The sequence below is a fragment of the Pseudoalteromonas sp. ASV78 genome (genome assembly GCF_047806705.1).
GTDB classification, from domain to species: domain Bacteria; phylum Pseudomonadota; class Gammaproteobacteria; order Enterobacterales; family Alteromonadaceae; genus Pseudoalteromonas; species Pseudoalteromonas prydzensis_A.
In genome coordinates this window covers 3,415,686-3,473,356 of sequence record NZ_JBLOPA010000001.1, presented here as the reverse complement: position 1 = coordinate 3,473,356, position 57,671 = coordinate 3,415,686, and the positions used below count along the sequence as shown (strand labels likewise).

Here is a 57,671-nt window from a genome sequence, read left to right as displayed (position 1 = left end):
TTGTTGCCTACTAATACATCGGCTTGTAGTGCTGCGCCCAGTGCAACTACACGATCAGGGTCGATAGAGGTAAGCGGCTCTTTATTAAAGAACTCAGCAACTTGATTGCGTACAATTGGCATACGGGTTGAACCGCCTACTAGCACCACTTGCAGTACTTCGTCATTGCTAATGCCAGCATCTTTCACTGCGCGGCGGCACGAGCGTAGGGTCTTTTTAACCAATACCATGGCAAGTTCTTCAAACTTGTCGCGGGTTACTTCAACCGTGTACTTTTCATTATCAAACTCAAGGCCAACATTCACTTTGGCGTATTGGCTGAGTGCTTCTTTACAGGCTTTAGCTTTATTGATGAATAAACGTAAGTTTGAAGGTGATAATGTCATTACCCCAGTTTCACGCTTAAAGTGATCCACTAATAACGAGTCAAAATCGTCGCCGCCCAGGCTTGAGTCGCCACCGGTTGCGAGTACTTCAAATACACCTTGATTTAAGCGTAGAATTGAAATATCAAAGGTACCACCACCTAAATCATAAACCGCAATAATACCTTCTTGACCTGAATCTAGGCCATAAGCAACAGCGGCTGCGGTTGGTTCATTTAATAAACGCAGTACATTAATACCCGCAAGCTCAGCGGCATCTTTGGTGCTTTGGCGCTGCGCATCATCAAAGTACGCAGGTACGGTGATCACAGCACCTAAAATATCTTGCCCTGCAAAGCTTTCTTCTGCGCGTTGCTTTAACGCTTTTAAAATATCGCTTGATGCGGTGATTGGGCTGATATTGCCTGCGGCGGTAGTAATAGCAAGTGCACCATCATGCTGGCAAAAATCATACGGTAATTGGCCGTAGCTGTGTTCAATCTCAGCTTGCGTTTTACCTAAAAAGCGCTTAACCGAAACGAGCGTATTAGCAGGGTCTTGCGTAGCCGCTTGTGCCGCTTCTGCACCAACGGTAATACTGTCAGCCTGATAGCGAACAACAGAAGGGAGCATAGCTGCACCACTAATATCGGTAAGGGTACGGGCTTCGCCACTTTGCACTGTCGCAACGAGTGAGTTGGTAGTACCGAGATCAATACCTATTGCTAACTTATGTTCATGTGGTGCCGCGCTCTGCCCCGGCTCAGCAATCTGCAATAATGCCATAATGCTCTTTAACTCTTGTTTGACTTACTTGTCGTTCAGTAAGTTGGATAATTAATCGTCGAATAAACTGTCTTCAATCCGCTCTAATTCATCACGTAGTTTATACACGAACTTTAATTTACGAATATTATCAGCGGCTAACTGCCATTGCTGCTGATCATTACTTGCTAATTGCTCTGCTAGTTGCGCGCTATATTGGCTATCTAGTTGCTTTATTTGCTGCTCAAACTGGGCAATCGCTGCATCAGGGTCAGTGCTTGTGCTTAACTCTTCAAGCTCTTCACGCAGTTCCATTTGTTGCATTAAAAACTGCGGATCTTGCAAGGTTTGCTGTTCAGCTCGAATATCAACACCCAGTTCACTGAGCATATATTCAGCACGCTTTACTGGGTGCTTTAAGATTTGTAAGGCGTCGTTGATTTCGGCAGTATTTTGTACGGCTAATAATTTATCACGGCTGCTGGCATTGGCATGACGATCTGGGTGAACAGCACGCTGGAGTTCAAGGTAATTCTTCGTGACTTTTGCCAAATCTACATTGTAATCAACGGGTATCGCAAACAATTCAAAATAGCGCATAATTCCAACCATGCCAAATTAACGTATTGGCTTAAAATTCAGATAGAACAAAGCCCTACAGGTGCAGGGCTTAAGAGTACAATCGGTTTATTGTTTAAACTGTGAAACTTTCGCCACAACCACACTCATCGGCTTGATTTGGGTTGATAAATTTAAACCCTTCATTCAAACCTTCTTTGGTGTAGTCAAGCTCAGTGCCATCAATATAAACCAAGCTTTTAGCGTCAACGATTACTTTCACCCCTTGGGATTCAAATACTTCGTCGCCTTCAGCTAACTCGTCAACAAACTCAAGAACATAAGCAAGACCTGAACAGCCCGTCGTTTTAATGCCTACGCGTAGGCCAAGACCTTTGCCGCGATTTGCTAAAAATGATTCTACGCGGTTTGCTGCCGCACCTGTCAATGTCACTGCCATGATTATCTCTTACTTCGCTTGTTTACTTTTGTAGTCTGCAATTGCTGCTTGGATTGCATCTTCAGCTAAAATTGAACAGTGAATTTTCACTGGCGGCAATTCAAGCTCAGCACTGATATCAGTGTTTTTGATCATTGCAGCTTCATCTAAAGTCTTACCTTTAACCCACTCTGTTACCAGTGATGATGAAGCAATTGCGCTACCACAACCGTATGTTTTAAATTTAGCATCTTCAATTATGCCGGCAGCTGATACTTTAATTTGCAGCTTCATTACGTCACCACATGCTGGTGCGCCAACCATACCAGTTGCTACTGATGGATCATTTTTGTCTAAAACACCTACGTTACGTGGGTTTTCAACATGATCGATTACTTTATCACTATAAGCCATAATTCTATCCTCATTACCTGCTAGCAGACGTGCTCAATCAATTAATGATGAGCCCATTCAACTGAATCTAAATCAACACCTTCTTGATGCATTTCCCAAAGAGGTGACATTTCACGTAAGCGACCGATAGAGCTCTTCATTAAATTGACGGTATAATCAATCTCTTCTTCGGTAGTAAAACGACCAATACTGAAACGAATTGAGCTATGTGCTAATTCATCGTTACGGCCAAGCGCACGTAATACATAAGAAGGCTCTAAGCTTGCTGAAGTACAGGCAGAACCTGATGATACAGCAATATCTTTAACAGCCATCAATAACGACTCACCTTCAACAAAATTGAAGCTGATGTTAACAATTCCTGGTACTGATTGGTCCGGCGTACCATTAAAGTACACTTCTTCCATATCAGCCATAATGCCATCAATTAAACGCTTACGAAGCGCGCTGATGTGTGCATGGTCTTTTTCAAAATCTTGCTTAGCAATTTTAAATGCTGTACCCATACCAACAAGTTGATGTGTTGCTAGTGTACCTGAACGCATACCACGTTCATGACCGCCACCGTGCATTTGCGCTTCTAAACGAGCACGCGGTTTACGGCGCACATATAATGCACCGATGCCTTTAGGGCCATATACTTTGTGCGCTGAGAATGACATAAAATCAACTTTAAGTTGTTGTACGTCGATTAACACTTTGCCCGCGCTTTGCGCTGCATCAACGTGGAACATGATTTTACGTTCACGACACATTTCACCAATCGTCGCGATATCTTGAATCACACCTAGCTCGTTGTTTACGTGCATAATGCTTACTAATACGGTGTCGTCACGCATAGTTTGTTCAAGCTTTTTCAGGTCAAGCAGGCCGTTTTCTTCAACGTCCATATAAGTAACTTCAAAACCTTGACGCTCTAGTTCACGACAGGTGTCGATCACTGCTTTATGCTCAGTTTTAGCGGTAATAACGTGCTTACCTTTCTTTTTGTAAAACTGTGCTGCGCCTTTAATTGCAAGGTTGTTTGATTCTGTCGCACCCGAAGTGAAAACGATTTCACGTGGGTCTGCGTTAATTAAATCTGCGATATCAGTACGCGCCTGATCAATCGCCTCTTCAGCTTGCCAACCAAAACGGTGTGAACGCGATGCAGGGTTACCAAAATTGCCATCCATTGTTAGGCATTGCATCATTTCTTTTGCAACACGCTCGTCAACTGGCGTGGTTGCTGCGTAATCTAAATAAATCGGTAACTTCATTTCTTTCTCCGCTGGACGCCAACCTATAGTTGGCAGCTTACTTGAATATTTTCCAATTGCTTAATTGCATTGCTAACGTTGCTATTTTGGCGAGATGCAACTGCTTGCACATCTGATTGTTCCACCAACTCCGCAAGAGTAATACCATTTAAAAAGTCTTCTATTCGGGCGCTTAAATCTGACCATAAGGTGTGCGTTAAACAACGCATACCGCTTTGACAACCGCCAGTTGCACCATGGCAACGGGTTGCATCTATTGATTCGTCAACAGCATTGATCACATCACCAACCGAAATAGCATGCGTTTCACGACCTAGTAGATAACCACCACCTGGGCCCCGCACAGAGCTAACCAAACCATTTTTACGTAATCGGGCAAATAACTGCTCAAGATACGACAACGAAATTTCTTGTCGCTCTGAAATATCGGCAAGGGGAACTGGCCCTACATTTGCGTGTAGCGCAACATCAAGCATCGCTGTCACGGCATATCTGCCTTTTGATGTTAACTTCATTGAGCCCCCGCACTAAAGAGTGCAAATTTTAATTACCAGAGTAAAATAGTCAAGTATTATATAAAGACTAGGTTCTAGGTTCTACAAAGTTTATATAGCTCGATTCTAGTCAAGCTATTCCTAGCACCTATATCTTCCTAGCCCCTCAATTCACTTCAATACCCGACTGTTTTAGTCAAGTATTGTGTTCATTGTAATTACCTGAGTAATTTAGTCAAGTATTAGCAGCAAATAGTCTTATAACTTTCGCTTATTTAGTAGACTTATTTATTGAGGTCAAAATACCGCGCAAGATATTCAGCTCTGCATCTTCTGGACGCGCGCGGTTAAATAACCGACGCAGCTTGGTCATTACCATGCCTGGGTGCTGTTTGATGATAAAACCAGTATCAAAAAGGGTTTTTTCTAAGTGCTCATAAAATAGCTCTGTTTGTTTTGAGCTTGGGTAAACCGCATCGTCTTCTTGGCTTACTTTAGGTTGTTGCGTTAAAAACGCCATACGCGTTTCATAGCATAACGTTTGCACCGCCATAGCTAAATTAAGTGAGCTATATTCTGGATTGGCAGGGATACACACATGGTAATTACACAACTGTAATTCTTCATTGCTCAAGCCACTGTTTTCACGACCAAACACTAATGCTACTGGACCATTCACGGCTTCAGCCACTAGTTTTTCGCCACACTCACGCGGCTCAACCATAGGCCATGATAAGGTGCGTGAACGCGCACTCGTGCCAATCGTTAGCGCACAATCAGCAATGGCCTCTGCCACTGTATCAACAATCACCGCATTACCTAGCACATCAGTAGCACCCGCGGCTAATGCGCTGGCGTGGCTGTCGACTTCACACGCAGGATCAACTAAATAAAGTTTTGATAAGCCCATGGTTTTCATTGCGCGGGCTGCTGAGCCGATGTTACCTGAATGCGAGGTGTTTACTAGAACAATACGGATGTCATCTAAGATCATTGCGGTGCTACTTTAACTCATACAAAAAATTGCGCGGATTATAACACGGATGTTAGCTATCAGCTATCAGCTATCAGCTATCAGCTATCAGCTATCAGCTATCAGCTATCAGCTATCAGCTATCAGCTATCAGCTATCAGCTATCAGCTATCAGCTATCAGCTATCAGCTATCAGCTATCAGCTATCAATTTTGATTTTTGCCTTTAGGGCTGTCAACATTTTTGATAACTCAACAGTTTCATTTATCCATTGCAAACCAATATCTTTGTTTATGTAGTTTATATCTATTCCTATATAGATCTGTGTTCTCGTTTCTGCTAACGAAGATCTGGATATATCTAAAAACCGTAACTTCTCTTTATCACTTTCACGAGTCATGCCTTCAGCTATATTACTAGGTACTGATAAACCAGATCGCGTTAACTGATTTCTAAAGCCAAAATCATTTAGATCGATTGTAAGTTTATAAATATCTGCACTTAATCTTGCTGAGCGCTTCCATACATCAAGGTTCTCAAAATTCATTGTATTGTCCATTTCACAAGCATGGTAAATATATAGGAACAATAACTTTAAAATGCAAATGTGTGATCCGACGGCTGACGGCTGACGGCTGACGGCTGACGGCTGACGGAAAAACATACTCATAAACCTCTTCGCGAACAATGATGTACAAAAAACACTCCAAACAATTTGGGGTTTATTGTTTACTTTGTGGCAAAAATCGCTAGAATACGCCGGCTGAAATATATAAAACGTTCTTTTACAACCCAAAGGTAACACCATGCATCCAATGTTAAACATTGCGGTTCGCGCTGCGCGTAACGCAGGCAAAATTTTACTTCGCGCTGGCGAAGATTTATCAAAAGTTGAAGTGCAACAAAAAGGCACTAACGATTTAGTAACCAATATTGATAAAGAAGCCGAAGCCGTAATTCGCGACACAATTTTACAGTCTTACCCTACTCACTCTATTGTTGGTGAAGAACTAGGTGAGCACGTAGGCAAGGATGCAGATTACCAATGGATTGTTGATCCTATTGATGGCACTACAAATTTCATCAAAGGCATTCCTCATTACGCGGTTTCTATCGCACTTAAAGTTAAAGGTCGTTTAGACCAAGCAGTTATCTACGATCCAATTCGTGGTGAGCTGTTTACTGCTTCTCGTGGTCAAGGCGCACAACTAAATAGCAAACGTCTTCGCGTAAGTAAAACTACCGTTCTTTCTGGTACTGTACTTGCTACAGGTTTCCCATTCAAAAACAAACACCATATGGATGCGTACACTGAAGCATTCAAAGCATTGTTTGTTCATACGGCTGATATTCGCCGTGCCGGTTGTTCTGCGCTAGATATGGCATACGTGGCAGCTGGCCGTGTTGATGGTTTCTTTGAAATTGGTTTAAAACCATGGACTTCTGCTGCAGGTGAGTTAATGGTTAAAGAAGCTGGCGGCATGGTTGTTGATTTTGCTGGCGGTAATAACTATAACCACAGCGGCAACGTCATCTGTGGTTCACCTAAATTAACACAAGCAATGATCCGTGAAATTCGCCCAGTTTTATCTGAAGCGTTACTGCGTTAATCATTAGCACTGGTAAGTGACCAGAGTTCAGGTTAAATATAAAAAGGAGCGTAGGCTCCTTTTTTAATGTTCAAAATATGGGTTTTCTAATTTGATCTCTATGCTATTAGCAGTATCAAATGGCAAGGCCTTTAAATCCTCAGCAAAATACTGCGCAAATAGCTGATCAAAACTACCGTTTTTCTGCATTATTGCCAAGCCCTCAGTAAGGTGTTTAGCAAGTTCTGGTTTACGCTTTGACACAAAGTAATAAAATGCGCTTGGGTAGCTAATATAGAGATTGGGCACAATCACTAACCCTTCGTTCGTCTTTTCTTTTAGCTCTGAGGCTACTTCTATGAAAGAACGGGGAAAATAATCAACCCGCCCCGTCAACACGATATTAAACATAGCTTGATAATTAGCAAACGGGCGTACTGGTAAACCATTATGTGCCAATATTTTTGTGTCTGGCCAGTCATGGCCTTGAATTGCAGTGAACCCTTTAAGTTGCTCTTGAGTGTTAATCGTTGCAAAGCGATTAACCGACTCCCGCTTGGTAACAAGTGCCCGCTTACCTATATAGCCTTTAAATAACGGTACTTTAATAGCGATAGCGAGCGTTTCGCGCTCAGGACTGGTCATACTCCAGTATAAATCAACACCATTGTCCTCTAACGCAATAAGCGTACGTTGCTGATGCGGATGCACAATCACAGTTTCTAACTGGGCGGAGTAATTAGCAGCAGCCAGTGCTCGCTGTAGTAACTCTTTTAAGTATTCGTCTCGCTGATACAAAGCCCTTGGCTCTTGGCCGATAGTCAGTGTTTCTGTTGCGGTAACTTTATCACTGTATAATGCGTAGCTAATAAATGCTAAAAGTGAAATAAATGAGGAAAAATAGCGAGTCATAGTTATTATTTCTAGTTTTAGGCGTGTTGGCCTGCAAGGTTTAGATAAAGCTACATGCTGGTGAGTAAATACTCAAGTAAAACAGCTCGCCCTTAAATTTATTTCATATGACTTGTTTTTCCGGGCTTAACCGCACAACTGCAAGTGCGGGGCCACGTCGTTTACATAAAAATAGATAACTGTGACGATAGCGCTTCGCTTCTTTTTTAGCATCGGTTGCCAATGCAGCAATTTGATGGCTATTAGTGCATTGCTCTAAATCCGGCTCAACAACGCCAATTGATAACGTAAGCAGTGGTACAAATTGCTTTTCACCTTCACGGTTAGTGGCCCAATAACCACCACTAGCAATATGCTCTGGCGTAAAAAAAGCCCGTGACTTTAACTCAAAGTCACTAATTATTTGGTTACAAACCGCCTCGGCATCATCACCGTCAAATACCACCATAAAATCATCGCCGCCAATATGGCCAACAAAGCTTGGTATGGTACTGCATGCCTGAGTAGTCACATCCGCAAGCAACTTGATAACGCTGTCTCCACTGGCGTAACCATATAAGTCATTGAACTGTTTAAAGTGATTTAAATCAATATAAGCGAGCGCAAAGCCATGCTTGACTCTTAACCTATGTTCAATTGCTTCATTTATTGCCACATTGCCGGGTAACATAGTAAGTGGATTGGCATGTTGGGCATGGCGTATTTTTTCTTCGGTAATGTGCTTTAAAATATCGCGAAGTGGTGCAAGGCCCAAGTATCGTCCAGCACGCGTGATGATAATATGGCGACGAATATCAAAGTCATTTTCTGTTATTTGCTGGCTCACTGTATCAAGCAGCTGGTTCTCATCAACCACCAAAGGTTGCTTATGCATTAATGCCGTGACGGGTTGTTTATCATATAAAGCGTGACCATAAGGCGCTGCAAATACTTCTGTCAGCTGGTCTTTGTGCAATAAGCCAATCGGTTGCGAATCTTGGTTGACGACAGCAATACTGATGATTGCTTTATCTTTTTCAAAAATATTATGGGCATCTTTACAGCGGGTATGACTATCGATGGATAGTTGTTCAACAGCCAGCCAACCGATTGCCATTGACTGCTCAAACTGATCAGCTAATGGGGTAAAATTTAACTGCTGCAATTGAGCTGAGTTAAATTCTGCACTTGGTCGTAAGCTTGGCCGTTCCAGCAAAAACCCTTGCGCATGTACTATACCAAGCCCCTCCAATAGAGTTAACTCTTCAGCTCGCTCTATTCCCTCTGCGATCACCGCCGTTTTAGTCACTTTAGCGAGTTCAATAATGGATTTTAAAAACTCTTTTTTAACCACACTTTCGTCGCAATGATCAATAAAGTAGCGATCAATTTTTACATAATCAGGACGTAATTCTGACCACTGCTTTAATCCTGAATAACCAGCACCTAAGTCATCAATGGCGATTGAAAAACCAAGCTTGCGATAGTGGGCAATGGTTTTCAGTAATAAAAACCCATCATCAACTTTTTCTTGCTCGGTCACTTCAATAACCACTCTATTGGCGGCTAAACCAAATTGTTCAACAAGGTGTAATGTTTCACCTTTAGGGTGGCATGGATCAAGTAAAGTTTTTGGGCTGACATTTAAAAACAATTTGCCTTGCAGCTTTAGTTTGACAAAGTTTTCGATCGCTTTTGAGCGGCATAACAGCTCAAGTTCTGAGATTTTATCGTAGTCTACCGCCGCACTGAATAGTGCATTGGGCATTTCTAGAGCGCAATTTTTAGGGCCGCGACTTAATGCTTCGTAACCTAATATTTGCTGCTCAGCAATATCAAAGATGGGTTGAAATAATGTGGTAATTTCACTGTTTTTTAAGATATTTTCTAATATACCTAGCTGAGCACTCACTATTATTAACCCATAACTTCATTAAGAGACGATTAAAGTAGCAAGAGCGTATGACAATTTTATGGCAGCACTGCGCCGCTGTTAATAATTAGCTAGTTATTAAATGCTCGCTCAACTTGTTCAAAGTGCGCTATTACTTCAATAATATCAAGCTCCGCATTTTGATAAGCATGTTGCTCGACTAACCCTAAGCGTGCACTCGCTTGCACTGTCGCTGAGTGAACTAATAAGTCTTTGCCGTGATAACACACAGGATAGTCAAATTCGGGGAGCTTACCATCGCCATGATAGTCGCTGTTAATTTCAGCCAATGGCAATGCAGAGATCACCGTAGCCACTTCGCTCAGCGCATCTAAATACTCAGTACATTGTGGATATTTAACGATAAGCTCTTTAAGTAACGCCTGCGATAAGGTTACTAACTCTGCCGATTCAGCCTCTAAGCTGGGCGCGTCTTTTTTCGCACGAATACTATTAAGCAAGTTATTGGCTTGCTGTGGGTATTGTTCAAATGCGCTTAATTGCACAGGTTTAGCGGCATTCTCAGCCTGCTGAGCTGTTAAGTTGTTATCGCATCCGCTAACAATAATTAGACTACTAGCGACTAAAAGTGGCTTTAACATTTGTTGGTTACATCAATACTGAATCAATAACAATTATTATAGGAAATATTGCGTTTCATAAATAGCAATAATTAATAACATGCCTTTCAAGCTGCGCGGCATAAAGCTCGCTTATTTCAGTAATGCCTAGCAACAAAAAACCGCTCAATGAGCGGTTTTTTAATACAAACTTAGTTGCCCTAATTAGAGCAAGACCTATGGCATAGCGTCTAAGTCTGCACCTTCTTTTTCGATCACTTCTGGTATTAAATCTTCTTTACTTACACCCATCGCAATCGCAACGGCACTAGCAACATAAATTGAAGAATAAGTACCAATAAACACACCAAATAACAATGCTGTAGCAAAACCATGAATAGTTTGGCCACCCCAAACAAACAAGGCAATCAAGACTAAAATAGTGGTGATTGAAGTTACTAAGGTACGGTTAAGTGTTTGCGTTAATGAAATATCGATGATCTCAATGGTGTCGTCGATACGCACTTTACGGAAGTTCTCACGAATACGGTCAGATACAACAATCGTATCGTTCAGCGAGTAACCTATTACTGCTAGGATTGCTGCCAGGATTGTTAGGTCGAACTCTAAACCTAACACTGAGAACAAACCAAGCGTAATAATTACATCGTGCAGTAGTGCTGATACAGCGCCCACCGCAAAACGCCATTCAAAGCGAAATGCAACGTAGATCAAGATACAAATCAGCGCAGTTAACATGGCAAGGCCACCCTGCTCTTTTAAGTCTTCACCAACACTTGGACCAACAAACTCGATGCGACGCATAACTACGCTATCGTCTGCTATTTTAAGTGCCTCAATAACTTGGTTACCAATGACTTCCGCTTTCACATCATCACCGCGAGGTGCTAACCGTACTAGAATCTCTTGGCTTGAACCAAATAATTGCACCGATGCATCTGCAAAGCCGTTTTCAGCGAGTACTGAACGTACTTTCTTTAAGTCTGCCGGTTGGGCAAAACCAACTTCTACTGCGGTACCGCCAGTAAAATCTAAGCCAAAGTTTAAGCCTTTAACGAAGAACGATGCGAACGAGGCCAAAATAAGTAGCGTTGAGATGCCCATAGCAACTTTGCGCAGCGACATAAACCCTAAAGTTCTGCCGCCTAATTTTAAAATTTGCATATCTGCTCCTTAAATTGACAGCTTATCAATGCGCTTACCACCAATACATAAGTTGATCACCGCACGGGTACCAACAATGGCTGTAAACATTGAGGTGATAATACCAATCGCGAGTGTTACTGCGAAACCTGCAATTGGACCTGTACCCACTGCGAATAGGATAACCGCAGCAATTAAGGTGGTAATATTGGCATCAAAAATCGTACTAAAAGCACTGTCGTAACCATGATGAACAGCCTGTTGTGGGCTACGACCGTCAACAAGTTCTTCACGAATACGTTCAAATATTAGCACGTTGGCATCAACGGCCATACCTACGGTTAATACAATACCGGCAATACCTGGCAGTGTTAATGCAGCACCTGGAATAAGTGACATCACACCAACAATTAAGACTAGGTTAGCTGCAAGGGCAATGTTTGCCACTAAGCCAAAGCCTTTGTAATAAACCAACATAAAAATCAGTACGAATAAGAAACCTAATGCAACGGCGGTCATACCCGCTTCAATATTTTCTTGTCCTAAGCTTGGCCCTACCGTACGCTCTTCAACAATTTGAATTGGCGCAACCAGCGCACCTGCACGCAGTAATAAACTTAGATTATGTGCTTCAGCAGGGTTATCAATGCCAGTGATACGGAACGAGCGATCAAGACGTGCTTGAATCGTTGCTACGTTGATTACTTCTTCCACTTTAATTGGTGGCAATGCTTTACCGTTTGCGTCTGTTTTTCCTGAAGGCTTGTACTCAATAAATACGGTAGCCATCCGCTTACCAATCGCACGTTTAGTAAAGGCATTCATTTTTGCGCCGCCTTTACTATCAAGGCTAATACTTACTTGCGGGCGTTGGTATTCATCAGCTCCAGATTGCGCGCCAGTAATATGGCTACCTTCTAGAATGATGCGTTTTTTCAGCACCACAGGATAACCATCACGGCTCATGATCATTTCTGTGCCAGCAGGAATACGCCCCTGTGCCGCAGCTGAAGGATCTGCATTTTCGTCGACTTCACGAAACTCAAGGGTAGCTGTGGCACCTAAGATCTCTTTCGCTCGGGCAGTATCTTGCACACCAGGTAGTTGCACAATAATACGCTCAGCACCTTGGCGCTGCACGTTCGGCTCAGCAACACCTATTTGGTTGATACGGTTACGAATAATGGTTTCGTTTTGCTTAATTGCATAGTCACGAATTTCCTTTAGCTTTTGGTCACTAAGGCTGGCATAAAATGCATTATCGTTTGAGCTATCATCAATGAAGATGTGTAATGGGTAACGTGACTGTAAGAAGCGCTCTGCGGCGTCTTTGTCTGCTTCGTTACGCATTTCAACGCGAAGACGTTCAGTGCCCGCTACGCGACGCACGGTACGATAACGCAGTTTTTCTTCACGTAGGTCACTTTTGTAATCTTGATCCATTTGCTCCAGCGCGTTATCAACCGCTGTCACCATGTCGATTTCCATCGTAAAGTGAACACCGCCACTTAAATCCAAGCCCAATTTCATTGGATTGCCACCAAGGGCTTTTAACCAATGAGGTTGCGCCGGGGCCATGTTAATGGCTGAGATGTAATCGTCGTTCAATGAATCACGCAATAAATCTTGCGCTTTAAGTTGCTCTTCAACGTTTTTGAAACGGATCAACACTTGGCCGTTTTCTAAAATTACTGACTTAACGGTAACGTTGTGTTTTTTGAGGGTCGCGTTTACTTTGTCTACGACACTGAGATCGGCATCGGTTCCTTTAGTACCTGAAATTTGTATGGCCGGATCACGGCCATACAAATTAGGTGAGGCATATAAAAGACCTATCGCAATCACAGCTAGAACAAGTAAATACTTCCATACTGGAAACTTGTTTAACACGTGGGCGTCCTTATTTTTATTATTATAGCGACTTCATTGTGCCTTTTGGCAATACTGCTGACACTGCTGATTTTTGTACAGTTACTTCAGCTTGATCGTTAAGTGAGATAACGATGAAGTCTTTATCTTCAGAGATTTTAGCAATTTTACCCACTAAACCACCTTGGGTTAATACTTCATCGCCTTTAGCCATCGCGTTCATTAGCGCTTTATGCTCTTTTACACGCTTAGCTTGCGGGCGGTAAATTAAGAAGTAAAATACTAGACCAAAAATAGCTAGCATAATCAACATCTCATAACCACCACCGGCTGGAGCTGCACCTGCCGCACTTGCGTGGGCGTTTGAAATAAATAAACTCATAACACTTCCTCTTTAATTTTTAAAATTTAATTTGTGGTATCTGCAAGCTCTGGCACTGCTTGGCCGCGGCGTGCATAAAAATCATTTACGAATTCATCTAACTTGCCTTCGCTGATCGCATTACGCAAACCTTCCATAACACGCTGATAATAACGTAAGTTATGAATTGTGTTTAGTCGTGCACCTAAAATTTCGTTACATTTATCAAGATGATGTAGGTATGCACGGGAATAATTCTTACAAGTATGGCAATCACACTCTGGATCCAGTGGACCAGTGTCTGTTTTATGCACTGCATTGCGGATTTTCACAATCCCACCCGTAATAAATAAATGGCCATTACGAGCATTGCGGGTTGGCATTACACAGTCAAACATATCGATGCCGCGACGAACAGCCTCAACTAAATCTTCTGGTTTACCTACGCCCATCAGGTAACGCGGTTTGTGCTCTGGCATTTTATACGCACAGTGATCAAGAATGTTAATCATCTCATTCTTAGGTTCACCCACAGATAAACCACCCAGTGCATAACCATCAAAACCAATTTCTTCTAATCCGGCTTGTGATTGCGCGCGTAACTCAGGGTACATACCGCCTTGGATAATACCAAATAAAGCGGATGGATTATCACCATGGCCTTCTTTTGAACGTTTCGCCCAACGCAGTGATAACTCCATTGACTCTTTAGCTTCTTTTTCGGTGGCCGGATAAGGCGTACATTCGTCAAAAATCATTACGATGTCTGAGCCTAAATCGCGTTGCACTTGCATCGCTTTTTCTGGCGATAGCATGATTTTTTCACCGTTTACGGGGGAACTAAATAACACACCTTCTTCAGAAATTTTCCGCATTGCACCTAAACTAAAAACTTGGAAACCGCCTGAATCAGTCAGGATAGGGCGATCCCAGTTCATAAAACCATGTAAACCACCATGCTGTTTGATGATTTCAGTACCAGGGCGTAGCATTAAGTGAAACGTATTACCTAAGCAAATATGCGCACCAGTGTCTTTTACTTCATCCGGGGTCATGCCTTTAACCGTGCCGTAAGTACCTACTGGCATAAATGCTGGCGTTTCGACTACGCCTCGATCAAAAATCAAGCGGCCGCGGCGGGCTTTACCGTCTGTACGGTCTAATTCAAACTTCATATCATCCTCAAATGTCAGAAAAACAGTCCAACAAGCTATAATTTAACCGCTCGATTCTATCATTAGTTAACGCAGCAATACTATTAATTGGGCTAAAAGCGATAATTAAAAGTGTAAAAAGTAAAACTAAAAAGCCCAACATCAAGCTGGGCTTTAAAATAATCAGCTGCGGTGGTTATTTGCGGGTTAAGAACATCGCATCGCCGTAGCTAAAAAAGCGGTATTTTTGTGCAATTGCGGTTTGGTATGCACTCATAATATTATCTTGCCCAGCAAACGCGCTAACCAGCATGATCAATGTCGATTCCGATAAGTGAAAATTAGTCACCATGGCATCAACCACATTAAATTGGTAACCCGGATAAATAAAGATATCAGTATCGCCAAAGTAACTGGCTAATTGGCCGCCATGTATTTTAGCCGCCGATTCTAATGAACGAACAGACGTCGTGCCTACCGCAATCACTCGCCCGCCATTAGCTTTAGTTGCTGCAACAGCTGCCACAACATCATCGGGTACTTCAATGTACTCTGAGTGCATTATATGATCATCAACCGAATCTACCCGCACCGGCTGAAATGTCCCCGCGCCAACATGCAAAGTAACAAAGGCCATGTTTACGCCCTTCGCTTTCAATGCCGCCATGAGCGAATCATCAAAATGCAGGCCAGCGGTTGGTGCTGCAACCGCACCTGGTTTTTCACCATATACGGTTTGATAACGTTTGCGGTCTTCATCGGTGTCTGGGCGATCAATGTACGGCGGTAAAGGCATATGGCCAATATCATTTAAAATCTCCAGCACGTTTTGCTCAGCTGTAAATTCCAACTCAAACAATTCGCCATGGCGACCCACCATAGTCGCTTCTGCTTTGCCTTCGAGAATAATAGTGGTGCCTGGTTTGGGCGATTTACTGGCGCGTACATGGGCAAGCACCCGATGCTCATCCAGCACTCGCTCTACCAGTACTTCAAGTTTGCCGCCAGATGCTTTTTGGCCATACATTCGCGCAGGGATCACTTTAGTATTGTTAAATACCAACAAGTCATTTTCATTTACTAAATCAAGAACATCGCTAAATATTTTATGCTCTACAGTGCCACTTGGGCCATCTAAAGTCAGTAAACGGCTGCTGGTTCGGTCCTGCTTAGGAAAACGAGCAATTAATTCATCAGGTAGGTCAAAGCTAAAATCAGCCACGCGCATAGGATATATCCAGATCAAAAAAGTCGCACCAAGTTTAACTGTATCGCGCTATTAGCTCAACCAACGGCTTTAATAAAAATACCCTGCAATGTTCTCTTGTGGTTCAAGACAAATGGCATTATTCTACTGAACTGAATTAAAGCTGGGTTGAAAAGAGGTATGACATAATGGCTAAGCAGCTAACTTTGCTGATATTAAATGCCAGTGTCGCTGAGCGTCAGGCAGTGAAGTCAACCTTAAGTCGACTCAATGTGTTTACGTTTCTTGAAGTAGCCGATAGCCAGCAAGCCCTCGAAATTCTAAAATCTCAAGCTGTTGATGTCATTATTACTGGGCTCAATGTTGGCAAAATCGACGGTTGGCGGTTCTCGCGCATGATCCGCTCAGGGCTATTAAAAACCCCAAAAAACACCCCCATTGTACTCACTCCCCCTATTTATTGTGAGCGCATAGCAGAAACAACCGCACGTAGTTATGGCATAGATGCGGTGCTGCCTTTTGAACGCCAAGACATGCTGCCGCAAGTGTTAGCCAATGTGTTATCCACGCATTTAGAAAAAAGCAGTCGTTTAGACTTATTGCTGCTTGAAGCCGATAGCGTTAAAGCGGCTAAAATAGCAGAACAATTACAGCTTAACTTTGCCTGCACCCATGTTGCTAATAATAAACAAGCCTTATCTATCTATTTACAGCAAAAGTTTGCCATTGTGCTACTTGATGCAACCGCAGCGTATGCGGGAGCTGCAAGCCAATTAGTTGAAGAAATTTTACAGCATAATCCAAAGCAAGCCATTGTAACGATTATTGATACAAAAGATGCAAACCATGCTGAGCAACTGTTACTTTCTGGCGTCACTGACTTCATTCGCGCGCCCTACGAACATTCATTGCTAACCAAAGTGTGCGACCATGCGGCGCGGCGCGAAGATTTTATGGTCAGTTATGCTGAATTTGCACAAAAGGTTGAACAACTAAGTCAAAGTCAGAACCGTTATAAAGAGCTGTTTTCAGCCCATCAGCGGATATTGCTGCATCTTAATACTGTGGTGCTTGAGTTTGATCAACAAGGCCGAATTCGTTTTATCAATCCAGCGTGGGAGGCGCTCAGTGGTTTTGGTATAAAACAAACCTTGAGCAAAGCACTCTCTGACTTTTGTATTAATGACTGTAAAGACAAGCTACTTGATACCATTAGCAGTATTTTGCAAGGCGGCGCTTTGCAACAGCAAGTAGAAGTACAAATTATTCATAAAGATGGCCGCGCTATCTGGGTTGAATGTCGGTTACAGCTGATCAAAAACAGTAGTAACGCTGCAACGATTACCGCCACTATCGATAATATTCATGAGCGCAAACAAGCTGAATTACAACTGCGCCATTTAGCCTTACATGACACTTTAACCGGTTTACATAATCGCTATTATTTTGATCAGCAACTGAATCGAATTTGCCAATCACAACGCACCTATGGCGACATAGAGCATGCCTTAATTTATATTGACCTTGATCACTTTAAAATAATTAATGACAGTAAAGGCCACCAACAAGGCGATATTGTTCTTAAAGAAGTTGCGCAGCTATTTACCGCCAACATCAGTAATGAACATTTAGTGTGCCGTATTGGTGGTGACGAATTTGCCGTGATCTTAAAAAATATGAATTTGCTTGATGCGCACTTAATCGCAGAAAGCATTTGTATGGCGATTGAAGGTCACCAGTTTAAATCTGAAGAACAAATTTATTCTATCAGCTGCTCAATTGGCTTAACGCAAATAACAGCCGCCAACCACGATCCGAGTGAATGTTTAAAACAAGCCGATATTGCCTTATATGTTGCAAAAAGCTTGGGCCGTAATTTAGTGCATTGTTACTCAAAAGAAGATGCTAACCATAACACCTTACAAGCTGGCTTAGAGTGGGGACACAGTATTCGTCAAGCACTGCAGCAAAACCAAATTGAATTGCATTACCAGCCAATTTGGGACTTTAAACAAGGTGGCGTTGCTTATTTTGAAGCTTTGTTGCGCTTAAAACTCGACGGCGAACTCATCTACCCCAATCAATTTATTCCGTCATTGGAATTATTAAACGATACTTATTTGATGGATCAATGTGTGATCAGTAATGCAATAGCTGCCATCGCTGCCAATCCTGAACTAAATCAAGTGGCGATTAACCTCTCGGCGCAATCGTTTTTAGATGAACGCTTATTACCGCATATCGAATCCACCCTTGAAAAATGTCAGGTCGTGCCGACTCGGGTTATTTTTGAAATCACCGAATCGGCCAGTATTAATAATCTAGCGGCAACAAGAACAATGATTGAAAAACTCAATCGCTTAGGCTGCCACTTCTCAATTGATGACTTTGGAACTGGCTTTAGTACCTTTAATTATCTTAAGCAACTACCTGCGCAGCACGTTAAAATAGATGGCTCGTTTGTTCGCGATATGCTCAATGATCCTATTGATTTAGCGCTAGTTAAAGCAATTAATGATATTAGTCGCTCGCTGGATAAGCGCTCAGTAGCTGAATATGTGGAAAGCAAAGAGATTTTTTTAGCGCTGAAAGAAATTGGCGTTGATTATGGCCAAGGCTACTTTATTTCTCGTCCAGTGCCGGTAGAAAAAATAAAACATCAATTACAAAAAATTTCTGAAAACAAAACTTTTTACGAACAACCACCTAGCTAAAACGATTACATTTTCACACCATTCAGCGTGTTTTTTTACTTCCATCTTAGGATAACTCATCTATACTTTGCCTATCGGCCGATCAATGTCCTGCTATTATGATGATTATCAAAAAATAACATGACATCATCGAATGACCACAACATACTACGGAACAACTAACATGTTGTTATTAGTATTATTGTCAATTTATGGAGTGAATTATGACGCAACTAATCGTGCTATTACTAGTGGTAAACTTAGGGATAACTTACCAATGCTACCGTTATGCCGAACGTAAAGGCTACCCGGTAACAACATTTACTTGCTTAGGACTGATCCCCTATTTTAATTTAGTGGTGTGGGTGTATTTATTGTTCTTACCCGATATTACGCCTTTCAATAAACAGTTTGAATATGAAGTACATAATGAAAAGCAGCCTTTGTAAACGGCTGCTTTGTTGGTCAGGGATAGTTGTTAATTGAGCGCAGTTAATCAAAATTGATAGCTAATTGCCTTAAGGGCTAAATCACCGGCTTTAATGTCGCCCACTACGCACTTTTTGATATCGGCTTTATTGAATACTTTGATCAAACTTTTGTTTTTATCAGCCAAGCCTTTGAGTACAAAACTGACATGCTCATCGTTTGGTAAACTACGCAAGCCGCTGCCATAGTCACAAAGCGTTAAACTAATACTGTGATTGACCTGTGTGAGCAGCTTTTGCTGCTCTGCGGCTTGCTGTTTTTCACGCTCAGCTTGCTTTGCGTTTATATCTTGGCGTAATTGCTGTTGCTGTTTAGTAAGTGTGGTTTGTTGCTTTTCAAGCTTAGCGATCTCTTTTTCGAGTGCTTTTTTACGTTGTTCAAGCTCTTTGGCTTCGGCGCTATTATCATGGCGGCTAGCAAATTCTAAATCTCGTTTTTCACGTTCCAAATCACGCAAGTCACGGCTAACATCACGTTCTTGCTCAGCAATGTCGCGCACTCGCTCTGCACCTTCGCGCATAACTTCCATCGCTTGTTGGTAAGCTTCTCTTGATGATTCAACGGCTTGCTCACTTAATACTTCAACATGATCACTAATGAATTCAACACTGACATTTGAAAAATCAATATCGGGTAAAGGTGGCAACGGCGCATTTGGCGCGTGACTAAAAATTGTCTGCCAACGGCTTGCGCCTCGCACATCCAACTCAAATACCACACCTTGATCAATAAAGTAATTAGCTGAAATTGCGCGGATTTTTTTATCCGTGTCCTGCTTTAAGGCGCTGCTTAAAATGTTTTCCATAATACCGACTTCACGCTGGATAGCGGCCAATTCTGCAGGGGTTTTTGCCTGTAGATTGCCAGCGGCACAACCAATAACCGCCATGATAACGCTGCTGATAAGTTTTTTATTCATGCTCTTTGCTCCTAGTTTTTCGCAATCGCGGCCATTGGCTGCTCTTGTACTTGTTCGGCTAAGTCGTTTAGCTGCATCCGCAGATACGCTTGATCTTGAGCACGTTGGGTTTTGATATAGGTAAGTAAGCTATTTAGGTCTTCTTGGCGTTCAACACGTCCTGTGGCAATCGTCTCTTTAGCCAGTTGATACATTTGCTGCTGCTGTAATTCATTTTGCGCCGTGATAATTTTTTGCAGCTGATCAATTTGCTTTTGTTGTGACTCTAATAGCTGCGTTTGTTTTGCGACCTGATCCAGTAATTCTGGTGCCTGTTGCTGCGGCATAATTAAAAAGACTAGCGCACAAATCATTACTGATGCTGCAACAGCCCACACACCGGCTATACCAAATACGCCCACAGACGCAACCTGTGGCATTGTTGATTGACGATCCCATTGTGGTACTGGTACTGTTTTATATTCGCTGCTATGTTGCTGCCAAGCCTGTGCCTGACTCATCAGCGCACGGTATTCTGGGTCATTTTCAAGCTGCTGTAATTGCGCATCACTCAAAACGTTACCCTCTAACCATTGCTCAAAAAGTGCCTCTAAATTAGCCATCGACGGCCTCCAAATGAACTTTTAATTTACCTAATGCACTGTATAACCGTGACTTGGCGGTATTTGTGGAAATATCGAGTTGCTCAGCAATCTCTTCAAAGGTGCAATGCTGAAAAAACTTTAGCTCCACTACTAAACGTTGCTCCCACGGTAAGTTATTTAACATCGTTGTTAATTGTTGATGTTGAACTTGCACTAACTGATTGCTCTCCAGCTCGCTGTGCTCACATGCCTGTTCAGGCACTTCATCAAGACTCTGAAAATGCTTGCGACGACGATAATACTCAACGCTACGACGGTGTACTATTTGGAAAACCCAAGTGTTAAAACTTGATTCACCACGAAAGCTTGGCAAACTTTTATACACAGAAATAAACACCTCTTGCATTAAATCCATGGCATCATCAGGGTTACTAAGCATCCGCAAGCAATAGTTATAAACTTGGCTTTCATGCTGTTTAACCAGCTTAAGCCAGGCGCGTTTATTTCCTTGCTGTGCTTTGGCGATTAATGTTTCTAGTGATTGAAAAAACACGGTTCTCGATGCTTAGTTATATTACTTATTAGGTTAGTCGATAGAGCGAGGAAGATAGTTTGCAAAAGATGAAAATAAATTAAAAAGCTCACCTTAATGAGCTATTCCTGCGAAGTTAACCGGCATTGCTGTTTTAAAAAACTCTCTAGCATTTGGCTAAATAAACGAAAGTCGCGAATGCGTCCGGTGGTTTTGCGCCATAAAATGCCAATGTCACGGTATGCGTCACTTTGCGATGGCGTTGCCAGCATATCCTTGTTCGCTAAAATACCGGCGTTAATTGCCATTTGCGGCAAAAACGTTACTCCTAGCTGATGCTCAACCATACTCAGCAATGTATGCAAACTGGCTGCTTCAAATGGATTGATACAACTCGAACGGTTTAAGTGGCACGCACTGAGCGCATGCCCCGTCATACAATGCTCTCGCTCTAATAAGAACACGCTGGCTTCCGGTAACAAGTTAAAATCTTCGATGTTCTTAGCAGGTAAGTAATCTTTATGATGCACTAAACAAAAATGATCTTGTGCGAGCACTTGAGTATGGAACTTATCGGTGTCGTAAGGTAACGCCAATAATGCCATATCGATATGGCCATGCTCTAACTTATCCAGCAAGCTATCGCTGGTATCTTCTACCAGAACCAGCTCTAAATCAGCAAATTGCTGCTGACAAAGGTGATATAAAGGTGCCGCAATAAAACTCGCAATCGTTGGAATAACACCGAGTGTGAGCTTACCGCTTAGCGGTGTTAAATGGCTTTTGGTCAGCTCTCTAACGCTGAGCGTATCGTCAATAATTTTGCGTGCCCGTGCTACCACTTCTTCGCCGATGGCGGTGAACATCAAGCTGCGATTTTCACGCTCGATGAGTTGGCAACCAAGTGTTTCTTCAAGGGTTTGAATCGCACTACTGAGTGTTGACTGCCCGATGAAACACGCACTTGCTGCGCGGCCAAAGTGCTGATGCTGATGAACAGCCAATAAATACTGCAGTTGTTTAATACTTGGTAAGTTCGTCATACTTTCTTTACCCACAAATAAAAAGACCCCAACACCAAGGGCGTTGAGATCTTTTCAAGCTAAAAGTCTGTGATACTCAAAAGCTGCTGGATTTAAACTCCAAAGGCAGTTCTCAGTATGTAGAAAATAACAATAGCAAGGGCAGCGCCAACTGGCAATGTAATTACCCAAGAAACTACAATGTTTCTGATCACACCCATGTTAAGTGCAGCAATACCACGAGCCATACCTACCCCTAACACCGCGCCAACTAAGGTTTGGGTGGTAGAAATTGGTAAACCAGTACCCGATGCAATAACAACCGTAGATGCTGCGGCTAATTCAGCAGCAAAACCACGACTTGGTGTTAAATGGGTAATGCCTTCACCAATGGTCTTGATTACTTTCTTACCTAAAATTGCAAGACCAGCAACAATACCGAAACCACCTAGTGGTAAAATCCACCATGCGATTGTCGCTTGTTTAGCTATTTCGCCATTGTTTTCAACAATGTTTACAACTGCCGCTAGTGGACCAATGGCGTTAGCAACGTCATTCGAACCATGCGCAAAGGCCATACAACATGCAGTTAATACCATTAAGATAGCAAATACTTTCTCAACGTTATTAAATTGCATTTTCTTATCCGCTTTTGGATCAATCTTTAAGCGAGAAATAACGATTTTACCAATAATACCAACAATCACTGCAATACCGATTGCTAATAAGTAACCTTCGACAGCGCCGATATTAATACCAATGTGCTTTAAGCCCTTTTTGATCGTAACCAAAGACATAATAAAGCCCGCTAAACCCATATAAATAGGCACAAAACGTTTGGCATTTTTAAGTGGTGCATCGGTATCAAAAATCAGTTTTTGCGCACTCATGAAGATCAAATACGCGATAAAGCCTGAAATAGCAGGGGTTACGATCCAACTCCCAACAATGCCAGCCACTCTATTCCATTGAATCGCTTCGCTGCCAACCGCAACTAATGCAAAACCAATAATAGCACCAATAATTGAGTGTGTTGTTGATACCGGCCAACCTAAGAAGGATGCGATTAACAACCAACTACCGGCTGCAAATAATGCCGAGATCATACCCAATACCATCAGTTCGGGAAGCTCTAAAAATGGTGTTGAATCGATAATACCTTTACGAATTGTCGATGTTACCTCACCGCCAGCTAAGTAGGCGCCTGCAAATTCAAAAATCATCGCAATAAAAATTGCTTGCTTGATGGTTAATGCTTTGGAACCTACCGATGTGCCCATCGCATTAGCAACGTCATTCGCGCCAATACCATAAGCCATAAAAAAACCGACTGCTGCGGCAATTAAAATTAATACCGTGCCATAAGATGCAATGATATCCATTGTGTAACCCTAATCTTTCGTTATTGAACTGAGTGTAAATTAACGAGCTAACATCAGCTCAAGACGTGAACCTACGCGTTCTGCAATATCTGCCAGTTCGCCGACCCATTCGATGATTTTGTATAAAAACATTACATCAATTGGATTTAGTCCATCTTCAACGGCGCGTAATTGGCGACGTATTATGATTTGCATATCATCCGTGTCTTGTTCAATTGCATCCAATTCAACGAGCATTTTTTCGACTAAGGTCACTTCACGACCTTTAAAACCAGTCTCTAATAACTCATCTAACTCATTAATTGCATTTGATGCTTGTTTAGTGGCATCAACACAACGAGTCACATAAGCTAGAAAATCAGCTTGAATTTCTTTTGGTATGGTCATCTCACGACCAATTACACGACCAGCAATGTCTTTTGCTTTATTAGCAATTTTGTCTTGCTGGGTGACGAGTTCGAGCAGATCTGTACGCTCTACCGGCATAAATAAACCGCGCGGTAATTGTAAACGTATATTTCTTTTCATGTCGTCGGCTTCACGTTCTAAAGTACGAATGTTCAAGCGAATCTCTTCTGCTTGTTGCCACTCTTCTTTAAATACATGATTGAAAAAAGGGATCAAAGCTTTACTTGCTTGATGTACCTTCTTGATGTGATCTTCCATTGGCTTTATAGGAGATTTTGCGAATACTCCTAAAAATGCGTTTGTAGGCATAACTGACCCTTAAATCAAATTAGTATGCTTTGCGGCGTGAATTTTACAGCATTCACCGCGATTGTGAATGCTTTTATTACATCACAGCTGCCGCTACAGCATTATAATTATAACGAAAACATGAAAAGCGGCAATTAGCCGCTTTAATAAAACCAGGCGGTATCAAAAAATCTATAACGATTTTTCTATATCCTCTTGAGATGTATGACGAATATCTTTGCCATTAACAAAGTAAATAATATATTCAGAGATATTTTGGCAACGATCGCCAATCCGTTCCAATGAACGTACCGACCAAACTAAATCCATAATTTTTGGAATTGAACGCGGGTCTTCCATCATATAGGTCATAATTTGGCGAGTAATTGCTTCGTATTCGCGGTCAACCTTGGCATCTTCTTTATGTACTTCAAATGCTTTTTGCACATCCATACGCGCGAAAGCATCGAGTACATCATGCAGCATTTTAGAAACTTGGCGACCCATATTTTCAATATTAACTAATAAATCTTGCTGATCTTTAGTAAATGAATCGAGGGCGACTTTAGCAATGCGCTCAGCTTCATCACCAATACGCTCTAAATCTGCAATGGTTTTAGCGATCGCAACCACTAAGCGTAAATCACTGGCCGCCGGCTGACGACGCGCAATAATACGGGTACATTCTTCATCAATGTTCACTTCCATGGCATTGACTTTATAGTCATTTTCCCGCACTTTTCGGGCTAATTCAGCATCGCCATTACTGACTGCATCAAGTGCGCTGTTTAGTTGCTGCTCAACTAAACCACCCATGCTTAATACATGATTACGAACGTTTTCTAGCTCTTGATTAAAGCGGCCAGAAATATGCTTATTAATATTGTGTTCCATTGTCTACCTTCTTATCAAAATCGTTCACGCCACCCGAAAATAGTATGCCTGATCACTAGCCGTAACGACCGGTAATATAATCTTCAGTTTTCTTTTTCGCTGGAGTTGTAAATAATGTATTGGTATTTGAGTACTCGATTAATTCACCCATGTACATAAAGGCCGTTTGATCAGAAACCCGCGCAGCTTGTTGCATGTTGTGGGTAACAATAACAACGGTAAACTTATTTTTTAAATCGTTAATTAGTTCTTCAATTACCAGTGTTGAAATAGGATCCAATGCTGATGTTGGTTCATCAAGTAATAACACTTCTGGTTCAATGGCAATAGAGCGGGCAATCACTAAACGTTGCTGCTGACCACCAGATAAACCAAAAGCACTATCGTGAAGACGGTCTTTTACTTCATCCCATAACGCCGCACCACGTAATGACTGCTCAACGACTTCATCTAATTTACGTTTTTCTTTGATGCCTTGTAAGCGTAGGCCATAAACCACATTTTCGTAGATTGATTTAGGAAATGGATTCGGGCGCTGGAACACCATACCAACATTACGACGCAGTGCTGCAACATCAACGCTTTTATCATAGATGTTTTGTCCGTGAAGTAATATTTCACCTTCAATGCGACAGCTATCAACCAAATCGTTCATGCGATTAATACAGCGTAGTAATGTTGATTTACCACAACCAGATGGCCCGATAAACGCGGTTACTTGCCCTTTAGGGATGCTCATACTGACTGAGCTAAGCGCTTGTTTATCACCATAGTAAAGATCTAAGTTTTTGATCTCGAGTGCTGTTTGCTCGGTGCTTAAATTGTCTAAATCCAATTTCAAACTGCCGTTTGCTTGGTTTACTTGTGGAGCGACTGTAATCATGTTTGTTACCTATAAAATCTTTACTAATTATTGATCAAGCGATCTAAACTTTTCACGTAAATGGTTACGTATGCCGATTGCGGTAATATTCAGGGTAATAATCACTGATACCAGCAAGAATGCGGTGGCATAAACCAACGGCCGAGCCGCTTCAACATTCGGGCTTTGGAAACCGACGTCGTATATGTGAAAGCCTAAGTGCATGAATTTGCGATCTAAGTGAAAATACGGGAAGTTACCATCAAGCGGTAGGGTCGGTGCCATTTTAACTACACCAACTAACATCAATGGCGCTACTTCACCTGCCGCACGGGCAACCGCTAATATTAACCCTGTCATAATCGCTGGACTTGCCATTGGCACTATAATACGCCATAACGTTTCCGCTTGCGTTGCGCCAAGCGCTAAAGAACCATGACGAACCGTACTTGGAATACGTGATAAACCTTCTTCGGTTGAAACAATCACTACCGGTAATGTTAAAATTGCCAACGTCAATGCTGACCACATTACCCCTGGGGTACCAAATACTGGGCTTGGTGATGCCTCTGGGTAGAATAACTGATCTAAGCTGCCACCTAACACATAAACAAAAAACCCTAAGCCAAATACACCATAAACAATCGATGGCACACCGGCTAAGTTGATCACCGCAATACGGATCATTTTAGTCACGGCATTTTTAGAGGCGTATTCATGTAAGTAAATCGCTGCCACAACCCCAAATGGAGTAACAATCACGGCCATTAGCATAACCATAAACACAGTACCGAATATAGCAGGGAATACGCCGCCTTCGGTATTGGCTTCACGTGGATCATCGGCGACAAACTTACCTAGCTGAACAAAATAGTGACCTAACTTTGCAACAAAGCCCATGTCATTTGGAAACCAAAAATCAAGTACTTGGTATAACGGTAAAGTAACGATTTCACCACGCATATCTTTTACTGTTACTTGGTCACGCTGAGCTTGTTTACGCAGTGCAAATAATTGTTTTTCTAACTCGCCGTATTCAGCTCTTAAATCAGCGCGATCTTGTGCAAGCTCTGCGACGCGCTCATCGGTTAAAGCATCATCAAGTAGATATGACTTCTCTTTTAAGCGTAGGCGCTCTAACTGATAGTTAATATGACCAATGTCGCCGTTTTGTAGATCAAGTGCTTGATCGTTTAATTCAACAGCCCGTTCAACTAACTCTTCAAGTACTGCAGTTTTATTTTCAGTAATGACTTGGCCGTCTTTTATTACATTTTCTACATAACCATAAAAGTTACCGTTTTTACTACGCTCAAATACGGCGATAGCGGCAGGTGTGGTGTTTGATTTTATGTCGGTTTCAAGCACCCAACGAAAATCTAAATCAACGTATTCACGGTTACCCGTTTTAATCAAAAAGCGCTCTAGGTGCTCTTTATCAAAACCAGATAAATCAACACCGGTTGCTTCAAGGCGCGATTTAGGCACCATTTCACGATCGTAAACCTCACCGATTACCGTTTGCTGCACAACTGAGCCTTGTAACTCTAGTTGCACAACTTGTGATGGCCAGAAGAAACTTAATCCTTTCCAAGCGATCATGGCTAATAACCCTAATACGGAAATCAAACTGATACTAACCGCACCACCTGTCATCCATATCCAAGGAGAACCTGACTTAAACCACTGCTTTATCATGTCGTGTCTCCCACTTACATCGAGCTGTATTTATCACGCAACTGCTGACGAACAAACTCAGCAATCGTGTTAAAAATAAAGGTGAATATGAATAATACAAATGCGGCTAAGAACAGAATACGATAGTGCGAACTACCCACTTCTGATTCTGGCATTTCTACTGCGATATTAGCTGCTAAAGTACGCATACCTTGGAAAATACTCCAATCCATTATTGGTGTGTTACCGGTTGCCATTAGTACGATCATGGTTTCACCTACAGCGCGACCGAGTCCCATCATCACGGCAGAGAAAATACCCGGGCTGGCAGTTAATAGCACAACACTTACCAGTGTTTGCCATTGCGTTGCACCCAGCGCTAATGAACCGTTTGATAAATGCTTAGGAACACTAAACACGGCATCTTCTGCAATTGAGAAAATAGTTGGGATAACCGCAAACCCCATGGCAATACCAACAACCAGTGAGTTACGTTGATCGAACGTCATACCTAATTCATTGGTCAGGTATTGGCGCACATTACCGTCAAACATCCAAAGTTCTATTGCGCCACTCATGGCAAACGCTAACCAACCAATAAATAGCAGTACTGGAATTAGTAAAATTGAATGAGCCCCATCAGGGACACGATGACGAATGCTTTCAGGTAATTTAGTCCACGCGAATGCGGTCAATAAAATACCCAGCGGTAACATAAACAATAAGCCTACAATTGCCGGTAAGTGCTCTTCAATCAGTGGTGCAAGCCACAGGCCCGCTAAAAATCCTAAGATTACGGTTGGTAATGCTTCCATAATTTCAACGGTTGGTTTAACAACTTTACGTAATGAACCAGACATAAAGTAAGCAGTATAAATTGCTGCAGAAAGCGCAATTGGCACGGCAAATAACATCGCATATAAAGCCGCTTTGATAGTACCGAACGAAATTGGTACTAAAGAAAATTTCGACTCAAAATCATCCCCTGCAGACGTTGATTGCCAAATATAACCAGGCTCAGGGTAACCTTCGTACCATACTTCTTGCCATAACGCTGACCACGTTACTTCTGGATGCTCATTATGGATTTCAACCACAGTTAACTTATTATCCGCTAAGATAAGCGCCGCATTTGAGCGAGGTGCAATAGCAAAGTTTTCAATCGGACCGTCACTGATTTTACCTTGCCATAATTTTGCTTCACTGGTGGTGTAATAGACACCCAATTCACCGTTGCTGCTAGTGGTGAAGAAAGTACGACGGTAAAACTCAGTAAATATATCTAACTTAGGTTGCTTTGACGTTTCAAAGGCGCGTATCTTTTGATATTCACGGCCTGTATCTGTGTTTACTTCAAACCATTGTGATACTTCGCCATTATCATTTGCCAGCATCAATGAGTTAGCACCAGCTAATAATTGTGCTGCCACTAGGTTGGCATTTTCTTCATTGGCCGCCAGCATTTGAATTAATTCAACGTCGCTTGGATCGCGAGTATCGTAAACATAGATTTGATTGGCGGAACGAACAAAAGTACGGGTGGTATCTGGCGACATCAACAGTTGATCAACACGTCCTTCAACATCTAGTTCAGTGCGCTCAACAAGCCACTCAACTTCACCGCTAAACATGTTTTCTTCAGCAACAAAGCTGCTAAAAATGACGCGTTTATCTTCAGTTTGTGCCACAACAGCGGTTTTATCTTCATAATGACTAAAGGCAAATTGTTTAATTGCTGCGCCTTCTGCATCAACTTGTAATGGTTTATCTTCACCCAATGGATAACCCAAGCGCGGGGTTAATTTACGCTCGTTATTAGGAAAGGTGACTAAAAATTTAGGCGCAACCAAAACCACAGAGCCGTTTTCAAGTCCGTATGCATAATGCCCTTGAAAAGGCGCACTAACGGCAAAACTACTCACGTCGCTATCGAGTGGCACAGCTAAGCTTTTAAGTTTTTTACCAAAGCCTTGTTTCTCAACGCTATAGAAATCAACATTACCTTGTTTGCTCAGTAAAAAAGCCACTTCGGTTTGTTCTTCAACACCTAAGCCAACAATTTGATCTGCATTACTGAGTACAAAGCTATCGCGAGTTTCTACTTTCGCTGATTCGAAAATAGGTTGCACAACATACAATAAATAGAAGAATATCAATAGCAAAGCTATCAATACCATAATACCGCCAGCGGTAATGCTAAATTTGGCAAACCGATCTTTAAATAGACGGCTTCTATCCGTATTAAAAGACGGTTTATTCGGATTGGAAGTCATCAAAACACCTATAAATCTTAACGTTGAGTAGATTATATTTCACCAAGATGACAGTATTGTTACAAACGTCATAATTGCTTAGGCTTTGTTGTTATATTCATTATAACCAGTCAAACAGTGTTTATATTCAATAAGTTAAAATTTTATGACATGTTGAAAAACTTTCAACTTAGTAATTTGTTATTGAATAACATAAGTTTAGAAAGTTTATCTCGTTAACTCACACTATATTACTGCTTTTACGTTGAACTAATGGCAAAAAAATTGGACAAATTTGGGGACTGAGTCAATACTCAATTCGGTTCATTTTTAATATAACAACAATTTCATGCCTGAGCATTTATTATTTAATTACGGCAAATTAAAGGGTTTACCATATGAAACAATTAGTTATCACCATTTTAGGGCAAGATCGTCCTGGACTTGTAGAGGATATTTCCTCTGCAGTTTTAAATCATCATGGTAACTGGCTCACCAGTAATTTAAGCCATTTAGCGGGTCATTTTGCTGGCATTATCGAAGTAGCAGTACCAGCGGAGCATCTACAAGAATTACAAGATTCATTACACAACCTGCCGCAGCTTGAAGTACGCATTGAAACTGGCAGCGATGAACTTCCTGACACGCCAGCTGAAGAGCTTAACTTTGTGATCACTGGCAATGATCGTCCCGGGATTATTCAAGAGCTTGCAGGTGTATTACGGCATAAAGGCGCAAATATTACCCACCTAAACTCTAAGCAGCAAAGCGCACCAAACTGGGGAGTGCCTATTTTTAGTGCTGTCGCTACGGTTGCGCTACCTGCAGGTATGAATAAAGACGAAGTAGTCGCTGCACTTGAAGCAATTACCGCTGATTTAATTGTTGATATTGAAGACGCTTAAAGCACCCTAAAATCCAACCCCCAGCATCAATAAGCGTGTCATAAAAGTGACACGCTTGTCATTTTTTTGTCATCTAAGTACTTTATATTTTGTTCAGTTGCTATCCAAGGAATAGAAAATGAACGCCTGTGCAGATGCGCCGCAAACGATTAATTATTTTGCTCCAGAGTTAAGTTGGCTGTCTTTTAACGATCGTGTTTTACAAGAAGCGAAAGATAAGAATAACCCAATTATTGAGCGCATTCGTTTTTTGGGGATCTTTTCAAATAACATGGATGAGTTTTTCAGAGTTCGGGTTGCCGATGTGAAGCGGCGCATTTTATTAAACAAACTGCCTGATACTAATTTTGATGAAGACGAAATTTTACTTACTCAAATCCAGCAAAAAGTACTGTTGTTAGGCAAAAAATTTAACCTGATCCATGAGCAAATTCTAAACGTTCTGATTGCCCATAATATTCATGTCAACCGCCCCGAACAGCTTAACGAATTTCATATAAACTGGTTGAAAAACTTCTTCCACGATAATGTATTGCAGCATATATCGCCCATTTTATTAGATGAAAACAAAGATTATTCAGATCATATTAACGATACAATGACGTACTTGTTTGTCGAAATGCTTAACGACAAAAGCCATTATGCGATGTTAGAAGTCCCTACAGATCGAGTCCCCCGCTTTGTCATTTTACCACCCGAAAAAACCCGCCGCCATAAAACCATTGTGATGTTAGATGACATTATTTTGTTTTTTTTAAGTGATGTGTTTAGTAGTTTCTTTAGTTTTACCGAGATCCAAGGCTACGCAATCAAGCTGACCCGTGATGCAGAATACAATCTCGATGATGAGCTAGAAGAAGGCATCCTCGACAAAATGTCGAAGGGCCTCAAGCAACGAGTTTATGCAGAGCCTGTGCGTTTAGTTTACGACCAAACAATGCCTGAATCGATGCTCAAAGTAATGAAAAAGCGCTTAGGTGTAACTCATCACGACGCATTGATCCCCGGCGGCCGCTATCGTAATTTTAGAGACTTTATTGGCTTTCCCAATATTGGCCGTCAATATTTAGAAAACAAACCATTACCAGCCTTACAAAGCACCGCCTTTAATAATCACGCGAGTATATTTGCAGCGATCACGCAGCAAGATATTCTACTTTATTATCCATACCATACATTTAACCATCTACTGGAATATGTTCGCCAAGCGGCATTTGACCCTAGAGTGACACAAATTAAAGTAAACATTTACCGTGTTGCGAGTAAGTCACGGCTGATTTCCTCACTTATAAATGCAGCTAAAAATGGCAAAAAAGTCACGGTAATGGTAGAGCTGAAAGCCCGCTTTGACGAGCAAAATAATATTGGCTGGGCTAAAGTACTGAGCGCTGCGGGTATTAAAGTTATTTTTGGTATTCCCGCACTTAAAGTGCACAGTAAGTTATGTATTGTGCATCGCAAAGAGAAAGGCCAAATCGTTAAATACGCTCATATTGGTACCGGTAATTTTCACGAAAAAACCGCCAAAATTTACACTGATTTTAGTTTATTCACTAAGCATCAAGGTATTTGTGACGAAAGCGATAGCGTGTTTAAGTTTATCGAAAGTAGTTATAAACCCTTTGTGTTCGAGCACTTGATGATATCCCCAGTCAATGCTCGACAGCTGTTGCTTGGCTTAATTCACCAAGAAATAGCGCATGTTGAAAATGGTCAAAGCGGTAAAATTACGCTAAAGATAAATAACTTAGTAGATAAAGAGCTGGTTGATTGTTTGTACTTGGCCGCTCGCAGCGGGGTTAAAATTCGCATTATTGTCCGTGGTATGTGTTCCTTAGTGCCAGGGCTCAATAATTTTAGCGACAACATTCGGGTAATTAGTATTGTCGACCGTTTTTTAGAGCACCCACGAGTGATGATTTTTGGCAATAAGGGGGACGAAAAAGTCTATATTTCATCTGCGGATTGGATGACCCGTAATCTTGATCATCGGGTGGAAGTCGGCGTGCCTATTTATGATGAAAAACTCAAACAACTCATTATTGACCTACTTGAACTGCAATTTAAAGACCGTACCAAAGCGAGAATAATTGATAGCGAACAGAAAAATCATTATGTTAGGCGCGGGAATCGTAAAAAAATACGCTCGCAAATAGCGATTTATGATCACTTAAAAAAATGGGAAAACAATTACAATAATGAATAATTATCACTCAATTGCTGCGGTTGACTTAGGGTCAAACAGCTTTCATTTAGTCGTAGCAAGAGAAGTGGATGGCTCTTTGCAAATCCTGCATAAAGAAAAACAACGCGTTTACTTAGCGGATGGTTTAGACGACAAATACCAGCTCAGCCAAGAAGCCATCGACCGAGCTTTAAGTATTCTTAAACAATTTGCCATCACATTACAGGATTTCCCTGCCTGTAACGTAAAAATAGCCGCAACCTACACCTTGCGCCGCGCTAAAAACATCAATACCTTTTTAGCACAGGCCAGCAAAGTATTTCCTTTTCATATTGATGTAATTTCAGGCCAAGAAGAAGCGCGCTTAATTTACCAAGGCGTTGCGCATTACATTCATCACGATGAAAACCGCTTAGTGATCGATATTGGCGGCGGCAGTACCGAGTTAATTATTGGCAAACATTTTAAGCATAAATTGCTCTCCAGCCGCAATATGGGCTGCGTAAGCTATACCAAGCAATTTTTTGCCGATGGTATTATCAACGAAAAACGCTTTAACAAGGCACAGATAAAAGCAGAGCAAGAACTTGAAGTCATTTTTGCCAATTATATCAGTACTGGCTGGCAGTCTGTGGTGGGTACCTCAGGAACGATAAAATCAATATTAGCTATGATCAGCGCCAATGACCCTGACCAAAAAAATATCACACTGGAGCGATTACTCGAACTTAAAACCCAGTTTTTAGCAGCAAAAACCATTGATAATTTACTGATTGAAGGCTTAAGCCCTGAGCGCCAAGTGAGCATTTGTGGTGGGCTGGCTATTTTAATCGCGATTTTTCAATTGTTTGATATTACCGAAATGGATTACAGTGACTTTTCACTGCGTGAAGGTTTGCTGCATGAAATGCAGCAAAAGTTGGCACTTAAAGATATACGCACTAATACCATAGCAAATTTAAGCGAAAGAAACACAATCGATAAAGTTCATGCCCAACGCGTTGCTAATACCGCCGATTGGCTATTCCTACAAGTACAAAAAGAATGGCAACTCGACTCATTAGATAATCATCAATTACTAGTGTGGGCAGCGCAATTACACGAAGTCGGCTTAGGTATTAACTCATCCGGCTTACACAAACACAGTGCGTATGTTGTTGAAAACAGCCAGCTGCCAGGGTTTACTCAGCAGCAGCAAACATTGTTAAGCTGTATGATACGCTTTTACCGTAAACGAATTCGTTTAGAAGAATTTCCAACACTGCTATCTGTACCGCACTTTCAAATACTGCAATTAATAGTATTACTCAGGCTAGCAGTATTATTAAACCAAAAACGCCTTAACGATCAACATCAAGAGCTAGCAGTATCCGTTAAAGGCAATAGTATGCTGTTGCAATTTCCGCTCGGTTCGCTTAGTGAACAAACCCTGCTGCATGCCGATTTACAGCAAGAGCAAAAGTATTTGAAGAAAGTAGGCTTTTTAATCGACTTTGTATGATTTATAGCGATAGCTAAATTTGGATAGCCTTGGCTATCCAAATTAGATTCACTGTAACGCGAGTTACTCTCTACTACATATCCATATGACGATTAGCGCTTTGCATCATTTGCTTTAACCCTTGATGCTCAAGCTCCAATAATTGCGCTAGCTTCTCTTTACCGGCCGGCGTTTCTGCTCGGCTAAATAAATATTGATAAAGATTGATCACTTTTTGGTGCTGATCTGATATATAACCTTGCATGGCTTGCTCATCAACACGCGTATCGCGATTTAAATCAGTAAAATTAATCAGTTCAGAATTTTCAGCAAAGTACTCGTAACAATAAGTATCTAAGGCATTGATCTCGGTGATAGCTTTAAAACCAACTAAATCCTCAGCCAACTTTTTTTCGTACCTAACAAAATAATCTGCCAGCATTCGGTTATGCTCTGCCAACTCGTCTCTGAGACTAAAAAAGTTTGCCGCCATTTGAGTATGAAATAGTACAGTCCAGTCGTACACTTCTTGTATTGTTTTAACTTGCATGTGCGTTCCTTACTTAATTAAGCCTAGTAACAAATCTGTTGCTAAAAACATGCCACTAAAAAGTTAAATTAAAACAAATACGTATTAAAACCCTATCACTTGAACTCGTATAAGTTACAACTAACAGGGTAATTTTTATAGAGTGGTAGTAAAAGGGAGCAATAATCGAACAAAACCAGACTGGGTATTAATTGAATTCAAAAAACGAAAAAGTTAAGCACATACGTATTATCTGAGCTGCATGGTTTTTCAACTATTTTTCAGTTTCCCTAAAACAGATAAATACTTTAATATATGAAAATATACGCAACTTCTCTCAGTAGGTATTGATATTGAATTCGACGTTAATATCAAATAAAATAACTAAACATAACCACAAATAGGAAATATAATGCATAAAATAAAGATCTTCTCTTTATTAATCTTATTATTTTTTACTCTTTCGGCAAAGGCTAACACCTTAACAACAAAGATTCATAAAATAGGCTGCCATAAACAAACTAACGCTTGTTTCGTTTACGTAGAAGAACCAATAAAAAGTAACTGCCCATCTAATGACAATTCCTTTCGTTGGGATGGCACAACAGATCCAAGCGGGAAGGCTATTTTATCAATATTGCTAACGGCTCATTCCACAGGAAAAAGTGTAACTTTTTGGGAATCTGGTTGTTTTTCTGACTTTCCTACCTTTAGCTTTGCAACGCTAAACAAAATCTAATTAGTTGGTAAGTACTCATCAGTCTAAGGTAAAGCTCCTTTGGCTGATGAGTTTGTAGCAGTACAACAAACATATCACTCTATTTAAAACTACTTTGTCACAAAGCGAGCATGCTATTAAACAAATTAATCAATTTGACATACGTAAATAATAAAAACCATGCTCCTGCAAGTTAGTCCAATCACCTTTTTTGCAAACCGTATTATCGTCTTTATTAAACCACAAGGTAACTTTTTTACTTGCCATAAATGCAGTTAAGGCCATACTATACATGGCTTTGCATGTATCAGCCCCTATCGTACCGCTTTTATTTGTGATATTACAAAAAAAGTTACTACTACCAATTGTATCCACACTAATTTGCAATGCCCCGTTATCCCTTATATCAACTGTTGTTATTTTTCCTTCGCAAGTATGTGCAGCAAACGCTGTATTACTTGATAAAATAAGCACTGCAAATAATACTTTTAACTTCATAACATCTTTATCCTAAAAAGTTTTTAATCATTCTACTATTAACTTTATTTATAAAGCCTAAGCATTTCTGGTTCATTGTTGTAATCAGTTTTCAAACAGTCATAATCATCTGCTAGATATCGTAAAACCATAGGTGTTGATGTTGCTATGGCTTGCTGTAATAAAGATTGATATGAACTAGTTGCAGCATTGCTGTGCGGGCCAATATACTTCCAAATACTAACACCATCTTTTTTAAAATACGCTAAAACGGTTGTTTTATGTACTTGTATCGCCTCTACTGAATCGTAGTGACACTCGATTGCAAAAGACTTTAACGGTAAAAATACACATAATAATAAAACTTTTTTCATCTATTTCTATAAAAATAAAACCTGATTACTCACTATAATGAACTTCCATTCATTGCATAAAGCTACGTGATATAAAGCATCCATAAACTCTAATTTCAATGGATTTAACAGTTCAAAGCAGTCTTTTCACACTCAGACTGTAGATAAAAGGAGCCTACCCTGCTGATTTAATCTATTATCTTAAATGTAGGGATGCGAATTTATAAGCACCATTATACGGCCATTCCGATACAGGATTATCATAGCCTTGAATCCATACATCATTTTTTGAAATTTTAGCGCTTAATAACATTGCAAAAATAGTATTAGAATAATCATTTTCAGGTTTTAGCCAAAAGCTCTTACAATTACTTGCAGAGCTGCAGATAGTAGCTCTTACTATGCCACCTTCAGCAAAAATACCTGTTACTTGCCCTTGAAATTCTACAGCGGCGCTGACATTAACCGATGCAATAAATACAATAGCAAATAAAATTTTTGAATAAATTTTCCGCACAACCAGTTCCTAACTATTAGTTATTTAAATAGAAATAAAACATATGCTCACATCTATCTCTATAATAAATATAAGTATAATTTTATTTTTCTCAATTGAAGACAAGAGAGACTGACTTTAAAATCAATCTGTGAAAAGCAAATATTTAGAACCTTGTACTGATTTTCCTGCTGCAAAAGTTTGTGCCTGTCCTGTATTACTTATCTAATGGTTCACCAAGAGGATAGGAGAATATAGCAAATTTAATTAATAACTCTTCAATCTAAGATGATAAAATCCATGATCACTGTATAAATTAGCCCAGCTACTTTTAGCACACTCTTCGTTAGTATTTTTGTTAAACCAAAGCATGACATTATTTTTAGTGGTCATCGCAACCAATAAAGTACTGTAAACAGTCTTACAAAACTCTACTTCATTTTCTCCATTTTCAGGGGTCAAATCACATAAATATGCATCCCTAGCTATACCTTTGAGATAAGCATAAACACGCCCTGTTTTGTCTACTTGAACATCTAAAACTGTCGCAGAACAATTGAGGTTTTTTGCACTCGAAGAAAAAGCAGCAATTAAGAAACTAAAAAGGATTGTTTTTTTTAACATAACTTAGCCATAAACTCTTACACTAATGATTTTAATCTGTTGTCGATTTTGACCCGAACAGCCTTCGACCCAAAATCTAACTGTTTTGTTTGCAGCATAAGCCATCATTAATGTAGTCGTAATAATGTCATAGCCAGCATCAGTGGGGGTAATAGCTACAAACGGAGAGTTTCTACATTCAGAAGGTAAATTATTCCGACCACCAATAATATCAACTTCTACTTCTGCCATTACCCAATAGGCGTTCACATATAATTGTTTTATCTTAGTAGTCGATGTATCAGAGCCTGCAAAGACGAAACTTGAAAAAAGAAACAGAAAAGGTAACAAATACCGTTCCATGGTAAATTCCATATTAATATAATTTATTAAGCGAATATTTACATACACAAAGAGAAATTTCAACTTTAAAGCATTAAATGTTCCTAATAAATCAATACCATAAATTAATTATTAAACTGTATTTACTATTTAAGCTGTTCTTCACAATTTAAATAAAGTAATTTGCAGAAATTCACAGTGCGCTGATAGATGGTTTCACAAACTACAAAACAGGTTTAGCAATAGTTCTGTGATCTATTACCACAGCTGAAGAGCTATTTTTTCATACTCCAAACCGCAATGGTCAGGTCTTTCTTTTTGCCACTATCTTGCTTACTCGAGAATAATGCAGCTGAAAATAATCGCCAACCTCTTTCAACGTATACCCACCGGATGCATAAGCAGCTCTTATGGCATCATTACGATTACTACACTGTTGAGCATATTCTGTTAATGATAACGCTGCTCTGCGCCTTTGCTTTTGAGGTACTTCCGATAAATCGCCTTCCTGCTCTTTAAGTAATTCTAAATGCTCCTTTACAAACTCAGCACTACCTAAAAATACCTGATTTGAAATATTTCCCCAAGGACCCACCCCTTTTCCTTGCTCTACAAACTGCGCAAACTTTCGCCTGGCTATTGTTTTATACTTTGCAAATTGCAGTAACATTTTATCTACCTCAAGCCATTGGGGAATAGGCTCTTGACCCATTACATAATTCCAGCTACTCCAAGGCCACTCCGATAGACTATCGGCCATTTTCGCTCTAATTGGGTTTAAAACAATATACCTATTTAGCTCTAATAAATATGCATCCTTATCAACCAAAATTGCCTTATAACGCCCTTGGAATAAATGCCCTACTCGTCGATGTTTTCTATTAAACCATTGCGTATATACACCATTTAATTGCCGCATCCCTTTGCTTAAATTCGCATCCGGCGTTTCGACTAATAAATGGTAATGATTGGTCATTAAGCAAAAAGAATGGATCACCCAGTTATAACGTTCACATACATCTCCTAGGATTTTTAAAAACCCCTCAAAATCTGATTCATCTAAATAGATAGGCTTTCTTTCATTACCCCGCGAAGTTATGTGATATAACGCACCCGCAAACTCTAATCTGAGAGGCCTAGCCATCTTTTCACCTATCAATTTGTATAAATTAATATCTAAAAATTAGCCGCAACCAACAAAAAGCAAGAAGAAAGACCTGATAATCATATAGAAAGCTCCCCGAGTTTTTCGATACAGTTGTGTTGACCAAAACATAAACTGAATCCGAGGAGCTTGGTATGAAACTATATGGTGGAATTGACTTGCATTCAAATAATAGTGTTATTGCTATCATTAATGAACAAGGTGAAACGCTTACCGTTAAGCGTTTAAATAATGACATGTCTGTCATTTTATCTTTTCTAACCCCTTATAAAGACAAGTTAACAGGGCTTGTTGTCGAATCAACCTTTAATTGGTATTGGTTAGTTGATGCATTAATGGATGCAGAATTTAAACTTCACTTAGCAAACCCCGCTGCAATCCAACAATATTCAGGCTTAAAACATGCTGATGATCATAGTGATGCACGTTGGTTGGCTGAAATGCTACGTCTAAACATTTTGCCTGAGGGCTACATTTACCCCCGAGAACTCAGAGCTGTTCGCGACTTAATGCGTAAACGAATGGACATTGTTCAACAATCCACTAAAAACTTATTATCAGTGCAAAGCTGTTACATGCGACACCTTGGCTACAAACTCAGTAGCAACAAAATAAAACAAATGGCTGCTATCAGAAAAGGCGTAAATGTTGAGCAGGTATACACAGATTTCAGTTCAGCGAATACAGCACTGTCGGTCATTTCTAACCTCACATTGATACGCTGTGCTCAACAGCAAATAAATGCAATAGAGGGCGCTATTTTACAGCAAACATCACTCTCCCCTGAATTTATAAACCTAACCAGTATCGATGGGGTTGGGAATACTTTAGCACTGACCATTATGTTAGAGACAGGCACAATTAAACGTTTTGATAGTCCAGGTAATTTTTCCTCGTATTGTCGATGCGTTAAAGGTGCAAGATACAGCAATGGAAAGAAGAAAGGCGCTACAAACCAAAAAAATGGCAATCGATACTTAGCGTGGGCGTTTACTGAGGCCGCTAACTTTGCCATTCGATATAACCCGACAATCAAAAAATATTATCAACGAAAGTTGGCTAAAACAAACCAAGTTATCGCGATTAAAACGGTTGCACATAAACTCGCAAGAGCGTGTTACCACGTGCTGAAAGACAATGTCCCATTTGATGAACACAAGGCTTTTTCTTAGCGACTATGAAATGAATTAGGTTAACGTGTTGAGTTAATAATGGGGTTGGTAAAACCATCAGATCTGATTGAGCCTGCACGTTAACCGCTCATATTTAAATGTTGGGTATGCCCACTGTCTGAGCCACAAAGGGTTGGTTATGTGTAAACATAAGCCACAGATTTGTTATTGCGCAGTACGTATGCGCTGCCAAAAACTGGACAGACATTGGCACTAAACGATGACTGAGGCGAAAGCCAAGGGCCTAATTAATCATCAATGATGCTTAATTAAAACGCCTAAATTCATATGGGTGACTGGTGCATATTCACACCAATCGACGTCATTACTGGATGCATAGTCATATTTAAAGTGAGTTTAAAAAGTAACAACACTTGGTTTTTTGAATAAAAAGATCAAGAAAACACAACTGCCTGCTTGACCGGAACTTTCTAATGGGTGACCCTATTCTTCCATGACCCTACTCTTCCAAAAACTACGAATCAGTTACAGCTAGCAAATTAAATATCATCAATCTCTATTTGTAACTACAAATCACCTTAATATTTCAATTCGTTTAAGCGTCTCCAACTCGTTAAAGCTCGAGCACTCGCCAGTACCTATAGCCATTACTTTAGTTTTTGTTACATGAGCTGTTAGTATAAAGTTAGCCAACGTCTTGTTGGAAGGCTCTTCAGTTAAAGGAAAGACATAACTCCATTTAGAATTTTTATGACAACTTGCTTTAGTTTCATCATTAGAATCTATAACTAAGAAAATTTTATTGCCAAGCGAAGTGTCTACCATTACCCTTTGGATTTCACCATTTTGAACCTCTCCCGCTAAAATCTTAGCAGAAAATAAAAACACCACAAAAAAGAGGTAACATTTTTTGTAAAAAAGCATAATTAGTCTTTGTATTAAATTAAAAAGATTATACTACCATTAATTTAAAAATTGAGACGGGCTTTATTTGACTTGCTGTACCATCAATTTAGAATGTGTATATACTTTCCTATATAATCAGGGCAAGATCACGAACTTTACCTTGACTTAAAAGTATGATCTTATACTCCTTTTAAGGAGCATCCCTATGGCTGACTGCGTATTCTCATGACTTTGATCACCGATTCTCATCAGCTTTGATCACCTGATTTATCATTTTGTAGAGCCGTTTTTAAATTAGCTTAACTGATCATCATCAGTCAATTTATTTAACTGTTTTCGTATCGATTCTCCTTTTAAGTTCAACTTAATCGAACCATGAATTAGCCTATCTAAAATGGCGTCAGCATGGGTTGATTCTCCGATCATCTCATGCCAGTTTTCCTGCGGGAGCTGGCTTATAATTATGTGTGATTTATACCCATACCGCGCATCGATTAATTCGAGTAAGTCACCTCGTTGCTGCGCACTCAGTGGTTCAAGCCCCCAGTCGTCTAAGATCAGTAGATCATACTTTATTAGCTTCGCTAGTAATTTTCGGTAACTACCATCTGCTTGTGCTAGAAACAGGCTTTCGAGTAGTTCTTTTAATCGAATATAGTAAACACTTTTTCCTTGTAGGCAGTGCTCATGTCCTAAGGCACACGCAAGGTATGTTTTTCCACAGCCTGTTGCCCCGGTGATTAAGATATTTTGATGTAAGTTCAGCCAGCTATTTTGGCTTAAGTTACGTATCTGTGCTTTTTCTATATTACGTGCCGGTGAGTAAATCAGTTGATTTAACTGAGCCGGTAAGCGGAATTTAGCATGTCGCACGAGCCGGTCGATTTTTCTTTGCTCACGCGTGTCAATTTCATGTGTTAGCAATAAACTGATGCGCTCTATAAAGCTTTGCTCTTGATATAGATTTGGCTGTTCAAGCTGCTGCTTGAGTGCTTGCTTTATACCCGATAACTTGAGTAGTTGAAGTTGCTGGTTAATGGTGTCTATCATGATTCATTTCCTTAATGGTAATACTGTGTGCCGCGTATGTTGCCATGCTTAATTGGCTTTTCTGGCTCTGTTTGCTGTGTGGGTAACGGTTGTTGATCCAACCCTTTCTTCAGCATCTGCTTTATTGATTTGAGTGTGGTCGTATTCATTATGATTGCGCGATAGCACGCTTGCTCAAGCCGCTCTTTTGAATAGATTTTAGCTAAACTTAACACCCCTAAACAGGCGCGATAAGCGTGCTCGGGGTGACGCCGTCCACTGAGCTGTAACTCAATAACTTGGTGGGTATACTCCCCGATACTTAATGCCCATGAGCGTAAATTTATCGGTGACTGCTCATGCTGTTTTTGATGCGCTAGAGGCATATGATGAGACTGTGTTGTATGCCCACTTAAACGATGTGAGCGCGGATGCTGTGCGATTAAGGTATCGTCATGATAAAGCTGTACTAGCTGATTGGTTATGTGTGCGCGTAATTGTTTCTTAACCCACTGATACGGCACACTGTAATAATGTTTTTCTATTTCAACATGATAATCAATGTGTACTCGCACCGTTTTGATTTGTGTATAGTGATAAGGCTTTTCAGGCAATGGCTTTAATGCGCTTTTATCCACCCTATCAAATAGCTGTTTACGTGACTGTTGATATTGCTTCATCACCTTATTGTTCATTACATCAAGTAGCTTTGCTATTTCTTGATTTAGGTGCGCTAAGCTGTAGAAGGTTTGGTTACGCAGACGTGCCATGATCCAACGCTCAACAATTTGTACACCGACTTCAGCCTTCGATTTATCTTTAGGTTTATAAGGTCTAGCGGGTATGACAGCGACATTAAAATACTCGGCTAATTGATGATACGTGGGGTTTAAATCAGGCTCGTAGCGACAGGGTTTACTAACGGCACTTTTTAAGTTGTCGGGAATAACAAGTTCAGGCACACCACCTAAAAATGCAAAGCAACGGGCATGACTCATCACCCAATCTTCAAGTTGTTGGCTATACGTTGCCTCAGCATAGGTATAATTTGATGCGCCGAGCACGGCAACAAACACTTGAGCAGGTCATGTCTCCTGTGTTGTAGGGCACGTGATGGTCAGCGTGGGGCCACAATAATCCACAAACAGCTTTTCACCGCCTTTATGATGCTTGACGCATCGACAACCGTTGTTTTCCCACCCATTGCCGGTAGGCGCGGCAGAAGTGGCTATAGCTGTAATAAGGCTCACCGACTTTCTCACGCAATTCATCGAATACTAACTGCAACGTCAAATGTTTGTGCTGCTTTAAATCCTTATTGATGGTGAGCCAGTCAGGTGTTGGGTATCTTTTTTGACGGGTTGAGAAGTCCCTGATTTTTGTATTAAGAAAAGTACCGTGTTGTTTATCTTCAGGTAACGGCCATTGGTTTAAGCCTAACTCATTGGCCTTTTTAACGTAATTAGCCACAGTGCCAGGGGAGATAGTTAAGCTTCTGGCAATCTCTCGATGGGATAATTTTGCTGAATATTTCAGCCGTAAAATAGCATGTAATTTACTCATAGATATAGGTCTTGTTGACATTATTGTTATCCTCATCAAATGATTTAGATAACGGTTTAACATACCTACAAAAATGATAAAACGTGAACTCGGTGAGGAGTGGCATTAAGCTTTGATCGGCAAAATCATTAAGAACACAAAAGTGATCATTATCGAGTGATTTTCGTGATCAAAGCTTAATGAGAATAAGTGATCAAAGTTAATGCCATTGGGTGATCAAAGCTGAAGAGAATATGCAGGCTGACATTCAGTTATTTAAATATTTCGAATCAATTGATGACCCTCGCCAGCAGGGTAAAGTTGTTCACAAGCTTTTTGATATCATATTCTTAGCTGTCAGCGCTGTTGTTTCTGGTTGTCAAGGTTGGGAGGATATTGAAGACTTTGGTCATGATAGATTAGATTGACTCAGGAAGTATGTTCCCCTTGAGCAAGGTATCCCTCGCCATGACACAATTGTGCATATTCACACCAATCGACGCCATTACTGGATGCATAGTCATATTTAAATTGAGTTTAAAAAATAAGAACACTTGGTTTTTTGAATAAAAAGATCAAGAAAACACAGCTGCCTGCTTGACTGGAACTTTCTAATGGGTGACCCCTCTCTTCCCCCAATTATAGCGCTCACAAACGTCTCCTAAGATTGTTAAAAACCCCTCAAAATCTGATTCATCTAGATAGGTAGGTTTTCTTTCATTACCCCGTGAAGTTATGTGATATAACGCACCCGCAAACTCTAATCTGAGAGGCCTAGCCATCTTTTCACCTATCAATTTGTATAAATTAATATCTAAAGATTAGCCGCAACTAACAAAAAGGCAAGAAGAAAGACCTGACACTATTTACCTGCTTATTACCTGCTTATGGGTGACTGGTGCATATTCACACCAATCGACGTCATTACTGGATGCATAGTCATATTTAAAGTGAGTTTAAAAAATAAGAATACTTGGTTTTTTGAATAAAAGATCAAGAAAATACGGCTGCCTGCTTGGCCGGAACTTCCTAATGGGTGACCCCAATCTGTTGCATTTCAATTGAAAAACACCAAAGGGGTTAGGCCCTGAGGGAGCCCTCAGGACCTAACCTCGCCACCATATTTTTATAATAAGATATGTAATACAGGTATTAACCAATCAGCAATCGTACTACACGTTTCAAACTCATTGCCATGTCTTGGGAAAGGATCTGAATAACAATTTCTTCTAGCTGACTCTCTAGGGAGAAGGGCAGGTAGCCCCATATAAATTGGTGACTCTATACTAGCGTTTGAAGGTCCTTTGAAAAGTTTTTCAAATAGCTTATTCTTATGCGCTTCTGAATTCCACCAACCTAAGCCACCATACAAACTGAAACTTCTTTGGGTCTCAGACAAAGGATAATTAACTCCTTGAGAACGTGGCAATTTTGGTGATATAGGCATCCACTGATGATTACCGTCTAAGGATGCAATCCAAGAATAAATAATTGAATATTGCCCTTTATAATGAGCTAATGAATCAGTTATTGCTGAAGCTCCGGCCAAAACCTCTAACCTATTTATTTCAGATTCATTAAGTAACGATAATTTCGACAGTTTAATAGCATTATAAACCGGTGAAAAAGTATCAGGATTAAATGTGTTATCTAAGCGCAGATCCATATCAGATTTTAGACGGGTAGATATATCTGGAATTCTTAATAAATCCTCATAACCGCTTTGCGAAAATAAGGCATTAATCCCCTGATCTGATGAAGGTGATGTCAAAATTTTGATAATATCTTTCTGCTCCTTAGTTAAAATACTTAGAATAATATTTTTTCCTAAGGTAGTAGCCAATCTATTTAATTCTGTTTTTGTTTCTTGGATTGTTGCATAAAAATCTATAAATTTTTGAGTGTTCGATCCTGCATTGTTAATTATTTCTTGCTTAATTTTTTTCTCAAGCTCATTTTTAAGTTTAATTGTTTTTTCTGCAACTGTACAGCTAGGTGGAACAACACCACCATATTCAAAAGTAAAAACCGGACCGTAACATGAAAGCCATTTATTTAAATGTGTCAGGCTAGTTACTAGCTTTTTACCATTAGATATATCTCTAGCGGTTAAAGCATTAGCTTCGACATATTTCTCTATTGCTTTATCTATAGATTCTTTCTGAAAAGTTAATGTCACAGCATTAAAAGCAAGTAATTCTAAGTTAATTTGTTCACCAAATACTATAGCTGCCGTAGTAATAGCCAAAAGCTGTACAACTTCATTTTGAGTATAATATTGTAAAGGTCCTTGAAAATCACTTTTTGTAGAGCCTGGGTTAACTAACTCTTTTAATTCTGGGTGATCATTATAAAATTCCTCTAAATTACCTTCTATAAAGTTAATGGCACCACTAGCAAGCGCTTCCAGCTCTTTATCTACACCCGCTTTTTTTAAAATTGCAGCTTCTATTTCCTTTTTAGATGCGCATAGGCCAGCTTTTTTTGCACTAGGGTCATTAGGAAAAAACACTGCACAGTCTGCTAGTTTAGCAACTTCTTCAAATTTTTTTGATAAATTAAGTAAACTTTTTTCTTTTTCTTTAAACTGCTGTTCGTGAATTTGTTCAAACTTATCAGCTATCAATTCATAATAAGCTTTTCTACTATAAGCAGATTGTAATTCAGATTTAAGTGCTGATTTTATTAACTCTAACGGAGTAGCCATTTTTGCTACATCATTACGGTATTTCCTCATATCAGCAAGATAACTTGAAATACCCGTCAGTTCATATTGATTTGCTGCTTCATGATTTTTAATAAACTTATTTTCTATTTGTTTAAGTAAGCTTGAGTTATTACTAAAGAGTGGATCAGACCAATCCTGTGAAACAGAATATGGTTGATATTGAGAGATATATTTTTCTATCATTTTATGGCGCATCTCGATAGAAAAATCAGAACTATCACTTAAATCAAAAATACCACCAGCATAAGTATTAACATAAGTATGCGCAAATACATCACTGGCGGCATGATTTAAATACCCTTTATGAAATGCATACCATTCACTTGTAGCAACTTCCTGTGGCTGCGTAAATTTAAGCCAATCATCTGTCACCCACCCATTACCTACGCTAGTATGAGCCGTTGCCTGTCCTCCAACAAAATCAGGAACTACATCCGGCCCCAAGTTACCGTATAAAAAAGCCGCTTTGTTTGAAAGAATGGAGTCTACAATCTTGGCATCGACAGCAAAAGAACCAAAAGGAGAAATAGTTAGGCGTCTATCATCAGCAAGATCTCTGTATACCTCCTCAGCAATGTAGAGATGGGTTTTTAGTTCAAATGCTGATATGGGTTGTGAAACTAGGAAACCAATTAAAATACTTATTATTACATTTAAATTCATACTTATTACACTTACCTTGTATAACTAGAGGTTTGGCACAAAAAAGATTAACTTTCACAGCTTAGTGAGCAACAACACGGCGTTACAACCAGTTGAAACAATTTAACCACTATGAAACATCCAATATTCTCAATTAGATCCGAGAAAATCATTTTAGCAACTTTAATTATAGATACCCTAAAAATCATAATACCAATATATTATTTTAATCCTTAAAACGTTATTCGCGTTATTTTTCTGTAAACATTTGGAGTTGCACCCCAAGCATCACAATTATCTACCTCACTGTATGAGATTGATGCTGGTACACCCGCCATTTTTGCAGCTAATAAAGTACTATACATTCTATTGCGCGATTCTTCTGAATATGAAGCGGGTATTATAAAGTGTTCTTTATTACTACAGGCAGCTACAGGGGCTCCATTGTTACCTTTTAATTTCACTAAAATTTGGTTTTGCCTATATAAAATTAACGTTTCAATTTCGCCAGTTGAATTAAGCCATGCGGCTTTAACTGTACTTGGAAGTAAAAAAAGAAAACTTACTAGTAATAATTTACTTAAAATATTCATTATAAAAATCTCTTTATGATAATTTATTTAGGACTATTAGTTTTAATACTGAAGGAGATAATTGGTAAAAAATTTTTTACCACACCAATTACTTAATGGCTCACCCAGAAAAAATTGCGCTGTTTTACTACCTGTTGTCATTGAAAACATCGCCATAGATAAAAAATGATCCTGCTTTTTTTCACCAACGACTGACTTTAGGACTACATACCAATTTCCTGCATCAGTATGAATTGCAAAATCATCGCCACAATAAAATATTTGGTCGACAGTTTGCCCTACTGTTGCTACAGCCTGAGTACTAAAAAAAGTGAATGTCATCAAAATCGCGATTATATTTTTTATCATTTATTCATCTACCTTATTATTAATTAATCACCTAGCTTAAAATGATAGAGGCCATGGTTTTTATAAAGATTGACCCAATCACCTTTACTACAACTTTTATCTGTGTCGATATCAAACCAAAAGGTTACGTTTTGCTGTGTAGTTTGTGCTAAAAGCAAGCTGCTATATAACGCTTTACAAAATTCAGCATCATTTCCACCATCAGCAGGAGAGAGATCACAAAGAAAAGCATTAGATGCTAAATTGTTAATTGTTGCATACACTTCTCCACCACGGTTTAGCTGCACATTTTTTATGGTGCCTGCACAATAATGATTTGCCCAAACTGGTGTACTCAAAATTGAGATTAGAAGTGGCAAGATAATTTTAAATTTCATTCGATAATTTCCGCTGTAATTAATATTTTAATCATTTACCCATATACTGGTAATTCTTTTACTACTTTTATTTTGCCCTGAACAACCCGTAACATAAAAAGAAACACTTTTATTAGCAGCATACGCAAGCATTAACGTACTGGTAATAATTTCGTACCCTGGTTCAGATGGTGTTATAGCAACCCAACTAGAACTTGCACATTGTTCAGGGAAGTTATTACCATTAAGCATTGTTATATCAACTTCAGCCATAACCCAACTTCCATTCACATAAAGTTGTTTTATTTTACTTGATGACGTTTTCCCTGCAGATACAGTAAATGTAGCGAATATTAAAGTGATACAAATTAAAATTTTCATAAGTATCCTTTTAGTTTATATTTTTGATAAGTAATCATTGAGAGTAGAGATGATTAGCTCGTCAGTTACATGGTTTTTTGTTTTAAGGTTTTCTAAAGGTCGAGAGATATCATTTTCGATTTTTTTATTTTCAAATGAGTAAATATCACCATTACTAAAAGTAATACTGCCATTAATTATGACTGCTGTTGGGTCTTTCTCTCCAGAAACTGATTGAAACTTGAATTTATTAATTTTCAATAATTGAATTTTTTTGTTTTGTAATTGCAGGGCATTATGCTGAATGATTAATGATGTAAACCGACTTTCAAGGTTTTGATAATTAATAGTTACTTGAATTTTTTTCCCGATACCGACATCAATTGCTGCTCCAATAGCGATACCAGAAGGCCCCATAGCTGACATAAGTGCAATTCCTGCTCCTGCACCCTTTCCAGTATAAGTAACCTCTGGCGAGAGTATTATTTCAACAGGTGTAGTGGTAAGTGTTTGGCAGCCGAAAAGTATTAATGTGAATAAAACTATTATTTTTTTTAAGTAATTCATTTTTTATTCAATCCGTGAATTATATTGGAAATCATGCCTATTGAAGGATGAGCCTAACAAAGGGACGAAATTATAAAGAAAGAAATACGTTTTGTAAATATTCCAATTTACAATACAGCATTAAGTACTAGCTCATAGTCCATTTTTTCGAACATCGTTTTATATTTAACGCTTTATCCTCAACATAAAAATAATAAATTAAGGTATTAGAATAAAGGAGTCGGTAGTTAGCCCACTCCTTTTTATTCTTTTATTACAGATCCCGCTTTCGCCATAACAAATACACCGCGGGTAGTACGAGCAAGGTTAATACAATGGCGCTAAACATACCGCCGACCATTGGCGCGGCGATGCGGCTCATTACTTCACTGCCTGTTCCTGTGCCATAAAGTACAGGTATTAAACCGATGATAATGGTGGCGACTGTCATCATCACTGGGCGTACTCGCAGGCCTGCGCCTTCAATAATGGCTTGTTTAAGCTCTATAAAGCTAAGCGTTGTACCTGCTTGTTGTGCTTGCGCACACTTTTCTTGATAGGCTTGGTTTAAGTACACTAGCATGATCACGCCAATTTCCACCGCGACTCCAGCAAGGGCAATAAAGCCAACGCCCACGGCGACTGAGAAGTTAAAACCTTCTAAGTACATGAGCCAGATGCCGCCGATCATCGCCAATGGTAGAGTAGCCATAATAATCGCCACTTCCACAAAGCTGCGAAAATTAAGATACAGCAGCACAATAATAATCGCTAACGTGAGCGGTAATACATAGGCGAGCTTTTCTTTAGCGCGCTCCATGTACTCATATTGCCCTGCCCAAGTTATTGAATAACCTGCTGGTAGCACTAGTTCTTCGTCAAGCACTTGGCGTGCATTGTCGACATAACTACCAATATCAATACCATCAATATCAATAAAGCTCCAGCCGTTTAAACGGGCATTTTCGCTTTTGATCCCCGGCGGGCCATCTTCAATAAAGACATCCGCTACATCGGCAAGGGCAATACGTTGCCCTGCAGGGGTTACAATTGGCAATAGCATCAGTTCTTCGGGTGAATCGCGGTAATCTTGCGGGTAGCGTAAGTTCACCGGATAACGCTCTTGCCCTTCGACCGTTTGCGTGACGTTCATGCCGCCAATGGCAGTGGCAACCACTTGCTGCACATCGGCGATATTTAAACTATAACGGGCGGCTTTTTCACGGTTAATATCTACCTTGATATAGCGCCCACCAGCGACTCGCTCAGAGTAAACGGAAGCCGTGCCGGGTACATCTTTAAGTAACACTTCAATCTGCTGGCCAATTTTTTGAATTTCACTCAAATTTGGCCCCGCGACTTTAATGCCCACCGGCGTTTTGATCCCCGTTGCCAGCATATCAATACGAGTTTTAATCGGCATCACCCATGCATTGGTAAGCCCTGGAAACTTCACTAAGCCGTCGAGTTCTTTTTTCAACTTGTCTAAGGTCATGCCTTCGCGCCACTGATCTTTAGGCTTGAGCTGAATAAAGGTTTCGATCATGGTCAGTGGCGCAGGATCGGTGGCGGTTTCTGCGCGGCCCACTTTCCCAAACACGGTTAACACCTCGGGTACTGTGGCGATGAGTTTATCGGTTTGCTGCAAAATTTCCCGCGCTTTACCAATCGACAACCCAGGGTAAGTGGTTGGCATATACATTAAATCGCCTTCATCCAGCGGCGGAATAAACTCACTACCAATTTTATTGACCGGATAGAAGCCAATAACAGCGACCACCACTGCCAGTACTAAGGTGATTTTCGGGAAGCGTAAAACCAGATTCAGTAATGGCTGATATGCGTTGACCAGTAAGCGGTTTACTGGGTTTTTCTGCTCTGAAATCACTTTACCGCGGATAAAATACCCCATTAATACCGGCACTAAGGTGATTGCTAAGCCAGCAGATGCGGCCATGGCATAGGTTTTAGTGTACGCCAGCGGGGCAAACATCCGCCCTTCTTGGGCTTCTAAAATAAACACCGGCATAAAGCTCACAGTAATAATCATTAAGCTAAAGAATAATGCAGGGCCTACTTCACTGGCGGCATCGATGACAATTTGCCAACGGTTCTCATCTGTGAGTGGGGTTTTTTCCATGTGTTTATGCATATTTTCGATCATTACAATCGCGCCATCGGTCATCGCGCCAATGGCAATGGCAATGCCGCCGAGCGACATAATGTTGGCGTTAATGCCTTGCCAATACATAATAATAAACGCCGTTAAAATCCCCAGCGGCAAAGTGATAATAGCCACCAGTGATGAGCGCACATGGAACAAAAATACCACGCAGATCAGCGCCACCACCGCTAACTCTTCGAGCAGTTTGCTGGTGAGATTATCCACTGCGTTTTTGATCAAATTAGAGCGGTCATACACAGGCACAATTTCAACGCCATCAGGCAGGCCTTTTTTCAGTGATTCGAGTTTTTCCTTCACCAACTCAATGGTTTTTTGTGCGTTTTCGCCAAAGCGCATCACCACCACACCACCAGCCACTTCGCCTTCCCCATTGAGTTCGGCAATGCCACGGCGCATTTGTGGGCCAAGGCGAATATCGGCTACATCGCGTAATTGCAGCGGTGTGCCATTGGCGTTCACCCCCAGTGGAATTGCCTCTAAATCGGCGACACTTTTTATATAACCGGTACTGGTGACCATGTATTCGGCTTCGGCCATTTCGACCACCGAGGCCCCCATTTCTTGGTTGCCTTGTTTAATCGCGGTTTGAATTAAACTCAGCGGAATGCCATAGGCACGCAGTTTATCTGGCTCTACATTGACTTGATATTGCTTCACCATCCCGCCCACTGAGGCCACTTCTGACACCCCTGGTACGGTTTGCAATTCAAACTTTAAAAACCAGTCTTGCAAGCTACGTAATTGGCTAATGTCATGTTGATTGGTTTTATCCACCAGCGCATATAAATAAATCCAACCCACACCAGTGGCATCTGGGCCCAGCTCTGCAGTTGCGGTGTCGGGCAAGCGACTCGCTACTTGGCTTAAATATTCTTGTACTCGGCTGCGCGCCCAGTAGAGATCAGTGCTTTCATCAAAGATGACATACACGTAGGAGTCACCAAAAAATGAAAAACCCCGCACTGTTTGTGCCCCCGGTACTGAGAGCATGGCGGTGGTAAGCGGGAAGGTCACCTGATCTTGCACCACTTGTGGCGCTTGCCCTGGGTATGAGGTTTTTACAATCACCTGTACATCGGATAAATCAGGTAAAGCATCAACTGGAGTATTTTTTACCGCAAATAAACCACTGCCAATGAGTATTGCTGTGAGCAATAATACAAAAAAGCGGTTAGTAACGGACCATCGAATAACTGCTGCTATCATAATGCCCCCTAGTGACCACTGTGTGATTGCATGCTTGATGCAGCATCAATACGCTGGATCACGAATTCACCGTCTTGCACACTAAAGGTAAATGTCAGCTGTTGCTGCGCCGCAAGAGGGCTTAAATCAACATTTTCAGCAAACATAAAATCCATAGTGGCCGGATCTCGGTGCCATTTTTCAATTGCACCACGACTAATATTGGCTGTGCGCTGGGCTTTATCAATACTATTAATAGTGCCTATTACGGTCGCCATGTTGTCAGCTTCATTCATCATATGGGTGGAATCCATTATATGAATAGCGCTTATCGTGTAACTGCCATCAGCATTTTTAGTTAGCTCAAAATGCAGTGTTTGCTCGGCTTGTAGCGCTTTAAAATCAACGCTATCGGCAACCGTAAAGTCCATGGTCATGCTGGGCCAATCCAGCTCTTCAATAGGGTCGTGGTTGATATTCACCTTACGCTGATCTGCCATTACACTATTAACCACCCCTTTGCCCCACACACTAGTGACCGCTGCTGGTGTTTGCATGCGCTTAAAATCAGAGCTTTTGCTGGATTCAGAATCCAATAAGAATTGCGCTGACGTCACCACTTCATCATCGGCTTTAACGCCCGCTAAAATAACCGCATCATGACTATCGCTACGGCCAAGCTCGACTGCCACCGATTTAAAGCGCCCTTCGCCTAAAGCCACCACAACGCGATCTTGGCTGCCTGTACGGATCACTGCTTCTTTAGGTACTATAAGTTGTTGCTCAGCTGCTTTGGCATGAATGCTCACTTGTGCGAACATATTCGGTTTTAGCTGGTGATCTTGGTTATTAAAGCGTAAACGCACCCGCAAAGTACGGTTTTTGGCATCCAGTGTTGGGTAAATATAATCAACCTTACCGCGCCAGCTTTGTCCGGTAATGTAATCAAGCGTCATGGTAACTGGTAAGCCCACTTTAATAAGTTCGACTTGGCGTTCAAACACTTCGGCTTCTACCCACACTTCATCCAATTGAGCGATACTCATCATCGAGGTGCCCGGTTTGACATAAAAACCTTCGCGCACATTAAGCTCATCAACCACTCCACTTTGGCGCGCGTAGAAGGTAATATTTTGCATCACCTTTTTATTAGCTTGTAAGCGCTCGACAAAACCATCCGACACATTCAGTGCTTTTAAGCGCGCTTTTGCCGCACGAATAAGCACGGTATTATTACGGTTTACAGCCAGTACAAATTCTTCTTGAGCATTTACCAGTTGCGGTGAATATAAGGTATACAGCGGTTCCCCTTGTTTTACCTGATCTCCGGCGGCTTTAACGTACAGCGTTTCTATCCAGCCTTCTACACGCGGGTGTATGTGCACCAACTGATCTTGATTATATTGCACGTAGCCAACGGTTTTCACTTCAGTTTGCAGTGCCTTGAGCTGTACTTTAGCGGTTCTGACGCCAAGGTTATTGATCACTGCGGGAGATATTGTCACCGCACCGGGACCATCTTGATTGTGCTCAGCTCCTTCAGCATACACAGGCACTAAATCCATGCCCATTGGTGAAAGCCCTGGTTCATCGCGACGATAATTACTATCCATAGGCGCAACCCAGTACAGTGGCTTTTGCTCTGTACTAGCATGTACCGATTCAGCTGGTTCATTCATTAAAGTAAAGCCAGTTGCCGCAATTCCTGCGCCTACTAATGCTGCGATAAGCAATTTTAAATTAGTGTTCATTGTGCTCTCCTGCTAATAGCTCAGCCATCACAGCAGCATCTTTGCTGCTAGCGTAATAATTCAAGCGAGCAATAATAATTTGCTGATCAATCTCTATATTTAACGCATCAATTTTGGCGTTAAGTTCGCTGATACGCGCACGCATTACTTCTGAAAAGTTACCATCATCACGGGTATAAGCATTTAACGTGGCTTGTGCTTGCTCAGCCATTTGTGGCAATAACTTAGTTTGATAAAGTGCGTCACGCTGTTGTAGCCGTGCAAGCTGGCTAAACTCTTTGAAGTACATGCCTTTTAGCTTTTGTAATGCGATCAACTTCTCGGTTTTCACTGACTCGGCCATGGCGATTGCGGCATTCACTTGCTGATCTTGGCGGTTATCGGTAAACAGCGGTAAATCGATGCTGATGCCAACCGAAAACAAATCGGCACGAGCATCCCCCATCGGCGTATCATCACGATAGCCATAGCCCATATTCACGCCAAGCTGAGGTTTATAGCCTTGCTCAGCCACGGCAACTTCGATTTGTTTAGCGGCCACCGTTTTATCGATAGCAACAATCGCTGGGTGCGCCATTAGCATCGGCATTAACTGTGCAAATTCAAGCTGTGCAAAATCAACTAAAGGCGCTACATCATGCCGTTTAGCGCTGACAGGCTGAGTTAACATGTTGATTGGTAGCCATTGCGCCATCCGCTTTTTGGCACTTTCAAACTGCTGCTCTAACATCACTAATTTATCTTCAAGGCGGGTTAATTCTAACTGAGCGCGAATAATATCTTGCTGGCGGGTTTTACCTACAGAGCTGGCATAACTTGATTCAGTAATATCAATTAATTGTGTAAACAAACCTTTATCCTGCTCAATCAGCGCAATACTCTGCTGGGCGCGATACGCATTGAGCCAAGATTCAATAACAATGGTTTTAACTTGAGCGAGTCTGTCAGCTCGTAGCCAGGGATATTGCTGCGCTGACTGAGCTAAAGCCTGCTGTTTGAGTTCAAGGCTATCGCCACGGCTAAACATTTGGCTCACGCCAACTTTTAATTGGGTCATGCCTTCTTGGTCAAAAGCAAAACCGTCGGTAGGTAAATTCATTAAGCCCAAGGTTAATACTGGATCAGGCAAAGTACCTGCGGCCAAGCTTTGTGCTTGCACAGCGGCTTGTTGGTATTTATTAGCCGTCAGCCAAGGTTCGTTGTCAAGGGCATAGTTAAGCGCTTGCTCTAGACTCAGTTCGTTACTGTATGCTGAGCTTGCCGTTGTTAGCATCAGCGCTAAAAAACTGCTTTTAAGTACTGCGAAGTGATTCATCACTTACTCCACTAAAAATTAAAAAAATGATTAATTTAGAGGCAGCAATAGGCGCTTTTAATAAGGTTTAGTAAATTTCAGACACACCTATGCTGCAATTAGGCAGACATAGGAGGGCGATATAGCGAGCTGGCTATATAGTGTTGGTTTTGCGGGGTATAGAGTTGTACTTTTTCAGCACTGAGTAGCACGGCAGTAAATAAGCTACTCATACTCAGCATAGAGTGAGTACTACAGGCGCTCATTGGACAGCCGCATTCTTGGTTGTTTGTTGCATCATCATCGCAACAATCCATGTTCATCATACCTGTCGACATGCCATGATGCATATCATCGATGTCAGTTGGTTGTGACTGAGATTGGCTCATATGAGGCATTTCACACGACATAGTTACAGACGCGACAGCTTGACCCACTAAGGTGAGTAACAACATGACGGTCAATAAACTAAGGTAAATACGTTGCAAAAAAATGCCTTTTATAAATTAGGTTCTAGGTTCTAGGTTCTAGGTTCTAGGTTCTAGGTTCTAGGTTCTAGGTTCTAGGTTCTAGGTTCTAGCGAAGTTTATGACAACTAATTGGTTAACACAAACGTTTAACTATTTTTTGGCGCAACTTTAATTAAGCTGCTCGCGGCGATGGCAAATAAACAATAGCCGGTGAAATACCAAAAACCGTTGCCAAGTTCGGCGTGCATGTTGATCAGTTCACCCATTTGGCCATCGGCGTTACCGGCAAGGTATGCCACTATCAAGGCAATCACAAATACATCAACCATGCTCCACTTACTTAAGCCTTGTATTAATTGACCGAGCATGCGCTTAAATTTATTCACTGGTAAAAAAATATATAACAATTGCATCAACAATTTTAAGGTTGGGATCACAATTGAAAACAATGCCACCAGCACTGCCACTAAGTAGTTTTTGTTATTGGCCAGTTCATTAACCGTGCCCCAAATACTGCGTGTTTTTTGGTAGGCACTAATTTCACCTTCAAGCTTATCAAAGCCTAACATGCTAGAAGCCATCATAAGCATATTACGGGTATTGCGGTCGCCCTCATCAGCCAGCATTGCAATGCCAGTTTGTGCTAGTTTTGATTTATCTATTTTACCTTCTAAGGTTAACACTGGCTGAGTAACGCCTGGCAACAATAGTGCTAGCGCAATTAAAATCGTGATGATGGGCAGTACTAAACGCATAATAAATCTTTAAAATAATATGGCTGATGGCGCATCATACTCAAGCCGTTACGCTTGTTCAATAATTGAAGCTAAAACCTCATCCCCATACTGACGCGCTGCAAACATAGCGTTATACACTGTATCAATTTCAGATGCAGGACGAATAGTTTCCAATAATTTAACCGCGAATGGCCAGTTATCATCCTCCACTGCACGAGCTAGTTGTAACGTAGTACCTAGCATGCCATTAAAACTAAGCAGTGCGCTGGATAAATCATCCCCTAAACAAAACTCTTTTGCGATAACATCAAGTTCCATATTTAAAATGGCATCGAGCACTGACATTAAACCAACTAAGTAACCTCGCTCAGCCATTTCTTTACCGCCGGGCTCTAGTATAAGCAACATAAATTGTGCCCGGATTAAACCCAATTTAGTTAACTCACTGGGTTTATCAACCCCTAATTCACTTAGCGCGAGCACTCGCACAAACTGGCGAATTGCGTCTTCACCTAAATAAATAACCGCTTGTGAAATAGAGGTGATCACTAAATTTTGATTACTAGAGCGCGCATTCACTAATTTAAGAATACGAGCAGTTAAACCAACATCTTTA

General features: G+C 40.7%; 56 protein-coding genes and 1 pseudogene (2 of these 57 cut by a window edge). 9 read left to right on the top strand and 48 right to left on the bottom strand.

All coding sequences use genetic code 11. The annotated features are described in order from the left end of the window. From hscA to ACMVDV_RS15790, 8 genes are all read right to left on the bottom strand, one after another. Positions 1-1,151, bottom strand: the 5' portion of a protein-coding gene (hscA, locus tag ACMVDV_RS15825) for a Fe-S protein assembly chaperone HscA (protein ID WP_416158748.1). Its footprint begins 712 nt before the window's first position; 1,151 of the gene's 1,863 nt are visible here — the first part of the coding sequence; the start codon lies at positions 1,149-1,151; the stop codon falls past the left edge of the window. A 51-nt stretch (positions 1,152-1,202) separates the two neighbouring features. Next, the gene (hscB, locus tag ACMVDV_RS15820; RefSeq protein ID WP_304184663.1) at positions 1,203-1,730 is read right to left on the bottom strand and encodes a co-chaperone HscB; all 528 of its coding nucleotides are present in this window, start codon (positions 1,728-1,730) and stop codon (positions 1,203-1,205) included. A 94-nt stretch (positions 1,731-1,824) separates the two neighbouring features. After that, a complete protein-coding gene (gene iscA, locus ACMVDV_RS15815) occupies positions 1,825-2,148 on the bottom strand; it encodes an iron-sulfur cluster assembly protein IscA (RefSeq protein ID WP_192543116.1) in 324 nt (107 codons plus the stop codon). A 9-nt stretch (positions 2,149-2,157) separates the two neighbouring features. After that, the gene (gene iscU, locus ACMVDV_RS15810) at positions 2,158-2,541 is read right to left on the bottom strand and encodes a Fe-S cluster assembly scaffold IscU (RefSeq protein WP_145236533.1); all 384 of its coding nucleotides are present in this window, start codon (positions 2,539-2,541) and stop codon (positions 2,158-2,160) included. Positions 2,542-2,582: 41 nt separating this feature from the next. After that, complete coding sequence (locus ACMVDV_RS15805) at positions 2,583-3,800, bottom strand: IscS subfamily cysteine desulfurase (RefSeq protein ID WP_304184659.1); 1,218 nt, start codon at positions 3,798-3,800, stop codon at positions 2,583-2,585. 23 nt (positions 3,801-3,823) lie between these two features. Then, on the bottom strand, positions 3,824-4,315 hold the full coding sequence (gene iscR, locus ACMVDV_RS15800) for a Fe-S cluster assembly transcriptional regulator IscR (RefSeq protein ID WP_304184657.1): 492 nt from the start codon (positions 4,313-4,315) through the stop codon (positions 3,824-3,826). Between the two features lie 250 nt (positions 4,316-4,565). Beyond that, positions 4,566-5,288 (bottom strand): tRNA (cytosine(32)/uridine(32)-2'-O)-methyltransferase TrmJ, encoded by a 723-nt coding sequence (gene trmJ / locus ACMVDV_RS15795; RefSeq protein ID WP_416158747.1) that lies wholly within the window; start codon positions 5,286-5,288, stop codon positions 4,566-4,568. A 178-nt stretch (positions 5,289-5,466) separates the two neighbouring features. After that, entirely contained in the window at positions 5,467-5,814 is a 348-nt protein-coding gene (locus ACMVDV_RS15790; protein WP_304181502.1) for a four helix bundle protein, read from the bottom strand. A gap of 259 nt (positions 5,815-6,073) precedes the next feature. On the opposite strand from ACMVDV_RS15790, the gene suhB reads away from it, so the two are divergent. Continuing rightward, the gene (suhB, locus tag ACMVDV_RS15785) at positions 6,074-6,877 is read left to right on the top strand and encodes an inositol-1-monophosphatase (protein WP_416158746.1); all 804 of its coding nucleotides are present in this window, start codon (positions 6,074-6,076) and stop codon (positions 6,875-6,877) included. A gap of 63 nt (positions 6,878-6,940) precedes the next feature. Here the strand turns inward: suhB and ACMVDV_RS15780 are convergent, their stop codons facing one another. The 8 genes from ACMVDV_RS15780 to queA form a co-directional block, all read right to left on the bottom strand. Further along, positions 6,941-7,768 (bottom strand): substrate-binding periplasmic protein, encoded by an 828-nt coding sequence (locus ACMVDV_RS15780; protein ID WP_416158745.1) that lies wholly within the window; start codon positions 7,766-7,768, stop codon positions 6,941-6,943. A gap of 103 nt (positions 7,769-7,871) precedes the next feature. Beyond that, complete coding sequence (locus ACMVDV_RS15775) at positions 7,872-9,659, bottom strand: GGDEF domain-containing protein (RefSeq protein WP_416158744.1); 1,788 nt, start codon at positions 9,657-9,659, stop codon at positions 7,872-7,874. Between the two features lie 92 nt (positions 9,660-9,751). After that, entirely contained in the window at positions 9,752-10,282 is a 531-nt protein-coding gene (locus ACMVDV_RS15770) for a hypothetical protein (RefSeq protein ID WP_416158743.1), read from the bottom strand. Positions 10,283-10,477: 195 nt separating this feature from the next. After that, positions 10,478-11,425 (bottom strand): protein translocase subunit SecF, encoded by a 948-nt coding sequence (gene secF, locus ACMVDV_RS15765; RefSeq protein ID WP_304181494.1) that lies wholly within the window; start codon positions 11,423-11,425, stop codon positions 10,478-10,480. A gap of 9 nt (positions 11,426-11,434) precedes the next feature. Beyond that, positions 11,435-13,294, bottom strand: coding sequence for a protein translocase subunit SecD (secD, locus tag ACMVDV_RS15760; protein ID WP_416158742.1), 1,860 nt, complete (start codon positions 13,292-13,294; stop codon positions 11,435-11,437). A 22-nt stretch (positions 13,295-13,316) separates the two neighbouring features. Continuing rightward, positions 13,317-13,655 (bottom strand): preprotein translocase subunit YajC, encoded by a 339-nt coding sequence (gene yajC / locus ACMVDV_RS15755; protein WP_016709184.1) that lies wholly within the window; start codon positions 13,653-13,655, stop codon positions 13,317-13,319. Positions 13,656-13,681: 26 nt separating this feature from the next. Beyond that, positions 13,682-14,809: a tRNA guanosine(34) transglycosylase Tgt gene (gene tgt / locus ACMVDV_RS15750; protein ID WP_416158741.1), complete on the bottom strand. Its 1,128-nt coding sequence runs from the start codon at positions 14,807-14,809 to the stop codon at positions 13,682-13,684. 175 nt (positions 14,810-14,984) lie between these two features. Further along, on the bottom strand, positions 14,985-16,016 hold the full coding sequence (gene queA / locus ACMVDV_RS15745) for a tRNA preQ1(34) S-adenosylmethionine ribosyltransferase-isomerase QueA (protein ID WP_416159103.1): 1,032 nt from the start codon (positions 16,014-16,016) through the stop codon (positions 14,985-14,987). Between the two features lie 167 nt (positions 16,017-16,183). On the opposite strand from queA, the gene ACMVDV_RS15740 reads away from it, so the two are divergent. Both ACMVDV_RS15740 and ACMVDV_RS15735 read left to right on the top strand, forming a co-directional pair. Beyond that, positions 16,184-18,709: an EAL domain-containing protein gene (locus ACMVDV_RS15740; protein ID WP_416158740.1), complete on the top strand. Its 2,526-nt coding sequence runs from the start codon at positions 16,184-16,186 to the stop codon at positions 18,707-18,709. Positions 18,710-18,912: 203 nt separating this feature from the next. Beyond that, positions 18,913-19,137 carry a hypothetical protein gene (locus tag ACMVDV_RS15735; protein ID WP_283709952.1) on the top strand — a complete coding sequence of 75 codons (225 nt, stop codon included), beginning with the start codon at positions 18,913-18,915 and terminating at the stop codon, positions 19,135-19,137. Between the two features lie 47 nt (positions 19,138-19,184). Here ACMVDV_RS15735 and ACMVDV_RS15730 read toward each other — a convergent pair whose 3' ends face one another. From ACMVDV_RS15730 to ACMVDV_RS15685, 10 genes are all read right to left on the bottom strand, one after another. Next, positions 19,185-20,096 (bottom strand): hypothetical protein, encoded by a 912-nt coding sequence (locus ACMVDV_RS15730; RefSeq protein ID WP_416158739.1) that lies wholly within the window; start codon positions 20,094-20,096, stop codon positions 19,185-19,187. A gap of 11 nt (positions 20,097-20,107) precedes the next feature. Then, complete coding sequence (locus ACMVDV_RS15725; RefSeq protein WP_416158738.1) at positions 20,108-20,698, bottom strand: hypothetical protein; 591 nt, start codon at positions 20,696-20,698, stop codon at positions 20,108-20,110. Continuing rightward, positions 20,691-21,233, bottom strand: coding sequence for an RNA polymerase sigma factor (locus ACMVDV_RS15720; protein ID WP_416158737.1), 543 nt, complete (start codon positions 21,231-21,233; stop codon positions 20,691-20,693). The genes ACMVDV_RS15725 and ACMVDV_RS15720 overlap by 8 nt, the downstream gene beginning before the upstream one ends. 101 nt (positions 21,234-21,334) lie before the next feature. Beyond that, positions 21,335-22,255 carry a hydrogen peroxide-inducible genes activator gene (locus ACMVDV_RS15715; RefSeq protein WP_304184051.1) on the bottom strand — a complete coding sequence of 307 codons (921 nt, stop codon included), beginning with the start codon at positions 22,253-22,255 and terminating at the stop codon, positions 21,335-21,337. A 92-nt stretch (positions 22,256-22,347) separates the two neighbouring features. Beyond that, positions 22,348-23,616: an inorganic phosphate transporter gene (locus ACMVDV_RS15710; RefSeq protein WP_304184048.1), complete on the bottom strand. Its 1,269-nt coding sequence runs from the start codon at positions 23,614-23,616 to the stop codon at positions 22,348-22,350. A gap of 39 nt (positions 23,617-23,655) precedes the next feature. Then, entirely contained in the window at positions 23,656-24,333 is a 678-nt protein-coding gene (locus tag ACMVDV_RS15705) for a TIGR00153 family protein (protein ID WP_283709948.1), read from the bottom strand. Positions 24,334-24,504: 171 nt separating this feature from the next. Continuing rightward, positions 24,505-25,206, bottom strand: a complete 702-nt coding sequence (gene phoU / locus ACMVDV_RS15700; RefSeq protein ID WP_064668157.1) for a phosphate signaling complex protein PhoU — start codon at positions 25,204-25,206, stop codon at positions 24,505-24,507. Positions 25,207-25,261: 55 nt separating this feature from the next. Beyond that, the gene (pstB, locus tag ACMVDV_RS15695) at positions 25,262-26,089 is read right to left on the bottom strand and encodes a phosphate ABC transporter ATP-binding protein PstB (protein WP_192542357.1); all 828 of its coding nucleotides are present in this window, start codon (positions 26,087-26,089) and stop codon (positions 25,262-25,264) included. A 27-nt stretch (positions 26,090-26,116) separates the two neighbouring features. Next, positions 26,117-27,766 carry a phosphate ABC transporter permease PstA gene (gene pstA / locus ACMVDV_RS15690; protein ID WP_304184046.1) on the bottom strand — a complete coding sequence of 550 codons (1,650 nt, stop codon included), beginning with the start codon at positions 27,764-27,766 and terminating at the stop codon, positions 26,117-26,119. Positions 27,767-27,780: 14 nt separating this feature from the next. Beyond that, positions 27,781-30,018: an ABC transporter permease subunit gene (locus ACMVDV_RS15685; RefSeq protein ID WP_416158736.1), complete on the bottom strand. Its 2,238-nt coding sequence runs from the start codon at positions 30,016-30,018 to the stop codon at positions 27,781-27,783. Between the two features lie 377 nt (positions 30,019-30,395). Between ACMVDV_RS15685 and ACMVDV_RS15680 the strand changes: the two genes are divergently transcribed. From ACMVDV_RS15680 to ACMVDV_RS15670, 3 genes are all read left to right on the top strand, one after another. Beyond that, positions 30,396-30,902: a glycine cleavage system protein R gene (locus tag ACMVDV_RS15680; RefSeq protein ID WP_304184041.1), complete on the top strand. Its 507-nt coding sequence runs from the start codon at positions 30,396-30,398 to the stop codon at positions 30,900-30,902. A gap of 118 nt (positions 30,903-31,020) precedes the next feature. Next, the gene (ppk1, locus tag ACMVDV_RS15675) at positions 31,021-33,108 is read left to right on the top strand and encodes a polyphosphate kinase 1 (protein WP_416158735.1); all 2,088 of its coding nucleotides are present in this window, start codon (positions 31,021-31,023) and stop codon (positions 33,106-33,108) included. After that, positions 33,101-34,588, top strand: a complete 1,488-nt coding sequence (locus ACMVDV_RS15670) for an exopolyphosphatase (RefSeq protein WP_416158734.1) — start codon at positions 33,101-33,103, stop codon at positions 34,586-34,588. Before ppk1 ends, ACMVDV_RS15670 begins: the two co-directional genes overlap by 8 nt. A gap of 73 nt (positions 34,589-34,661) precedes the next feature. On the opposite strand, the gene ACMVDV_RS15665 is transcribed toward ACMVDV_RS15670, so the two are convergent. Further along, complete coding sequence (locus tag ACMVDV_RS15665) at positions 34,662-35,117, bottom strand: hypothetical protein (RefSeq protein ID WP_416158733.1); 456 nt, start codon at positions 35,115-35,117, stop codon at positions 34,662-34,664. A 391-nt stretch (positions 35,118-35,508) separates the two neighbouring features. Here ACMVDV_RS15665 and ACMVDV_RS15660 point away from each other — a divergent pair, with 391 nt between their 5' ends. After that, positions 35,509-35,835 (top strand): hypothetical protein, encoded by a 327-nt coding sequence (locus ACMVDV_RS15660; protein ID WP_416158732.1) that lies wholly within the window; start codon positions 35,509-35,511, stop codon positions 35,833-35,835. Positions 35,836-35,964: 129 nt separating this feature from the next. Here the strand turns inward: ACMVDV_RS15660 and ACMVDV_RS15655 are convergent, their stop codons facing one another. The 6 genes from ACMVDV_RS15655 to ACMVDV_RS15630 all read right to left on the bottom strand — a co-directional run bounded on the left by ACMVDV_RS15655 (position 35,965) and on the right by ACMVDV_RS15630 (position 39,229). Next, the gene (locus ACMVDV_RS15655) at positions 35,965-36,312 is read right to left on the bottom strand and encodes a hypothetical protein (protein WP_416158731.1); all 348 of its coding nucleotides are present in this window, start codon (positions 36,310-36,312) and stop codon (positions 35,965-35,967) included. A 44-nt stretch (positions 36,313-36,356) separates the two neighbouring features. Continuing rightward, positions 36,357-36,665, bottom strand: coding sequence for a hypothetical protein (locus ACMVDV_RS15650; RefSeq protein WP_416158730.1), 309 nt, complete (start codon positions 36,663-36,665; stop codon positions 36,357-36,359). Positions 36,666-36,840: 175 nt separating this feature from the next. Then, entirely contained in the window at positions 36,841-37,161 is a 321-nt protein-coding gene (locus ACMVDV_RS15645) for a hypothetical protein (RefSeq protein ID WP_416158729.1), read from the bottom strand. A 246-nt stretch (positions 37,162-37,407) separates the two neighbouring features. Further along, on the bottom strand, positions 37,408-37,764 hold the full coding sequence (locus ACMVDV_RS15640; RefSeq protein ID WP_416158728.1) for a hypothetical protein: 357 nt from the start codon (positions 37,762-37,764) through the stop codon (positions 37,408-37,410). 3 nt (positions 37,765-37,767) lie between these two features. Further along, a complete protein-coding gene (locus tag ACMVDV_RS15635) occupies positions 37,768-38,106 on the bottom strand; it encodes a hypothetical protein (protein ID WP_304184026.1) in 339 nt (112 codons plus the stop codon). 283 nt (positions 38,107-38,389) lie between these two features. Further along, positions 38,390-39,229: a transposase gene (locus ACMVDV_RS15630; protein WP_416158727.1), complete on the bottom strand. Its 840-nt coding sequence runs from the start codon at positions 39,227-39,229 to the stop codon at positions 38,390-38,392. Positions 39,230-39,384: 155 nt separating this feature from the next. On the opposite strand from ACMVDV_RS15630, the gene ACMVDV_RS15625 reads away from it, so the two are divergent. Next, positions 39,385-40,422, top strand: coding sequence for an IS110 family transposase (locus tag ACMVDV_RS15625; protein ID WP_416157920.1), 1,038 nt, complete (start codon positions 39,385-39,387; stop codon positions 40,420-40,422). A gap of 534 nt (positions 40,423-40,956) precedes the next feature. On the opposite strand, the gene ACMVDV_RS15620 is transcribed toward ACMVDV_RS15625, so the two are convergent. From ACMVDV_RS15620 to istA, 3 genes and pseudogenes are all read right to left on the bottom strand, one after another. Further along, positions 40,957-41,307, bottom strand: coding sequence for a hypothetical protein (locus ACMVDV_RS15620; RefSeq protein ID WP_416158726.1), 351 nt, complete (start codon positions 41,305-41,307; stop codon positions 40,957-40,959). Positions 41,308-41,583: 276 nt separating this feature from the next. Continuing rightward, on the bottom strand, positions 41,584-42,339 hold the full coding sequence (gene istB / locus ACMVDV_RS15615; protein ID WP_416158725.1) for an IS21-like element helper ATPase IstB: 756 nt from the start codon (positions 42,337-42,339) through the stop codon (positions 41,584-41,586). Positions 42,340-42,350: 11 nt separating this feature from the next. Further along, positions 42,351-43,902, bottom strand: a pseudogene (gene istA / locus ACMVDV_RS15610) (IS21 family transposase). A gap of 191 nt (positions 43,903-44,093) precedes the next feature. Here istA and ACMVDV_RS15605 point away from each other — a divergent pair. Next, complete coding sequence (locus ACMVDV_RS15605; RefSeq protein WP_416158724.1) at positions 44,094-44,288, top strand: transposase family protein; 195 nt, start codon at positions 44,094-44,096, stop codon at positions 44,286-44,288. 698 nt (positions 44,289-44,986) lie between these two features. Here the strand turns inward: ACMVDV_RS15605 and ACMVDV_RS15600 are convergent. The 12 genes from ACMVDV_RS15600 to ACMVDV_RS15545 all read right to left on the bottom strand — a co-directional run. Beyond that, a complete protein-coding gene (locus ACMVDV_RS15600; protein WP_416158723.1) occupies positions 44,987-47,251 on the bottom strand; it encodes a zinc dependent phospholipase C family protein in 2,265 nt (754 codons plus the stop codon). A 212-nt stretch (positions 47,252-47,463) separates the two neighbouring features. Beyond that, positions 47,464-47,823, bottom strand: coding sequence for a hypothetical protein (locus tag ACMVDV_RS15595; protein WP_416158722.1), 360 nt, complete (start codon positions 47,821-47,823; stop codon positions 47,464-47,466). A 42-nt stretch (positions 47,824-47,865) separates the two neighbouring features. After that, positions 47,866-48,171, bottom strand: coding sequence for a hypothetical protein (locus ACMVDV_RS15590; RefSeq protein ID WP_416158721.1), 306 nt, complete (start codon positions 48,169-48,171; stop codon positions 47,866-47,868). A gap of 23 nt (positions 48,172-48,194) precedes the next feature. After that, positions 48,195-48,548 (bottom strand): hypothetical protein, encoded by a 354-nt coding sequence (locus ACMVDV_RS15585; protein ID WP_416158720.1) that lies wholly within the window; start codon positions 48,546-48,548, stop codon positions 48,195-48,197. A gap of 27 nt (positions 48,549-48,575) precedes the next feature. Then, complete coding sequence (locus ACMVDV_RS15580; protein ID WP_304184010.1) at positions 48,576-48,908, bottom strand: hypothetical protein; 333 nt, start codon at positions 48,906-48,908, stop codon at positions 48,576-48,578. A 15-nt stretch (positions 48,909-48,923) separates the two neighbouring features. Next, entirely contained in the window at positions 48,924-49,454 is a 531-nt protein-coding gene (locus tag ACMVDV_RS15575; protein ID WP_416158719.1) for a hypothetical protein, read from the bottom strand. A gap of 253 nt (positions 49,455-49,707) precedes the next feature. Further along, the gene (locus ACMVDV_RS15570) at positions 49,708-52,824 is read right to left on the bottom strand and encodes an efflux RND transporter permease subunit (protein WP_416158718.1); all 3,117 of its coding nucleotides are present in this window, start codon (positions 52,822-52,824) and stop codon (positions 49,708-49,710) included. 8 nt (positions 52,825-52,832) lie between these two features. Beyond that, positions 52,833-54,554, bottom strand: coding sequence for an efflux RND transporter periplasmic adaptor subunit (locus tag ACMVDV_RS15565; RefSeq protein WP_416158717.1), 1,722 nt, complete (start codon positions 54,552-54,554; stop codon positions 52,833-52,835). Beyond that, a complete protein-coding gene (locus ACMVDV_RS15560) occupies positions 54,544-55,869 on the bottom strand; it encodes a TolC family protein (protein ID WP_416158716.1) in 1,326 nt (441 codons plus the stop codon). The genes ACMVDV_RS15565 and ACMVDV_RS15560 overlap by 11 nt, the downstream gene beginning before the upstream one ends. A gap of 98 nt (positions 55,870-55,967) precedes the next feature. Further along, a complete protein-coding gene (locus ACMVDV_RS15555) occupies positions 55,968-56,336 on the bottom strand; it encodes a hypothetical protein (protein WP_416158715.1) in 369 nt (122 codons plus the stop codon). A gap of 128 nt (positions 56,337-56,464) precedes the next feature. Next, positions 56,465-57,073: a paraquat-inducible protein A gene (locus ACMVDV_RS15550; RefSeq protein ID WP_416158714.1), complete on the bottom strand. Its 609-nt coding sequence runs from the start codon at positions 57,071-57,073 to the stop codon at positions 56,465-56,467. Between the two features lie 48 nt (positions 57,074-57,121). Then, positions 57,122-57,671, bottom strand: the 3' end of a protein-coding gene (locus ACMVDV_RS15545) for an EAL and HDOD domain-containing protein (protein ID WP_416158713.1). The gene runs 725 nt beyond the window's last position; 550 of the gene's 1,275 nt are visible here — the last part of the coding sequence; the start codon falls outside the window, past its right edge; its stop codon occupies positions 57,122-57,124.

Coding starts and splice junctions, on each gene's coding strand:
- ACMVDV_RS15575 (WP_416158719.1), bottom strand. CDS start 49,454: ATGAATTACTTAAAAAAAATAATAGTTTTATTCACATTAATACTTTTC.
- ACMVDV_RS15595 (WP_416158722.1), bottom strand. CDS start 47,823: ATGAATATTTTAAGTAAATTATTACTAGTAAGTTTTCTTTTTTTACTT.
- ACMVDV_RS15570 (WP_416158718.1), bottom strand. CDS start 52,824: ATGATAGCAGCAGTTATTCGATGGTCCGTTACTAACCGCTTTTTTGTA.
- tgt (WP_416158741.1), bottom strand. CDS start 14,809: ATGAAGTTTGAATTAGACCGTACAGACGGTAAAGCCCGCCGCGGCCGC.
- ACMVDV_RS15735 (WP_283709952.1), top strand. CDS start 18,913: ATGACGCAACTAATCGTGCTATTACTAGTGGTAAACTTAGGGATAACT.
- ACMVDV_RS15655 (WP_416158731.1), bottom strand. CDS start 36,312: ATGAAGTTAAAAGTATTATTTGCAGTGCTTATTTTATCAAGTAATACA.
- ACMVDV_RS15705 (WP_283709948.1), bottom strand. CDS start 24,333: ATGCCTACAAACGCATTTTTAGGAGTATTCGCAAAATCTCCTATAAAG.
- ACMVDV_RS15640 (WP_416158728.1), bottom strand. CDS start 37,764: ATGTTAAAAAAAACAATCCTTTTTAGTTTCTTAATTGCTGCTTTTTCT.
- secF (WP_304181494.1), bottom strand. CDS start 11,425: ATGCAAATTTTAAAATTAGGCGGCAGAACTTTAGGGTTTATGTCGCTG.
- ACMVDV_RS15625 (WP_416157920.1), top strand. CDS start 39,385: ATGAAACTATATGGTGGAATTGACTTGCATTCAAATAATAGTGTTATT.
- ACMVDV_RS15780 (WP_416158745.1), bottom strand. CDS start 7,768: ATGACTCGCTATTTTTCCTCATTTATTTCACTTTTAGCATTTATTAGC.
- ACMVDV_RS15680 (WP_304184041.1), top strand. CDS start 30,396: ATGAAACAATTAGTTATCACCATTTTAGGGCAAGATCGTCCTGGACTT.
- ACMVDV_RS15790 (WP_304181502.1), bottom strand. CDS start 5,814: ATGAATTTTGAGAACCTTGATGTATGGAAGCGCTCAGCAAGATTAAGT.
- ACMVDV_RS15630 (WP_416158727.1), bottom strand. CDS start 39,229: ATGGCTAGGCCTCTCAGATTAGAGTTTGCGGGTGCGTTATATCACATA.
- ACMVDV_RS15580 (WP_304184010.1), bottom strand. CDS start 48,908: ATGAAAATTTTAATTTGTATCACTTTAATATTCGCTACATTTACTGTA.
- ACMVDV_RS15725 (WP_416158738.1), bottom strand. CDS start 20,698: ATGGCTAATTTAGAGGCACTTTTTGAGCAATGGTTAGAGGGTAACGTT.
- hscB (WP_304184663.1), bottom strand. CDS start 1,730: ATGCGCTATTTTGAATTGTTTGCGATACCCGTTGATTACAATGTAGAT.
- ACMVDV_RS15730 (WP_416158739.1), bottom strand. CDS start 20,096: ATGAATAAAAAACTTATCAGCAGCGTTATCATGGCGGTTATTGGTTGT.
- pstA (WP_304184046.1), bottom strand. CDS start 27,766: ATGATAAAGCAGTGGTTTAAGTCAGGTTCTCCTTGGATATGGATGACA.
- ACMVDV_RS15650 (WP_416158730.1), bottom strand. CDS start 36,665: ATGAAAAAAGTTTTATTATTATGTGTATTTTTACCGTTAAAGTCTTTT.
- trmJ (WP_416158747.1), bottom strand. CDS start 5,288: ATGATCTTAGATGACATCCGTATTGTTCTAGTAAACACCTCGCATTCA.
- ACMVDV_RS15710 (WP_304184048.1), bottom strand. CDS start 23,616: ATGGATATCATTGCATCTTATGGCACGGTATTAATTTTAATTGCCGCA.
- ACMVDV_RS15600 (WP_416158723.1), bottom strand. CDS start 47,251: ATGAATTTAAATGTAATAATAAGTATTTTAATTGGTTTCCTAGTTTCA.
- ACMVDV_RS15805 (WP_304184659.1), bottom strand. CDS start 3,800: ATGAAGTTACCGATTTATTTAGATTACGCAGCAACCACGCCAGTTGAC.
- ACMVDV_RS15685 (WP_416158736.1), bottom strand. CDS start 30,018: ATGACTTCCAATCCGAATAAACCGTCTTTTAATACGGATAGAAGCCGT.
- ACMVDV_RS15715 (WP_304184051.1), bottom strand. CDS start 22,255: ATGACGAACTTACCAAGTATTAAACAACTGCAGTATTTATTGGCTGTT.
- iscA (WP_192543116.1), bottom strand. CDS start 2,148: ATGGCAGTGACATTGACAGGTGCGGCAGCAAACCGCGTAGAATCATTT.
- phoU (WP_064668157.1), bottom strand. CDS start 25,206: ATGGAACACAATATTAATAAGCATATTTCTGGCCGCTTTAATCAAGAG.
- ACMVDV_RS15635 (WP_304184026.1), bottom strand. CDS start 38,106: ATGGAACGGTATTTGTTACCTTTTCTGTTTCTTTTTTCAAGTTTCGTC.
- ACMVDV_RS15590 (WP_416158721.1), bottom strand. CDS start 48,171: ATGATAAAAAATATAATCGCGATTTTGATGACATTCACTTTTTTTAGT.
- ppk1 (WP_416158735.1), top strand. CDS start 31,021: ATGAACGCCTGTGCAGATGCGCCGCAAACGATTAATTATTTTGCTCCA.
- yajC (WP_016709184.1), bottom strand. CDS start 13,655: ATGAGTTTATTTATTTCAAACGCCCACGCAAGTGCGGCAGGTGCAGCT.
- suhB (WP_416158746.1), top strand. CDS start 6,074: ATGCATCCAATGTTAAACATTGCGGTTCGCGCTGCGCGTAACGCAGGC.
- queA (WP_416159103.1), bottom strand. CDS start 16,016: ATGCGCGTGGCTGATTTTAGCTTTGACCTACCTGATGAATTAATTGCT.
- ACMVDV_RS15740 (WP_416158740.1), top strand. CDS start 16,184: ATGGCTAAGCAGCTAACTTTGCTGATATTAAATGCCAGTGTCGCTGAG.
- iscR (WP_304184657.1), bottom strand. CDS start 4,315: ATGAAGTTAACATCAAAAGGCAGATATGCCGTGACAGCGATGCTTGAT.
- ACMVDV_RS15585 (WP_416158720.1), bottom strand. CDS start 48,548: ATGAAATTTAAAATTATCTTGCCACTTCTAATCTCAATTTTGAGTACA.
- ACMVDV_RS15660 (WP_416158732.1), top strand. CDS start 35,509: ATGCATAAAATAAAGATCTTCTCTTTATTAATCTTATTATTTTTTACT.
- ACMVDV_RS15665 (WP_416158733.1), bottom strand. CDS start 35,117: ATGCAAGTTAAAACAATACAAGAAGTGTACGACTGGACTGTACTATTT.
- ACMVDV_RS15560 (WP_416158716.1), bottom strand. CDS start 55,869: ATGAATCACTTCGCAGTACTTAAAAGCAGTTTTTTAGCGCTGATGCTA.
- ACMVDV_RS15620 (WP_416158726.1), bottom strand. CDS start 41,307: ATGCTTTTTTACAAAAAATGTTACCTCTTTTTTGTGGTGTTTTTATTT.
- pstB (WP_192542357.1), bottom strand. CDS start 26,089: ATGATTACAGTCGCTCCACAAGTAAACCAAGCAAACGGCAGTTTGAAA.
- istB (WP_416158725.1), bottom strand. CDS start 42,339: ATGATAGACACCATTAACCAGCAACTTCAACTACTCAAGTTATCGGGT.
- ACMVDV_RS15770 (WP_416158743.1), bottom strand. CDS start 10,282: ATGTTAAAGCCACTTTTAGTCGCTAGTAGTCTAATTATTGTTAGCGGA.
- ACMVDV_RS15670 (WP_416158734.1), top strand. CDS start 33,101: ATGAATAATTATCACTCAATTGCTGCGGTTGACTTAGGGTCAAACAGC.
- ACMVDV_RS15550 (WP_416158714.1), bottom strand. CDS start 57,073: ATGCGTTTAGTACTGCCCATCATCACGATTTTAATTGCGCTAGCACTA.
- iscU (WP_145236533.1), bottom strand. CDS start 2,541: ATGGCTTATAGTGATAAAGTAATCGATCATGTTGAAAACCCACGTAAC.
- ACMVDV_RS15565 (WP_416158717.1), bottom strand. CDS start 54,554: ATGAACACTAATTTAAAATTGCTTATCGCAGCATTAGTAGGCGCAGGA.